54 protein-coding genes, 1 tRNA gene and 1 pseudogene (1 of these 56 running past the window's edge) are annotated in these 56,486 nt (G+C 71.0%); 29 read left to right on the forward strand and 27 right to left on the reverse strand.

Annotation, left to right across the window (positions count from 1 at the left end):
• Positions 1-289: hypothetical protein (locus ACFHWS_RS19785; protein ID WP_416568779.1), on the reverse strand; the 289-nt coding region annotated here is incomplete at its 3' end.
• Between ACFHWS_RS19785 and ACFHWS_RS19790 the strand changes: the two genes are divergently transcribed.
• From ACFHWS_RS19790 to ACFHWS_RS19825, 8 genes are all read left to right on the forward strand, one after another.
• Complete coding sequence (locus tag ACFHWS_RS19790; RefSeq protein ID WP_416568778.1) at positions 179-1,435, forward strand: hypothetical protein; 1,257 nt, start codon at positions 179-181, stop codon at positions 1,433-1,435. The two genes, ACFHWS_RS19785 and ACFHWS_RS19790, sit on opposite strands and share 111 nt — an antisense overlap.
• A gap of 2 nt (positions 1,436-1,437) precedes the next feature.
• Positions 1,438-2,154 carry a creatininase family protein gene (locus ACFHWS_RS19795; RefSeq protein ID WP_416551032.1) on the forward strand — a complete coding sequence of 239 codons (717 nt, stop codon included), beginning with the start codon at positions 1,438-1,440 and terminating at the stop codon, positions 2,152-2,154.
• Between the two features lie 399 nt (positions 2,155-2,553).
• On the forward strand, positions 2,554-3,447 hold the full coding sequence (locus ACFHWS_RS19800) for an IS982 family transposase (RefSeq protein WP_416568755.1): 894 nt from the start codon (positions 2,554-2,556) through the stop codon (positions 3,445-3,447).
• 430 nt (positions 3,448-3,877) lie between these two features.
• Complete coding sequence (locus ACFHWS_RS19805) at positions 3,878-4,564, forward strand: GOLPH3/VPS74 family protein (RefSeq protein ID WP_416551030.1); 687 nt, start codon at positions 3,878-3,880, stop codon at positions 4,562-4,564.
• An 89-nt stretch (positions 4,565-4,653) separates the two neighbouring features.
• A complete protein-coding gene (locus ACFHWS_RS19810; RefSeq protein WP_416551029.1) occupies positions 4,654-6,153 on the forward strand; it encodes an APC family permease in 1,500 nt (499 codons plus the stop codon).
• Positions 6,154-6,174: 21 nt separating this feature from the next.
• A complete protein-coding gene (locus ACFHWS_RS19815) occupies positions 6,175-6,534 on the forward strand; it encodes a GNAT family N-acetyltransferase (protein ID WP_416551028.1) in 360 nt (119 codons plus the stop codon).
• A 125-nt stretch (positions 6,535-6,659) separates the two neighbouring features.
• Positions 6,660-6,893: a helix-turn-helix domain-containing protein gene (locus ACFHWS_RS19820; RefSeq protein WP_416551027.1), complete on the forward strand. Its 234-nt coding sequence runs from the start codon at positions 6,660-6,662 to the stop codon at positions 6,891-6,893.
• Positions 6,890-7,069 carry a hypothetical protein gene (locus ACFHWS_RS19825; RefSeq protein ID WP_416551026.1) on the forward strand — a complete coding sequence of 60 codons (180 nt, stop codon included), beginning with the start codon at positions 6,890-6,892 and terminating at the stop codon, positions 7,067-7,069. Before ACFHWS_RS19820 ends, ACFHWS_RS19825 begins: the two co-directional genes overlap by 4 nt.
• A gap of 94 nt (positions 7,070-7,163) precedes the next feature.
• On the opposite strand, the gene ACFHWS_RS19830 is transcribed toward ACFHWS_RS19825, so the two are convergent.
• The 3 genes from ACFHWS_RS19830 to ACFHWS_RS19840 form a co-directional block, all read right to left on the reverse strand.
• Entirely contained in the window at positions 7,164-7,682 is a 519-nt protein-coding gene (locus tag ACFHWS_RS19830; protein ID WP_416551025.1) for a hypothetical protein, read from the reverse strand.
• A 122-nt stretch (positions 7,683-7,804) separates the two neighbouring features.
• Positions 7,805-8,830, reverse strand: a complete 1,026-nt coding sequence (gene fbaA, locus ACFHWS_RS19835) for a class II fructose-bisphosphate aldolase (RefSeq protein WP_416551024.1) — start codon at positions 8,828-8,830, stop codon at positions 7,805-7,807.
• Between the two features lie 144 nt (positions 8,831-8,974).
• The gene (locus ACFHWS_RS19840) at positions 8,975-9,358 is read right to left on the reverse strand and encodes a phage holin family protein (protein WP_416551023.1); all 384 of its coding nucleotides are present in this window, start codon (positions 9,356-9,358) and stop codon (positions 8,975-8,977) included.
• A 136-nt stretch (positions 9,359-9,494) separates the two neighbouring features.
• Between ACFHWS_RS19840 and ACFHWS_RS19845 the strand changes: the two genes are divergently transcribed.
• The 4 genes from ACFHWS_RS19845 (at position 9,495) to ACFHWS_RS19860 (ending at position 14,863) form a co-directional block, all read left to right on the forward strand.
• Positions 9,495-9,710: a hypothetical protein gene (locus tag ACFHWS_RS19845; RefSeq protein WP_123606506.1), complete on the forward strand. Its 216-nt coding sequence runs from the start codon at positions 9,495-9,497 to the stop codon at positions 9,708-9,710.
• A gap of 107 nt (positions 9,711-9,817) precedes the next feature.
• The gene (locus ACFHWS_RS19850) at positions 9,818-11,335 is read left to right on the forward strand and encodes a 3' terminal RNA ribose 2'-O-methyltransferase Hen1 (RefSeq protein WP_416568756.1); all 1,518 of its coding nucleotides are present in this window, start codon (positions 9,818-9,820) and stop codon (positions 11,333-11,335) included.
• The gene (locus ACFHWS_RS19855; protein WP_416568757.1) at positions 11,332-13,899 is read left to right on the forward strand and encodes a polynucleotide kinase-phosphatase; all 2,568 of its coding nucleotides are present in this window, start codon (positions 11,332-11,334) and stop codon (positions 13,897-13,899) included. The genes ACFHWS_RS19850 and ACFHWS_RS19855 overlap by 4 nt, the downstream gene beginning before the upstream one ends.
• A 76-nt stretch (positions 13,900-13,975) precedes the next feature.
• Positions 13,976-14,863: a DUF368 domain-containing protein gene (locus ACFHWS_RS19860; RefSeq protein WP_416568758.1), complete on the forward strand. Its 888-nt coding sequence runs from the start codon at positions 13,976-13,978 to the stop codon at positions 14,861-14,863.
• A 72-nt stretch (positions 14,864-14,935) separates the two neighbouring features.
• Here the strand turns inward: ACFHWS_RS19860 and ACFHWS_RS19865 are convergent, their stop codons facing one another.
• The 7 genes from ACFHWS_RS19865 to ACFHWS_RS19895 form a co-directional block, all read right to left on the reverse strand.
• Complete coding sequence (locus ACFHWS_RS19865; RefSeq protein ID WP_416568759.1) at positions 14,936-15,598, reverse strand: class II aldolase/adducin family protein; 663 nt, start codon at positions 15,596-15,598, stop codon at positions 14,936-14,938.
• A gap of 78 nt (positions 15,599-15,676) precedes the next feature.
• A complete protein-coding gene (locus ACFHWS_RS19870) occupies positions 15,677-16,054 on the reverse strand; it encodes an ArsR/SmtB family transcription factor (protein WP_123606510.1) in 378 nt (125 codons plus the stop codon).
• Between the two features lie 58 nt (positions 16,055-16,112).
• Entirely contained in the window at positions 16,113-16,652 is a 540-nt protein-coding gene (pyrE, locus tag ACFHWS_RS19875) for an orotate phosphoribosyltransferase (RefSeq protein WP_416551018.1), read from the reverse strand.
• A 155-nt stretch (positions 16,653-16,807) separates the two neighbouring features.
• The gene (locus ACFHWS_RS19880; protein WP_416568760.1) at positions 16,808-17,599 is read right to left on the reverse strand and encodes an SDR family NAD(P)-dependent oxidoreductase; all 792 of its coding nucleotides are present in this window, start codon (positions 17,597-17,599) and stop codon (positions 16,808-16,810) included.
• Positions 17,600-17,683: 84 nt separating this feature from the next.
• Complete coding sequence (locus tag ACFHWS_RS19885) at positions 17,684-18,469, reverse strand: hypothetical protein (protein WP_416568761.1); 786 nt, start codon at positions 18,467-18,469, stop codon at positions 17,684-17,686.
• Positions 18,470-18,627: 158 nt separating this feature from the next.
• Entirely contained in the window at positions 18,628-21,219 is a 2,592-nt protein-coding gene (gene clpB, locus ACFHWS_RS19890; RefSeq protein ID WP_416568762.1) for an ATP-dependent chaperone ClpB, read from the reverse strand.
• A gap of 111 nt (positions 21,220-21,330) precedes the next feature.
• Positions 21,331-22,488 carry a hypothetical protein gene (locus ACFHWS_RS19895; protein ID WP_416551014.1) on the reverse strand — a complete coding sequence of 386 codons (1,158 nt, stop codon included), beginning with the start codon at positions 22,486-22,488 and terminating at the stop codon, positions 21,331-21,333.
• Positions 22,489-22,624: 136 nt separating this feature from the next.
• Between ACFHWS_RS19895 and ACFHWS_RS19900 the strand changes: the two genes are divergently transcribed.
• The 3 genes from ACFHWS_RS19900 (at position 22,625) to ACFHWS_RS19910 (ending at position 24,911) form a co-directional block, all read left to right on the forward strand.
• Positions 22,625-23,125: a cation:proton antiporter regulatory subunit gene (locus ACFHWS_RS19900; RefSeq protein WP_416551013.1), complete on the forward strand. Its 501-nt coding sequence runs from the start codon at positions 22,625-22,627 to the stop codon at positions 23,123-23,125.
• 7 nt (positions 23,126-23,132) lie between these two features.
• Entirely contained in the window at positions 23,133-24,362 is a 1,230-nt protein-coding gene (locus ACFHWS_RS19905; protein WP_416551012.1) for a cation:proton antiporter, read from the forward strand.
• 117 nt (positions 24,363-24,479) lie between these two features.
• Positions 24,480-24,911: a hypothetical protein gene (locus ACFHWS_RS19910; RefSeq protein WP_416551011.1), complete on the forward strand. Its 432-nt coding sequence runs from the start codon at positions 24,480-24,482 to the stop codon at positions 24,909-24,911.
• Between the two features lie 85 nt (positions 24,912-24,996).
• On the opposite strand, the gene ACFHWS_RS19915 is transcribed toward ACFHWS_RS19910, so the two are convergent.
• The 4 genes from ACFHWS_RS19915 to dnaK form a co-directional block, all read right to left on the reverse strand.
• On the reverse strand, positions 24,997-25,440 hold the full coding sequence (locus tag ACFHWS_RS19915) for a heat shock protein transcriptional repressor HspR (protein WP_416551010.1): 444 nt from the start codon (positions 25,438-25,440) through the stop codon (positions 24,997-24,999).
• Positions 25,441-25,447: 7 nt separating this feature from the next.
• Entirely contained in the window at positions 25,448-26,665 is a 1,218-nt protein-coding gene (dnaJ, locus tag ACFHWS_RS19920) for a molecular chaperone DnaJ (RefSeq protein ID WP_416551009.1), read from the reverse strand.
• A 181-nt stretch (positions 26,666-26,846) separates the two neighbouring features.
• Entirely contained in the window at positions 26,847-27,770 is a 924-nt protein-coding gene (locus ACFHWS_RS19925; protein ID WP_416568763.1) for a nucleotide exchange factor GrpE, read from the reverse strand.
• A 67-nt stretch (positions 27,771-27,837) separates the two neighbouring features.
• The gene (gene dnaK / locus ACFHWS_RS19930; RefSeq protein ID WP_416551007.1) at positions 27,838-29,742 is read right to left on the reverse strand and encodes a molecular chaperone DnaK; all 1,905 of its coding nucleotides are present in this window, start codon (positions 29,740-29,742) and stop codon (positions 27,838-27,840) included.
• A 345-nt stretch (positions 29,743-30,087) separates the two neighbouring features.
• On the opposite strand from dnaK, the gene ACFHWS_RS19935 reads away from it, so the two are divergent.
• The 3 genes from ACFHWS_RS19935 (at position 30,088) to ACFHWS_RS19945 (ending at position 34,946) form a co-directional block, all read left to right on the forward strand.
• Positions 30,088-31,824 carry an ABC transporter gene (locus ACFHWS_RS19935; RefSeq protein WP_416568764.1) on the forward strand — a complete coding sequence of 579 codons (1,737 nt, stop codon included), beginning with the start codon at positions 30,088-30,090 and terminating at the stop codon, positions 31,822-31,824.
• Positions 31,821-33,581: a GTPase gene (locus tag ACFHWS_RS19940; protein ID WP_416551005.1), complete on the forward strand. Its 1,761-nt coding sequence runs from the start codon at positions 31,821-31,823 to the stop codon at positions 33,579-33,581. Before ACFHWS_RS19935 ends, ACFHWS_RS19940 begins: the two co-directional genes overlap by 4 nt.
• Before the next feature lie 135 nt (positions 33,582-33,716).
• The gene (locus ACFHWS_RS19945) at positions 33,717-34,946 is read left to right on the forward strand and encodes a hypothetical protein (RefSeq protein WP_416551004.1); all 1,230 of its coding nucleotides are present in this window, start codon (positions 33,717-33,719) and stop codon (positions 34,944-34,946) included.
• Positions 34,947-34,959: 13 nt separating this feature from the next.
• On the opposite strand, the gene ACFHWS_RS19950 is transcribed toward ACFHWS_RS19945, so the two are convergent.
• Positions 34,960-35,736, reverse strand: coding sequence for a hypothetical protein (locus tag ACFHWS_RS19950; RefSeq protein ID WP_416568765.1), 777 nt, complete (start codon positions 35,734-35,736; stop codon positions 34,960-34,962).
• Positions 35,737-36,185: 449 nt separating this feature from the next.
• On the opposite strand from ACFHWS_RS19950, the gene pdhA reads away from it, so the two are divergent.
• The 6 genes from pdhA to ACFHWS_RS19980 all read left to right on the forward strand — a co-directional run bounded on the left by pdhA (position 36,186) and on the right by ACFHWS_RS19980 (position 44,240).
• Positions 36,186-37,364, forward strand: coding sequence for a pyruvate dehydrogenase (acetyl-transferring) E1 component subunit alpha (pdhA, locus tag ACFHWS_RS19955; protein WP_416551002.1), 1,179 nt, complete (start codon positions 36,186-36,188; stop codon positions 37,362-37,364).
• Entirely contained in the window at positions 37,361-38,350 is a 990-nt protein-coding gene (locus tag ACFHWS_RS19960; RefSeq protein WP_416551104.1) for an alpha-ketoacid dehydrogenase subunit beta, read from the forward strand. The genes pdhA and ACFHWS_RS19960 overlap by 4 nt, the downstream gene beginning before the upstream one ends.
• 6 nt (positions 38,351-38,356) lie before the next feature.
• Positions 38,357-39,832, forward strand: coding sequence for a 2-oxo acid dehydrogenase subunit E2 (locus tag ACFHWS_RS19965; protein WP_416551001.1), 1,476 nt, complete (start codon positions 38,357-38,359; stop codon positions 39,830-39,832).
• Between the two features lie 222 nt (positions 39,833-40,054).
• Positions 40,055-40,192 carry a hypothetical protein gene (locus ACFHWS_RS19970; protein WP_416551000.1) on the forward strand — a complete coding sequence of 46 codons (138 nt, stop codon included), beginning with the start codon at positions 40,055-40,057 and terminating at the stop codon, positions 40,190-40,192.
• A 335-nt stretch (positions 40,193-40,527) separates the two neighbouring features.
• Positions 40,528-42,408 (forward strand): LppU/SCO3897 family protein, encoded by a 1,881-nt coding sequence (locus ACFHWS_RS19975; protein ID WP_416568766.1) that lies wholly within the window; start codon positions 40,528-40,530, stop codon positions 42,406-42,408.
• Entirely contained in the window at positions 42,405-44,240 is a 1,836-nt protein-coding gene (locus ACFHWS_RS19980) for an NHL domain-containing thioredoxin family protein (RefSeq protein ID WP_416568767.1), read from the forward strand. Before ACFHWS_RS19975 ends, ACFHWS_RS19980 begins: the two co-directional genes overlap by 4 nt.
• A 7-nt stretch (positions 44,241-44,247) precedes the next feature.
• On the opposite strand, the gene ACFHWS_RS19985 is transcribed toward ACFHWS_RS19980, so the two are convergent.
• From ACFHWS_RS19985 to ACFHWS_RS19995, 3 genes are read right to left on the reverse strand one after another with little or no spacing between them, the layout of a single operon-like run.
• Positions 44,248-44,997 (reverse strand): LamB/YcsF family protein, encoded by a 750-nt coding sequence (locus ACFHWS_RS19985; RefSeq protein WP_416550997.1) that lies wholly within the window; start codon positions 44,995-44,997, stop codon positions 44,248-44,250.
• Positions 44,972-45,841 (reverse strand): biotin-dependent carboxyltransferase family protein, encoded by an 870-nt coding sequence (locus ACFHWS_RS19990; RefSeq protein ID WP_416550996.1) that lies wholly within the window; start codon positions 45,839-45,841, stop codon positions 44,972-44,974. Before ACFHWS_RS19990 ends, ACFHWS_RS19985 begins: the two co-directional genes overlap by 26 nt.
• Entirely contained in the window at positions 45,838-46,554 is a 717-nt protein-coding gene (locus tag ACFHWS_RS19995) for a 5-oxoprolinase subunit B family protein (protein ID WP_416568768.1), read from the reverse strand. Before ACFHWS_RS19995 ends, ACFHWS_RS19990 begins: the two co-directional genes overlap by 4 nt.
• 96 nt (positions 46,555-46,650) lie before the next feature.
• On the opposite strand from ACFHWS_RS19995, the gene trhA reads away from it, so the two are divergent.
• A complete protein-coding gene (trhA, locus tag ACFHWS_RS20000; RefSeq protein WP_278172704.1) occupies positions 46,651-47,328 on the forward strand; it encodes a PAQR family membrane homeostasis protein TrhA in 678 nt (225 codons plus the stop codon).
• Positions 47,329-47,439: 111 nt separating this feature from the next.
• On the opposite strand, the gene ACFHWS_RS20005 is transcribed toward trhA, so the two are convergent.
• Positions 47,440-47,727, reverse strand: coding sequence for a DUF6458 family protein (locus ACFHWS_RS20005; RefSeq protein WP_416550994.1), 288 nt, complete (start codon positions 47,725-47,727; stop codon positions 47,440-47,442).
• A gap of 116 nt (positions 47,728-47,843) precedes the next feature.
• Between ACFHWS_RS20005 and ACFHWS_RS20010 the strand changes: the two genes are divergently transcribed.
• Positions 47,844-48,344 (forward strand): SixA phosphatase family protein, encoded by a 501-nt coding sequence (locus tag ACFHWS_RS20010; RefSeq protein ID WP_416568769.1) that lies wholly within the window; start codon positions 47,844-47,846, stop codon positions 48,342-48,344.
• Positions 48,345-48,397: 53 nt separating this feature from the next.
• Here ACFHWS_RS20010 and ACFHWS_RS20015 read toward each other — a convergent pair whose 3' ends face one another.
• From ACFHWS_RS20015 to ACFHWS_RS20030, 4 genes and pseudogenes are all read right to left on the reverse strand, one after another.
• On the reverse strand, positions 48,398-48,658 hold the full coding sequence (locus ACFHWS_RS20015; RefSeq protein ID WP_123606537.1) for a DUF6458 family protein: 261 nt from the start codon (positions 48,656-48,658) through the stop codon (positions 48,398-48,400).
• A 102-nt stretch (positions 48,659-48,760) separates the two neighbouring features.
• On the reverse strand, positions 48,761-50,620 hold the full coding sequence (locus tag ACFHWS_RS20020; protein WP_416550992.1) for an acyl-CoA dehydrogenase: 1,860 nt from the start codon (positions 50,618-50,620) through the stop codon (positions 48,761-48,763).
• A 408-nt stretch (positions 50,621-51,028) separates the two neighbouring features.
• On the reverse strand, positions 51,029-52,141 hold the full coding sequence (locus ACFHWS_RS20025) for a PP2C family protein-serine/threonine phosphatase (RefSeq protein WP_416568770.1): 1,113 nt from the start codon (positions 52,139-52,141) through the stop codon (positions 51,029-51,031).
• A 207-nt stretch (positions 52,142-52,348) separates the two neighbouring features.
• Positions 52,349-52,606, reverse strand: a pseudogene (locus ACFHWS_RS20030) (septal ring lytic transglycosylase RlpA family protein); the annotation flags it as partial.
• A 205-nt stretch (positions 52,607-52,811) separates the two neighbouring features.
• Between ACFHWS_RS20030 and ACFHWS_RS20035 the strand changes: the two are divergent.
• Positions 52,812-53,402, forward strand: a complete 591-nt coding sequence (locus ACFHWS_RS20035) for a phosphoribosyltransferase family protein (protein WP_416550990.1) — start codon at positions 52,812-52,814, stop codon at positions 53,400-53,402.
• An 18-nt stretch (positions 53,403-53,420) separates the two neighbouring features.
• On the opposite strand, the gene ACFHWS_RS20040 is transcribed toward ACFHWS_RS20035, so the two are convergent.
• A complete protein-coding gene (locus tag ACFHWS_RS20040; RefSeq protein ID WP_416550989.1) occupies positions 53,421-53,864 on the reverse strand; it encodes a hypothetical protein in 444 nt (147 codons plus the stop codon).
• 74 nt (positions 53,865-53,938) lie between these two features.
• Between ACFHWS_RS20040 and ACFHWS_RS20045 the strand changes: the two genes are divergently transcribed.
• Both ACFHWS_RS20045 and ACFHWS_RS20050 read left to right on the forward strand, forming a co-directional pair.
• Positions 53,939-54,718: a glycosyltransferase family 2 protein gene (locus ACFHWS_RS20045; RefSeq protein WP_416550988.1), complete on the forward strand. Its 780-nt coding sequence runs from the start codon at positions 53,939-53,941 to the stop codon at positions 54,716-54,718.
• A gap of 583 nt (positions 54,719-55,301) precedes the next feature.
• Positions 55,302-55,682 carry a ribbon-helix-helix protein, CopG family gene (locus ACFHWS_RS20050; RefSeq protein WP_416550986.1) on the forward strand — a complete coding sequence of 127 codons (381 nt, stop codon included), beginning with the start codon at positions 55,302-55,304 and terminating at the stop codon, positions 55,680-55,682.
• Between the two features lie 76 nt (positions 55,683-55,758).
• On the opposite strand, the gene ACFHWS_RS20055 is transcribed toward ACFHWS_RS20050, so the two are convergent.
• Both ACFHWS_RS20055 and ACFHWS_RS20060 read right to left on the reverse strand, forming a co-directional pair.
• A tRNA-Gly gene (locus ACFHWS_RS20055) sits at positions 55,759-55,832 on the reverse strand.
• 146 nt (positions 55,833-55,978) lie between these two features.
• Positions 55,979-56,486: the 3' portion of a pyridoxamine 5'-phosphate oxidase family protein gene (locus tag ACFHWS_RS20060; protein WP_416550985.1), read on the reverse strand. It continues 8 nt past the right edge of the window; only the last 508 of its 516 coding nucleotides appear in the window; the start codon falls outside the window, past its right edge; the stop codon is at positions 55,979-55,981.

Raw genomic sequence — 56,486 nt, forward strand, 5'->3', positions numbered from 1 at the left:
TGCGGGCATCGCTGGTGTTCCTCCCAGGTTTCGATGTCTCCATCAAACCCGGTGCGGGACATTGTGCTATTTCAACGTGTGGTGGAGAGTCGGGGACTTCGTGATCGATCCGCGGCAGGTCCAGGACGTCAAACGGGAGCTCGGTGCCGCGCTCGCTCACCGGCGAAGGTCGCGTGGTCTGACCCAGGCCGATGTCGCCGGGCGGGTGTACAGCACCCGCAGCACCATCGCCGGGGTGGAACGGGGTCAGCAGGTAGCCGACCGGATCTTCTGGCAGCGGTGTGATCAATTCTTGGACGCCGGCGGCGCGCTACTCGCCGGTTACGACGCCTACGTGCGGCTGAAGCAACGGTTCGACCGCGAAAGGGTCGAGGCGAGGCAGCTGGCCCGTTGGGGCGAGACCGATGTCGGTATACAGCCAGCTGCCGGCGACCTCCCAGCGGCGCTACCAGCATCGACCGGCAACGCTCCAGATATCCCGGGGCCGGTGACGGTGTCCGCCCTCGATCCGATTCCCGACCCAGCTGGCGTCGATCCCGCCTTGGCGCTGCACTGGAGTGAACTGCTACGGCTCCTGGCCGCCTCGCACAACGTCTTCGGTTCACGCCAGGTGTACGGCGCTGTCTGCCGAGAGCTGGCCATCGTCCGCCGCTACCGCCGCGAGGCCCCGGACGACCTCACGCCACGTCTTCTGGCAGTGGAGGCGCGATGGGCGGAGTTCGCGTCCTGGACCGCCGACAACCTCGCCGACGTCAACGCGGCCGCCCACTGGCTCGACCACGCACTCACCCTGGCACACCGGGCGGGCGACAAGCGGATGGCAGCCTACGTCGTCATGCGCCAAGCGCAGCAGGCCGTCGACCGCCTCGACGGCACCCAGGCGACGGGACTCGCCGAAACCGCCGAGACACTCGTGCCACTTACCGACCGCGACCGCGCCCTCTGCCTCATCCGCCAGGCCCAGGGACACGCCCTTCGCAACGAACGACTGCGGTCCCTCTCCGCGATCAAGACCGCGCACCAGCTTGTCAGCCGGTCCATGGGCAACACCGCAGATGACCCGGACACCATCGGCCGCCACTGCACCCACGCTTACCTCCGCGCTCATGAGGGTTACTGCCTGCTCCAACTCGGCCACGCCGCTGCGGCGACGGAGACCCTGGAAACGGTCCTTACCGACTGGCCCGGCGACTACCGCCAGGATGAAGCGCTCACCCGGAGCTGGCTCGCCCGGTCCTACGCTGCGACGAACCGGTTGGCCGAGGCGGGTGCCGAAGGCAGCCGCGCCCTGAGATTGGCCGCCGCGACCTCGGCGGCCAGGGCGATGACCTCCTTGAACCAACTCCACGGTCGGCTCGCAGGCGTAACGGGATCCACCGAGGTCGTCGATTTCCGCAATGCCTTTTCCCTCGTCGCGTCAACGACCAGACTGTGATCATGGACTTGATCTCCACCGCGACCACCACGGACGAGGCCAGCCGGGCCGCGAGCGTCGCCGTTCTCCCGGTGGGTAGCTTCGAACAACACGGCGCCCACCTTCCGCTGATCACCGACACCGTCGTGGCCTGCGCGATCGCGAAAGCCGCCGCGACCGCCTACGACCTGCTGCTGCTGCCCCCGGTGACGATCAGCTGCTCGCAGGAACACACCGGATGGCCGGGCACTGTCAGCATTCGCTCCTCCACCCTGACCCAGATCATCACCGACATCGCGCAGTCGCTAGAGCAGGCCGGTGTCGACCGGCTGGTCGTGGTCAACGGCCACGGCGGCAACTACGTGCTATCCAACATCGTCCAAGAGGCCAACACGAGCGGACGGCGCATGGCCCTCTACCCGAGGAGGCAGGACTGGGAAACCGCCCGCCAGCACGCCGGCCTCGACAGCACCAGCCACGACGACATGCACGCCGGTGAGATTGAGACCTCCCTGCTCCTGCACCTGTGCCCCGACCTCGTCCGACCCGGCTACCAGACCGCCGACCACCTCACCGAACGACCCGACCTTCTGGTGCTCGGCATGCGCGGCTACACCCACACCGGCGTCATCGGCGCACCATCCGCCGCCACCGCCACCAAAGGCAAGGCCGTCCTCGACAGCCTGACCACCACCTTCGCCACCAGCCTCGCCATCCTCCAACAGCACACCCGACCCTGACCAGCCACGCCCGCAGCCCGCTACGCCTCGAAGGCCGCCGTAGCGCTCCAGCGCAGAGCCGACCACACAACGACGGACCGCAGTGGGGATGGACTGCCGGGCGCGGCAAGATCATCCTGCGCAACGTCCAACGATCCCGGCCGGTGTCGACCACCCGCCGACCGGCTTCGACGTTCGCCACGGTGCTGCGGGTGCTGTAGACCAGCCGCGCGACGTCCTTCTGCGCGACCCTACGGCACTACCCAGCTCGCTGAGCTCCCGGCCAACGAGTTGACCGCAGCAATGGTGGGAAGCACGATCCGGTGCTCGACTGGGAGTGGAGATGCGTCGGCTAGACGAGTAGTTCCGAAGTCAGGGGTCGATCTCCGGGCATGAGGAGAGGGCATCCAAGATCATGTTGTGACGCAAGACCTGGATACCCTCTTGACCGCACTGTACGTGAAGATCGACGACAGCATCCGCACACCTCGGTGGCGTGGCAGGCCACCACTGCTGACCGACTCCGAACTGGTCTGCCTGGCCGTGGCTCAGGTCCTGCTCGGCGCACGCTCGGAAGCCCACTGGATCCGCTACGCCCGTGTCCACCTGGCCGGCATGTTCCCCTACCTACCGCAGCGGCCCGGCTACAACAAACGGCTCCGCGCCGCCCTCCCGCTGATCAGGAAGACGATCCGGAACCTGGCCCGCGACAGCGCCTTCTGGTTCGACAACCACTGGATCGTCGACTCCACCCCGGTGCCGTGCGGCATGTCCCGCCCCACCGTGCAACGCTCGGACCTGGCAGGCTGGGCCGGATACGGCTACTGCGCCTCCCACTCCCGGTTCTTCTGGGGACTGCGCCTGTACCTGGTCCGCACCCCGACCGGGATGCCGATCCTGTGGGCCCTGGCGAACCCGAAGATCGGCGAGCGGGAGGTCCTCGCCGCGATGCTGGAGGTCGAGGCCGGTGTCGTCGCCGAACACGACGGCATCCTGCTGATCAGCGACAAGGGCTTCGCGTCCAGAACACTCGAGCGGGACCTCGCAGACCAGGGCATCACCCTGCTACGCCCGTCACGCAAGAAGGAGAAGGCCCGCTACGGCGAACCGATGCTCAAGAAGGTCCGCCAGTTGATCGAGTCGGTCAACGACACCCTCAAAGGCCAACTCGACCTGGAACAACACGGCGGACGGACCTTCGCCGGCGTCGCTGTACGGGTGGCCCAACGCCTCCTCGCGATGGCCGCCGCGATCTGGCACAACAACAAGACCGGCGCACCCGTCACCCGGTCACTGATCGCCTACGACTACTGACCGAACTTCGGAACTACTCGTCTAGGGCTGGCGTCGCGGTTGTCCGCGTGTCTGGCCGATGGCAGTGCAAGCGCACACATTATTCCGTCGCTGTCGATACCTCCCGACACCAAGGTTCCAGCACGACCTCGGCTGAACAGGCCAAAGCCATGAGGCGTACGCGGCTGAGGTAACCCCCAGCGTCGAGTGTTCGTGTCGAGGCTGTTCGACATCCACCGCCTTGTCCAGGCTGTTTGCAGCATGTCGATCAGCGCTCGGGTCTACCGCGTGCCGCCGATCAGTGGCTCCTCGCAGCGAGACTCGGCGGCCAGCCGCGTACCTACCGCGACCGCGCAACCAAGCCAGACGCCCACCTGCCGGCCCTCGACCTGCGCGACCGACGAGCAGCGTCGCGCCGGCCATTCAAACCGTGGACAGGACGGCACCCGCGATGACCGTCTACCAGTCCGGGACTCATCGACGGTCGGCGTTGTCGTTGCCGGTTGATCGTCGGCTGTTGGCGGATGAGTTCTTCCTCTTGGCTCACCATGATGTGTCCGGTCAGCTGCGGCTGACGCCGCGGATCGCCGGGTTCGGGGTGGCGGCCGCTGTGGTGGCGGATCTGGTCGTGGCCGGTTCACTGGCGGTGACACCAGCGGGTCATCTGGCATGTCCGCCGTCGACGGTGGCGGGGGTGGGTGGGTTCGAGCGGCAGGTCGCTGCGTGGGTGGCGGCGGAGCCTGGGCAGCCGGTCCCGGTGTGGCTTGAGGTTCTGGCCGACGCGTCGGTGCCGGCGGTGGGGCAGCGGCTGGCCGAGGCCGGGGTGGTGCGGCCGGTGCGGGTCCGGCGGCTGATGGCGACCCGGACGGTGTGGGAGCCGGTGGACATGAATGTGGCGGCGTGGCCGTGGGCCCGGTTGGCGACCCGTGTTCGTCGGGGTGAGCGGCTGGATGCGTTCGACACGGCTTTGGCGGGTTTGTGTGTGGCTGTTGGTGTCGAGAGCCGGTTCCTCGACGGCGGGCCACGGGCTCGCCTGCGTTTCGGCCGGTTGGTGAGTCCGCTGCCGCCGCAGGTCGACGTGCTGTTGGTCGAGTTGGCGGCGGCGGTGGGCCGGGCGGTGTTGGGCGGTCGGACCTGACCACCGTCGCCGCTGGCCAGGCGTCTACCGGCACGCCCGCTGTCCTTTTGTCGGCCTGCCCCCTTTTTGGCTTTTCTCGGGAGTGTGTTGTGTCTGTTTCTCATGGTGTGCCGCGTCCGCGTCGGGGTGGTGTCGCCGCCGTGTTGGCCCGGTCCCGGCTCGGGGTGCCGCAGGTGGTGTTCTTCGTGTTGGCGGCTGCGGCGCCGATGACGGTGGCCGCGTCGGCGGTGCCGACGGCGTACGCGGTGACCGGCCTGACCGGTGTGCCGGTCGCCTATGCGGCGACCGCGGTGGTGATGCTGCTGTTCGCGGTCGGCTACGTCGCCATGTCGCGGCATGTCGTCAACGCGGGGTCGATGTACTCCTACATCGCGCATGGTCTCGGCCCCGCCTGGGGTGTGGCGGCGGCGTTCGTCGCGGTGGTGGCCTACAACCTGATGCAGGTCGGCCTGTACGGGGCGTTCGGTGTCGTCGCGGCCGCCGCAGCGGCGGTGGCCGGTGTCAACGTGCCGTGGTGGGTGTGGGCTGTCGCCGGCTGGCTGTTGGTCGGGGGTCTGGGGTTGGCGCGGGTCGACCTCAACGGCCGGGTCCTGGGTGTGCTGCTGGTCGCGGAGATCACCGTGGTGGTCGTCTTCGACACGATCATGGCCACCCACCCCGCCGCCGGAGGGCTGGGGCTGTACGGGTTGGAGCCGGCGCATCTGGCCGCGCCGGGGATGGCGGCGATCCTCGTCGGCGGGATCGCCGGCTACGTCGGTGTCGAGGCCACCACCGTCCTCGCGGAGGAGACCCGCGACCCCCGCCGCACGGTCGCCCACGCCACCTACACCGCGATCGCCGTCACCGCGATCCTCTACGCCGGGTCGGCGTGGGCGATGCAGACCGCCTCCGGCCCCGACCGGATCATCGACGCCGCCGCCCAGCACGGACCCGAGTTGATGTTCGCCCTCGTCGGCGGCCACCTACCCGGGCTGGTGGTCGACGTGGGCCGGCTGCTGCTGGTCACGAGCCTGTTCGCCGCCCTGCTCGCCTTCCACAACCTCGTCGCCCGCTACCTGTTCGCGCTCGGCCGTGAACACGTCCTCCCCACGAGCCTGGGCCGCACCCACGGCCGGACCGGGGCACCGAAACTCGGCTCCCTGACCCAGACGAGCGTGGCCGGCCTCGTCATCGCCGCCTACGCGGCGACAGGGTTGGACCCGATCGTCCACCTGTTCTTCTGGTTGACCGTCACCGGTGGCCTCGGCGTACTGGGCCTGATGACCGCGACCAGCCTCGCCGCCGTCCTGTTCTTCCGCGACCACCGGCGTGGTGAGAGCCGCTGGGCCGTCACCGCCGCACCCGCCGGGGCGTTCGTCGTGCTTGCCGTCATCCTCACCGCCACTCTCGCCGGCTTCGGGGACCTCCTCGACACCCCTGCCGGCTCACCCGCGCGGTGGGCGCTGCCCGGCCTCTACGCCGCCGCGATCACCACCGGCCTCGCCTGGGCCGCCGTCCTGCACCACACACGCCCCCACGTCTACGCCACCGTCGGCACCGGAGCCGACGCCACCACCCACACCACCGTCCGGAAGGAAATCCACCGATGACCACCCCCACCACTGTGATCCGTGTCGCCGACCGCCACGACATCCCACCACTCGTACCCGCCCTGGTCGACGCGTTCGCCACCACCCCGACGCCGCCCTCACACCTACCTCGCCTACCTCGGCGTCGCACCCGACCGGCAGCGCCACGGCATGGGCACCGCCCTGCTCACCCACCGCCACACCACCTGCGACACCGCCGGCACCGGCATCCACCTCGTCGCCACCAGCCACGGTGCCCGCCGCCTCTACCAACGACACGGCTACTACGACACCACCCCCACCCCGATCCACCTCCCCGACGGCGGACCACCCCTATGGCCCATGTGGCGCCAACCCCGCACCCCCCACGCTGCCGCTGGCGGTCCAGGTCGCGAGCGGTGATGACCCTCCCCGACACCAGCCACACCCCCGCCACGCCGGGCACCAACACCGCCTTCGACACAAGCCGGACACAAGCTCAGGACAAGTCAACGGCGCATCCACCCGTATCAGCGACCACCCGGCAGATGACACCAAGACGACGCATCAGCGGTATCGACCGGTACAGCTGCAGAAACGAGTTCGCGCAGCTGTACCGCGCCGGTTACTCCATCCGCCGCATCGCCCGCGAAACCCACCGCTCCTACGGCTTCGTGCACCGAATCCTCAACGAAGCCAACGTCACCTTCCGGACACGAGGCCACGACCGTCGACCGCACACCCAGACCGCCGACCACATCCCCGAAACCACCAACCCGTGACCGAGGGCACCGTACTCATCCTCGGCCTCGTCCTGCTCGCCATCGCCATCCTCCACGCGGGCAACAGCATCACCTGGGCCTACACCAAATACCGGGCCCGGCGGCTCCTCACCACCGGACTCCTCATCCTCACCGCCGTCATCCTCCTACGCCACCACACCGGCGAACCCGAATGACCCCGCCCACACCAACCGGGCTTGGGTCGACGCCTCAGACGCCGGCCTCGGTGATCGGGGTGATGGGTGGACGTGCGGTGCCCTACCGGGCCGGTCAGGCGACGGGGCGGCGGCGCCAGGCGACGATCGGCATCTCGACGTCGGGTTCGGCGGACAGGCCGTTCTCGTCGAGGGCGTTCTGCACGGCCAGCCGGGCACCGTCGAAGCGGAACTCGACCGCGTGCAGCACGTGCGGCCGCCAGTGCGACGGCATGATCCGCTCGATCACGTTGACCGCCCGCAGCGGTCGGCCCCGGGCCGGCAGCGGCGCCGGGTGGCGGTCGCTGCGCCAGTCCAGCCGCAGGCCGGGCTGGTCCACCGGCATCGTCATGTCCACCTGGTTCCAGGTGATTGCGCACTCGTCGAACTTGCGGTGGGTGACCTCGACGTTGACGTCACCGAAGCCGAGGATGACCGGACCGTTGGCGTACCAGGTGTCCAGGTCGAGGTCCCACATCAGCCAGGTGTCGACCAGCGGACGTCCGATGATGCGGGAGAACCGGGCCCGGTGGGCGGCGGCGAGCGTCGCGGCGTCGTGACACCACTGTGGCTCGTACCCATCGATGCCGAGCACGACCGACCTCCGCAGCGGACCACTCTGAATCGGTAGATCCTACCGGTGTAGTTCGTCCGGCAGCGACGCGCGGCCGGCCCCGGGGTACGGGACCGGCCACGCGGCGAGTGGTTCGGTGGGTGTTACTTGGCCAGCGTGGTGCCGGTGGAGCGCAGGTGCTCGCAGGCGCCGACGACCCGCTTGGCCATCCCGGCCTCGGCCGCCTTGCCCCAGGCCCGGGGGTCGTACGACTTCTTGTCGCCGACCTCGCCGTCGATCTTCAACACCCCGTCGTACTTGGTGAACATGTGGGTGACGACCGGGCGGGTGAAGGCGTACTGGGTGTCGGTGTCGATGTTCATCTTCACCACGCCGTAGTCCAGCGCGGCCCGGATCTCCTCCAGCAGCGAGCCGGAGCCGCCGTGGAAGACCAGGCTGAGCGGCTTCTCCTTGCCGTACTTGGCACCGACCGCGTCCTGGATCTCCTTGAGGATCTCCGGCCGCAGCTTGACGTTGCCCGGCTTGTAGACGCCGTGCACGTTGCCGAAGGTGAGCGCCGCCATGTAGCGGCCCTTCTCGCCGAGGCCGAGCGCCTCGACCATGGCCAGCCCGTCCTCGACGGTGGTGTACAGCTTCTCGTCGATGGCGCCGACGACGCCGTCCTCCTCGCCGCCGACGACGCCGACCTCGATCTCCAGCACGACCTTGGCGGCGGCGGCCTCGGCGAGCAGGTCGGTGGCGATCTCCAGGTTCTCCTTCAGCGGTACGGCGGAGCCGTCCCACATGTGCGACTGGAACAGCGGCGCGCCACCGGCGGCGACCCGCTCCTTGGAGGCGGCCAGCAGCGGGCGGACGAAGCCGTCGAGCTTGCCCTTCGGGCAGTGGTCGGTGTGCAGCGCGATGTTGACCGGGTACTTCTTGGCCACCTCCTCGGCGAAGGCGGCGAAGGCCAGCGAGCCGCTGACCATGTCCTTGACGGTCGGGCCGGAGAGGTACTCGGCACCACCGGTGGAGACCTGGATGATGCCGTCGCTCTCCGCCTCGGCGAAGCCCTGCAGCGCGGCGTTGAGGGTCTGCGAGGACGTGACGTTGATGGCGGGGTACGCGAACGCGCCGGCCTTGGCGCGGTCAAGCATCTCGGCGTAGACCTCGGGAGAGGCGATGGGCATCTCGAACGCTCCTTTGTACCGGTTCGGCCCGTCGACGGGCCGGATTCCATGCTCAGCTCACTGCGCTGGACCGCGCTGTCCTCCGTCAGGCAGTATCCCGCAGCGGCACCGCCCCGGCGACATCGGCCCTGTCTGTGGGCACGGTCAGCGACGGTCGTACTTGTCGGGGATGACCAGGCTGATCAGCCAGCCGACGACGGCCATCACGATCGCTCCCCAGAATGCCGGCCAGAACCCGTCGATGACGAACGGCAGGTCCAGTTGCTGCGCAAGCCAGTCGGTCAGCAGGAAGAGCAGGGCGTTGACGACCAGGGCGAACAGACCGAGGGTGAGCAGGTAGAAGACGCAGCCGACGACCTTGATGACCGGTTTGAGGACCGCGTTGACCAGTCCGAAGATCAGCGCCACGATGACCAGGGTCAGCGCGTTGTTGGTCGCGGTGTCCCCGGTGACGTCGATGCCGGGCACGATCAGCGTGGTTATCCACAGGGCGACCGCGTTGACCGCAAGCCTGATCAGAAATCCCATACGCCCATCCTGCCACCCGGAGTAAACCACCGCGTCACAAAAACGGACAAGCCTCCTATCTTGGACGGTGGTCAGCGGGCGCCCCGGTTGACCCGTACCGTGGTGGAAGCACCGGTACGGACGAACGGAGGGCGACATGACCTACCCGGACGAGGACATCGCCCCAGGGGACCACCTCGCTCCCGAGGAACGTGACCCGGAGGCGCCCGCCGACGACGCGGTCGAGCAGTCGGTCGTGGCCAACCCGGTCGAGCAGCAACCAGAGGTACACCGTGGTCTGGAGGTTGACGACTGGGACGCGGTCGAGCAGTCCCGCATCGTCGACCTCGATGACGACGACGGCTACCGCTGACCGTTGACCGCGTCGGATCGGCCGCCACGCATCCGCGATAAGACGGAAACCGCGCCTCCGCGATAACCGGTGTCGACCGGTGGCGGCCGGCTGGCACCATCACCCGGGTGCTGATGACCGTGACGACGACCCACCGGCCCGCCACCGACCTCGGCTACCTGCTGGTCAAACATCCGGACCGGATGCAGTCGTTCGACGTACCCACCGGCACCGCGCACGTGTTCTACCCGGAGGCCACCGAACAGCGCTGCACCGCCGCGCTGCTGCTCGACGTTGACCCGGCGCGGCTCGCCGCCGGCGGTCCGCGCCGTGGCCGGCGCACGGCCGCGATGCCGGCGAGCTTCACCCTCGGCCAGTACGTCAACGACCGGCCGTACGCCGCGTCCAGCCTGCTCGCCGCCGCGCTCGCCGAGGTGTTCCGGTCCGCGCTGCGCGGGGAGAGCCGGGACCGTCCCGAGCTGCCCGGCACCGCCCTGCCGCTGACCATCCGGGTGCCGGTGCTGCGCTGCCGGGGCGGCGCGACTCTCGCCGAGCGACTGTTCACCCCGCTCGGCTGGACGGTGACCGCCCGACCCATTCCGCTGGACGAGCGCTACCCGCAGTGGGGGGACAGCCGCTACGTCGACCTCACCCTGACCGGCACGCTGCGGGTCGCCGACGCGCTCAACCACCTGTACGTGCTGCTGCCGGTGCTCGATGACGCCAAGCACTACTGGATCGCCCCGGACGAGTTGGACAAGCTGATCCGGGCCGGCGAGGGCTGGCTGGCCGGCCACCCGGAACGCCGGTTGATCACCCGGCGTTACCTGGCCCACCGGCGGGTGCTCGCCCGACGCGCCGAGGACCGGCTCGCCGAGGCGCGGGCCGCCGAGCTCCGGCTCGCCGACGCCGCCGTCGACGACGTCACTGGTGCTGACGACGACACTGGCGCTGACGAGGACGCCGGGCTGCCGGCGGTGGTCCGGCCGCGACCGCTGGCCGCGACCCGCCGGGCCGCCGTGCTCACCGCGCTGGCCGAGGCCGGTGCCACCCGGGTGCTCGACCTGGGCTGCGGCGGCGGTGCGCTGCTGACCGAACTGCTCGCCCAGCCCCGGTTCACCGAGATCGTCGGCACCGACGTGTCGGCCCGGGCGCTGGAGCTGGCCGCCCGGCGGCTGCGACTGGACCGGCTCCCGGCGCGCCAGCAGCAGCGGATCCGGCTGTGGCAGTCGGCGCTGACCTACCGCGACGACCGGCTGCGCGGCTACGACGCCGCCGTACTGATGGAAGTTGTCGAGCACCTCGACCCGCCCCGGCTGCCGGCGCTGGCCGAAGCGGTCTTCGGCCACGCCCGCCCCGGCACCGTGCTGGTGACCACCCCGAACGTGGAGCACAACGTGCGCTACGAAGGCCTCGCCGCGGGCGCGCTGCGGCACCCGGACCACCGGTTCGAGTGGACCCGCGCCGAGTTCGCCGACTGGGCCGGCCGGGTCGCCGCGGCGTACGGCTACCGGGTCGGGTTTCGGCCGGTCGGCGAGGTCGATCCGGACGTGGGGCCGCCGACCCAGCTGGCGGTCTTCACCCGCGACGACGCCGGCCCGGACAGCACCGGCCGCGACGACGTCGGCGCCGGGGGTGCCCGGTGAACAGGCTGGAGATCCCCGAACTCGCCCTGATCGCCCTGGTCGGTGTCTCCGGCTCCGGCAAGTCGACCTTCGCCCGCCGGCACTTCGCCGCGACCCAGGTGCTCTCCTCGGACACCTTCCGGGCGATGGTCGCCGACGACGAGAACGACCAGTCGGCGTCGGCGGACGCCTTCGACGCGCTGCACTACGTCGCCGGCAAGCGGCTGCGGGCCGGCCGGCTCACCGTGGTCGACGCCACCAACCTGCAGGAGCACGCCCGGGCCGGGCTGGTCGCGCTCGCCCGGGAACACGACGTACTGCCGGTCGCGGTGGTGCTCGACGTGCCCGAGCAGACCTGCTGGGAACGGACCCAGGGCCGGGCCGACCGCGCCTTCGGTCGGCACGTGATCACCCGGATGCAGCGTGACCTGCGCCGCTCGGTCGGCCGGCTGACCCGGGAAGGATTCCGGCACGTGTTCGTGCTGCGCGGCACCGACGAGATCGACGCCGCCGAGATCCGGCTGACCCGGCTGTACAACGACCGGCGGGAGCTGACCGGGCCGTTCGACATCATCGGTGACGTGCACGGCTGCCGCACCGAACTGGAGGCGCTGCTGACGAAGCTGGGTTGGGCGCTCGACCGCGACGACGCCGGCCGACCGGTCGACGCCCGGCACCCGCAGGGGCGTACCGCGGTCTTCGTCGGTGACCTGGTCGACCGCGGCCCGGACTCGCCCGGCGTGCTGCGCCTGGTGATGGGGATGGTGCGGGCCGGCACCGCGCTCTGCGTGCCCGGCAACCACGAGCAGAAGCTGCTGCGCAAACTGCGGGGACGCAAGGTGACCGTGTCGCACGGGCTGGCCGAGACCCTGGAGCAGTTGGCCGCCGAGTCGGCCGGGTTCACCGACGAGGTCGCCCGGTTCATCGACGGGCTGGTCAGCCACTATCGGCTCGACGGCGGCGCGCTGGTGGTGGCACACGCCGGGCTCAAGGCCGAATACCAGGGTCGGGCGTCCGGCCGGGTGCGCAGCTTCGCGCTGTACGGGGAGACGACCGGCGAGACCGACGAGTACGGTCTGCCGGTGCGCTACCCGTGGGCGCGCGACTACCGGGGTGCCGCCACCGTGGTCTACGGGCACACCCCGACGACCCGTCCCGACTGGGTGAACAACACCATCTGCGTCGACACCGGCTGCGTCTTCGGCGGCCGGCTGACCGCGCTGCGCTACCCGTCGCGGGAACTCGTCTCGGTACCGGCTGACCGCGAGTACTACCCGCCGGTCCGGCCACTGACGGCCGAGCCGGGTGCCGCCGACATCGGCGGGCCGGTCACCGACCGCCCCGACGACGTGCTGGACCTGCGCGACGTCACCGGCCGTCGGCACATCGACTACGGCTACGGCACCACGACGGTCCCGGCCGAGAACGCGGCCGCCGCGTTGGAGGTGATGAGCCGCTTCGCGGTGGATCCCCGGTGGCTGGTCTGGCTGCCGCCGACCATGTCGCCCTGCTCGACGTCGACCCGGGACGGGTTCCTGGAGCATCCGGCGGAGGCGTTCGCCGACTACCGGGCCGCCGGTGTCGACCGGGTGGTCTGCCAGGAGAAGCACATGGGATCCCGGGCGGTGGTGCTGGTCTGCCGCGACCCGGCGGGGGGCCCACTGTTCGGCCCCGGCGGCGGGGTGGTGCACACCCGGACCGGGCGGCCGTTCTTCACCTCCGACGAGCGGACCGAGGCGCTGCTGGCCCGGATCCGGGCGGCGGCCGAGGCGGCCGGGCTGTGGCAGCGGCTAACCACCGGTGCCGGGCCGGCCGGCTGGCTGCTGCTCGACTGCGAGCTGCTGCCCTGGTCGGCGAAGGCGCTCGGGCTGATCCGCGAGCAGTACGCCAGCGTCGCCGCCGCCGGCCGGGCCGCGCTGCCCGCCGCGTTGGACGTGCTCGACGCCGCCGCCGGTCGGGGCCTGCCGGTCGGGCAGCTGCGTGCCCGGTTGGCCCGCCGGGCCGGCGACGTCGACCGGTACGCCGACGCCTACCGGGCGTACGTCGGTGACCCGGACGCGGTGACGCTGGCGCCGTTCGCGGTGCTGGCCGCCGACGGCCGCTCGTACGCCGACCGCGACCACGGCTGGCATCTGGAGTGCGCGGACGCGCTGGTGGCGGCCGATCCGCAGCTGTTCACCACCACCCGTCGGCGGGTGGTGGAGCTCACTGACGAGGCGGCGGTGACCGACGCCACCGACTGGTGGTCGGAGCTGACGGCGGCCGGCGGTGAGGGCATGGTGGTCAAGCCGTACGCCGGACTGACCGCCCGCAGCGGCACCGGCCGGCTGCTGCAGCCCGGCGTCAAGTGCCGGGGCCGGGAGTATCTGCGGATCATCTACGGTCCGGAGTACACCGAACCGGAGCGGTTGGCCGAGCTGCGCCGGCGGTCGCTGGGCCGAAAACGGTCGATGGCGCTGCGCGAACACGGTCTCGGTCTGGCCGCGCTGGATCTGCTGGCCACCGGCGCACCGCTGTGGCGCCGGCACGAGTTGGTCTTCGCGGTGCTCGCCTGCGAGTCCGAACCGGTCGACCCACGACTGTGAGCACTGGCCCGGTATGGTTCTGCGAATGTCAGTGCGCGAACGTGTCGGCCATATGTTCCGGGGTGCGGCGATCGGGGTGGCAGAGGCCGTCCCGGGGGTCAGCGGCGGGACCATCGCCCTGGTCACCGGCGTGTACGAGCGGCTCATCGCCTCGGCCGGGCACCTGATCAGCGCGGTCCGGTACGCGGTCACCGACGTGCCCCGTAAGCAGGGCTGGGCGCGCAGCGGGGAGCAGTTCCGGCAGGTGCACTGGGGGGTGATCATCCCGCTGGCGCTGGGCATGCTGCCGGGTCTGCTGCTGGCGGCCCGGCTGCTGGAGCCGATGCTGGAGGAGTACCCGGAGCACACCCGAGGGTTGTTCTTCGGCCTGGTGCTGGCCTCGGTGCTAGTGCCGGTCTCGATGATCGGCCGGCCGTGGCGCGGCCGGGACGTCTTCGCGGTGGTCGCCGCCGGGGTCGCTGCGTTCGTGCTGACCGGTCTACCGTCGGCCAGCATCGACCCGAACCCGGTGGTGGTGCTGCTGGCCGCCGCGGTCGCGGTCTGCGCGCTGGTGCTGCCGGGCGTGTCCGGGTCGTTCCTGCTGCTGACCGTCGGGCTCTACGAGCCGACCATCGAGGCGGTCAACGACCGCGACGTCGGCTACCTGGCGGTCTTCGCCGTCGGCATGCTCGTCGGGTTGACGCTGTTCGTGAAGCTGCTGCAGTACCTGTTGGAGCACCACCGGCGGGTGACCCTGGCGGTGATGACCGGGGTGATCGTCGGTAGCCTGCGGGCGCTGTGGCCGTGGCAGACCGAGGAGCGCGGGCTGCTCGCCCCTGGCAGCAACGTGCTGTCGGTGGTGTTGCTGCTGGTGCTGGGGGTCGCCATCGTCACCGCGATGGTGGTTCTGGAGCAGCGTCGGCTGCGCCGCGCGGCGGTCGATGTCACCCAGGAGGAATCGCCGCAGCTGCCGACCCACCACTGAGCTGGTCCGCCGGCCGGTTGGCCGACCGGCCCAGCGGGCTTTTCCTCATCGGGTCGGTCCGGTCCGGTCGGGTCAGACGGTGCCGTGCTCCGTGTCCGGCAGCCGGTCGAGGTAGTCGGCCGGCAGCGGCGTCAGGTCGTCGAGCCGACCGATGGCCAGTGCCCGGTAGGTGAGCCGGGCGGCCTCTTCCAGGTTGACCGCCCGCTTGTGGGCGAGCTCCACCGACCCGGCCAGTACGGAGCAGCCGTGCCGGGACAGGATCAGGCAGTTGGTGCCGTCGGCGGCCGCGTCGGCGGCGGCTCGGGCGAGCCGCTGTCCGCCGGGCGGCGCGAACGGCACGGTGACGACGCGCCGCAGGTAGAAGGCGTGGTCGGTGGTGACCAGCCGAATCGGTACGCCGAGCGTGTCCAGCAGCAGCATGCTCTGCGGGTGCAGATGCACGATGGCGCGGACGTCGGGGCGGGCACGGTAGACCGCCAGGTGCAGCGCCAGCTCACTGGTCGGTCGGATCTGCGGTTCGTCGGGCAGGGTGCAGCCGTCCGCGATCCGCACCCGGGCGAACGATGCCGGGCCGAGCCGGTCCAGCCAGGTGCCGGACGCGGTTACCCAGCATTCATCGTCGCCCGGCAGGCGGGCGGAAAGGTTGCCGCCGGAGCCCACGACGAGACCGGCGCGCACCACGTCGGACCCGACGTGGGCAAGCTGGTCCCGCAGATCGCCAGCGATGTACGTCACGCGGCGACCTCCGTAAACCTTGGGCACCTTGCCTGGCAGCTCCGCCTCCGCGAGTCGACCAGGCAAGGCGCCGTCAGGTCAGCGTGCCTTCTTGGTGGCGCGCTTACGCGGCGGGGTCAGCAGATCCGCGATCGTGGCGATCGCGGTCGGCACCAGCCGGTAGTAAGCCCACACTCCGCGCTTCTCCCGCTCCAGCAAGCCGGCCTCGGTGAGGATACGCAGGTGGTGGCTCACCGTCGGCTGGGAGAGCCCCAGCGGAGCGGTGAGGTCGCAGACGCAGGCCTCGCCTTCCGGCGCCGACTGGATCAGGCTGAGCAGCCTGAGTCGGGCCGGGTCGGCGAGCGCCTTGAGGACTCCAGCGAGTCGCTCCGCGTCCGCGCGTTCGATCGGCTCGCCGGCAAGCGGCGAGATTTGAGGCATGGTCATTTCAGCCAACGCAGTTCCCACGAAACCCATCCTTCCACCAAACAGCATCGATCCGCCTGCATATCAGCAGATCCGAATCGGCAAACTTTTAGGCCGGAAGGCCGAGGTCAGCCAACGTATAGGCGGCCCGATAGGCCAGTCCGGCTGCCCGAACCGCGTCACCGGCCCCACGATCGACGATCACCGCCACGCCGACCACCTCAGCCCCTGCCTCCTGTAACGCCTCGACAGCGGTCAGTACGCTTCCGCCGGTCGTCGAGGTGTCCTCCACTGCCAGCACCCGCCGGCCGGCCACGTCCGGCCCTTCGATCCGTCGCTGGAGTCCGTGCGTCTTGCCAGCCTTGCGCACCACGAAGGCATCCAGTCGCCGTTGCTCCGCCGCAGCGGCGTGCAACATGGACAGAGCCACCGGGTCCGCTCCCAACGTCAGGCCACCAACCGCGTCGTACTCCCAGTCCGCGGTGAGATCGAGCAGCACCCGTCCCACCAGCGGTGCGGCGGCGTGGTGCAGCGTCACCCGCCGCAGGTCGACGTACCAGTCAGCCTCGCGACCTGACGACAACACCACCCTGCCGTGCACCACGGCCAGGTCAGTGATGAATTTGCGCAGGTCGTCGAGGTTCCCCATGTCACAAAGAGTACTGCCCGTCACTGGGTCCCCATCCGCCGGCCCGGCAACCCGCCGATATCCACCATCCGCCTCGCTACCTGGTCATACACCACGAAATCCCTGGTCAACGCGGCGACCAGTGCAGCGACGTACCCGCTGATACGCTCTTCGGCTCACTCGCGACTCTTTGGGCGCCCGGCCGCCAACCGGAGCAGTCCATGCGGAGCGTGACGCACCACAGTGGCGAGCGTCTTGTAGCGCCAGTCGGGGACGCTCACCGCCCGCCCCCTGGCCAGGTCCCGCAGGCCATCGGCGACCACGTCGTCGGCCCGCAGCCACAGCCAGGTCGGCGAGCCGGAGGTCCGGATGCCGGCGCGTTCGTGGAACTCGGTGCGGACGTAGCCCGGGCACAACGCCATCACCCGCACCCCGAGGTGGCGGACCGACATGTCGATCGACTCACTGAAGTTTGTCACCCAGGCCTTGCTCGCCGAATAGGTCGAACCAGCTGCTAATGGCCCAAAGCCCGCCACCGACGAGACATTAATCACTCTGCCCTGTCGGCGTTGCACCATGCCGGGCAGGACAGCATGCGTCAACCGCAGCACCGCCTCCACATTGAGCCGCAGCAGCCGCAGCTCGTCCGCCTCATCGGTGCGCCGGAACGACCGGTTCAGACCGATGCCCGCGTTGTTGACCAGCAGGTCGACCGGCGCGTCGACGGACCGCAGCCGGTCGGCCACGGCGGTCACTCCACCGTCAGTAGCCAGGTCGGCGTCGAGCACCTCGACGGTCACGCCGTGCCGGTCGGCCAACTCGTCCGCCAACGTGGTGAGCCGCTGCCGGTCACGGGCGACCAGCACCAGCCGATACCCGTCGGCGGCGAGCCGACGGGCGAAGCTGGCACCGAGGCCGGCGGTGGCCCCGGTGACCAGTGCGGTACGCAGGGCAGGCTTGTCCCCCACGTCGTCACCTCCTACGAGGACCGGGTCTCCCCGTACCGGCGGGTCGGTCCGCCCCGGGCGGACCGACCCGTGATCGACTGATCGTCAGCTGGTCGGCGGCGGGGGGTTGCCCGGCGGATTCTCCGGCGGCTCGGCAGCCGGCGGCGCGTTAGGGGTCGGCGGCGGACCGGGCGGGGTGGCCGTCGGCGGTGGGCCGGCAGCCGGCGGCCCACCGGGGGCGGCTGGGTAACTCGGGTAGGCGCCGCCCGGCATCGGCGGCACGCCGTACCCACCGCCCGGCACCGGCGGCTCCCAGGCCACGGCCGGCTTACGGAAGAAGTCGTTCGACGGCGGCAGCGCCAGCAGGATCAGCGCGGCCAGCAGCGCCAGCACGGTCACGACGCCGAGCAACAGGTTGGCCGGCTCGTACCAGCCGGGCAGCGCGGCCTCCAGATCCCGTTGCACCTGCGCCGGGTCCGGCATGTCCGGGTCGGTGCTGGTCGGGCCGGTGGGCAACGCGCTGCCGGCCGCTCCGAGCGCGAGCCCGCCCCCGGAGCAGCAGAGGAAGATGCCACCGAGCACCCAGGTGACGATCCGAGACGGGTTCTTGCCCCGGTTGTTGAGCAGAGCCAGCACCACCAGGCCGGCGGCGATCAGCAGGCCGAAGATCGCGCCGGCGATCAGGGAGATCGTCGTAAGGCTGCTGATGGCCTCCATGTCGGTGCCGGCGTAGGCGTCCTCGTAGACCTGTTGCATCGTGCCCATCACCGACAGCGCGACGATCAGGCCGACGACCTGCAGCGCGGCGATCAGGAACAGCAGGTAACTCGAAATGGTGACGGTGCTCGGCCGCGCCTTGACCGGTGGCGCGGCCGGATTCGGATCCGACACGGCTCTCCTTCCCGAAGCTTCGGAAGATCACCGTAGCGGTACCCCGCCAGTGACACGGGGCAAACGGACGCCGCGTCGACCTCGCGTTTCGTCGCCGAACCCGGCCGCGCCGTCGAGCAGAGCGATCGACAGCACTCACCGATGCACATCGATGCCGGTCAGCCGGCCTGCACCGCCAGCCCTTCCTTGTCGTCGGCGAGCTGCACCCGGACGGTGTCGCCGTCACGGATCTCGCCGGCCAGCAGCGCCTTGGCCAACTGGTCGCCGATCGCCGACTGGACCAGTCGACGCAGCGGCCGGGCTCCGTAGATCGGGTCGTAGCCGTGCTCGGCCAGCCAGCTGCGGGCAGTGTCGTCGACGTCCAGGGTCAGCCGCCGGTCGGCCAACCGCCGGCGCATCCGGTCCAGTTGAATGTCCACGATCGACCGCAGCTCGGCGCCGCTGAGCATCGCGAAGACCACGATGTCGTCCAGCCGGTTGAGGAACTCCGGCTTGAAGTGCGCCCGGACCACGGCCAGCACCGCGTCGCGGCGCTGCTCCTCGGTCAACGTCAGGTCGTTGATCAGCGTCGAGCCGAGGTTGGAGGTGAGGATCAGGATCGCGTTGCGGAAGTCGACCGTACGGCCCTGCCCGTCGGTGAGCCGACCGTCGTCGAGCACCTGCAGCAGCACGTCGAAGACGTCCGGGTGAGCCTTCTCCACCTCGTCGAGCAGGATCACCGAGTACGGCCGGCGGCGTACCGCCTCGGTCAACTGACCGCCCTCCTCGTACCCGACGTAGCCGGGCGGGGCACCGACCAGCCGGGCCACGGAGTGCTTCTCGGCGTACTCGCTCATGTCGATGCGAACCATGGCCCGCTCGTCGTCGAAGAGGAACCCGGCCAGCGCCTTGCCCAGCTCGGTCTTGCCGACGCCGGTCGGGCCGAGGAAGAGGAAGCTGCCGGTCGGCCGGTCCGGGTCGGCGACCCCGGCCCGGGCCCGGCGGACCGCGTCGGAGACGGCGGTGACGGCGGCGGCCTGGCCGACCACCCGGGCCCCCAGCGAGGACTCCATCCGTAGCAGCTTGGCGGTCTCGCCCTCCATGAGCCGGCCGGCCGGGATGCCGGTCCAGGCGGCGACGACGGCCGCGATGTCGTCCGCGCCGATCTCCTCCTTGAGCATCGCGCCGTCGGCCTGCAGCGCGGCCAGCTCGGTCTCGGCGCGGGCCAGCTCGCCCTGCAGCGCCGGGATCCGGCCGTACCGCAGCTCGGCGGCGCGCTCCAGCTCACCGTCGCGTTCGGCCCGCTCGGCCTCGCCGCCGAGGCGTTCCAACTCCTCGCGGGCGGTGGAGATCCGGGTGATGTGCCCCTTCTCCAGCTGCCAGCGGTCGCTGAGCGCGGTCAACTGCTCGCGCTTGTCGGCCAGCTCCCGGCGCAGCCGCTCCAGGCGCTGCGCCGAGCCGGGGTCCGGCTCCTTGGCCAGCGCCATCTCCTCGATCTCCAGCCGGCGGACGGCCCGCTCGATCTCGTCGACCTCGACCGGCCGGGAGTCGATCTCCATCCGCAGCCGGGAGGCGGACTCGTCGACCAGATCGATCGCCTTGTCCGGCAGGAACCGGTCGGTGATGTAGCGGTCGGACAGGCCGGCGGCGGCGACCAGCGCGGCGTCGGTGATCCGTACGCCGTGGTGCACCTCGTAGCGTTCCTTGAGCCCGCGCAGGATGCCGATGGTGTCCTCCACGGTCGGCTCGCCGACCAGCACCGGCTGGAACCGGCGCTCCAACGCCGGGTCCTTCTCGATGTGCTCGCGGTACTCGTCGAGGGTGGTGGCGCCGACCATCCGCAGCTCGCCACGGGCCAGCATCGGCTTGAGCATGTTGCCGGCGTCCATCGAGCCCTCGCCCTTGCCGGCACCGACCACGGTGTGCAGCTCGTCGAGGAAGGTGATCACCTGGCCGTCGGAGCTCTTGATCTCCTCCAGGACGGATTTGAGCCGCTCCTCGAACTGGCCCCGGTACTGCGCACCGGCGACCATCGCGCCGAGGTCGAGCGACACCAGCCGCTTGTCGCGCAGCGACTCGGGTACGTCGCCGGCGACGATCCGCTGGGCGAGCCCTTCGACGATCGCGGTCTTGCCGACGCCGGGTTCGCCGATCAGCACCGGGTTGTTCTTGGTACGCCGGGACAGCACCTGGATCACCCGGCGGATCTCGGCGTCCCGGCCGATCACCGGGTCGATCTTGCCGTCCCGGGCGCTGGCGGTCAGGTCGACGCCGTACTTCTCCAGGGCCTGGTAGGTCTGCTCCGGGTCGGCGGTGGTGACCCGGCGGTCGCCGCCGCGTACCGACGGGAACGCGGCGACCAGGTTTTCCTCGGTGGCTCCGGCATCCTTGAGTAGCCCGGCGACGGCCCCGCCGACCCGGGCCAGGCCGGCCAACAGGTGCTCGGTGGAGGTGTACTCGTCGCCGAGTGGACGGGCGATCTGCTCGGCCGCGCCGATCGCGTTGGCGAACTCGCGGGACAGGCTCGGCTCGGCGACGCTGGAGCCGCGCGCGGCGGGCAGGTTCTCCACGGTCCGTACGGCGGACCGGCGGATCTCCACCGGGTTGGCGCCGACGGCCCGCAGCAGGCCGGCGGCGGTTGAGCCGCCGGTGTCCAGCAGGGAGAGCAGCAGATGCCACGGTTCGACCGTGGCGTGGCCCCGCTGGTTGGCGATGGCGACCGCGGCGGTGATGACTTCGCGACTCTTGGTGGTCAAACGTTCGGCGTTCATGAGCTCCCCTGTACGGCAGGTTGGTCCACTGATGAGGACACCACCAGACTTGAGTCTATTCCACTCAACTCCGATCAACGAGTCGACCGCCGAAGCCCGACCCGCACCGGGCTACCGCCCGTACGGTTCCCAGGAGATCTCCACCCACCCGGCACCCGACGGCTGTCGCGCCTTGAGCAGCACCGCGCCGCCCGGCCGGACCGCCTGCACCGTCCCGTCCCGCAGCCGGGTCAGGTAGGCGCCCTGCACCGGCCAGTCAACCGGCTCGAAGCGGCCGTCGGAGCCGACCGACCAGACACCGGTACTGGTGGTGACCAGCAGCCGGCCACCGTCCGGCAGCACCGACATCACCTCCGGCGGCGGGTCATCGAACCGCACCGGCTCCAGCCGACCCCAATCGGCCCGCCAGACGAGCGGAAACTCACCCGGCAGGGGCACCGGCTCGCCGATCAGCCAGTAACCGCCCGACGGCGTCGTCTCCACGACGAGCTGACGGATCCGCTCCGGATCCGCGACGGTGACCGCGTCGGTCCGCCACAGCCAGCGCACCCCTGGCCCACCGCCGCCATCATCATCGGTCGCCACCGGCGCGCCGAACGCCACATGCAGCCGGCCGTCGTGCAGCCCGGCGACGGTCAGCTTGTCGCCGATGTGGCCGACGGTCTGCACCACCGGGATCGGCGGCTGCGGGGCCAACGGGACCGTCCCCTGCTCGGTCACCTCGACGACCCGCGGCACGGGATCGGTTCGGCAACACACCTGGTACGGCCCGTCCCAACTGGCGAACTCGGGCGGCATCGACCCGTCCGGACTGTCACCCTGGGTGAAGGTCACACCCCCGTCGACCGACCGGTACCAGGCCGCGCCGGCGGACAGCACCAGGCTGCCGTAGCCGACCAGCATCGAATGCTCCACCGCCGCCGGGTCCGGGTGCTCCCGGTGCTGCCAGGACCGGCCGCCGTCGGCGGTCGCGTAGAGCTGCGACGGGCAACCCGACGCAACCCCGACGGACGCCCGGGCGTTGCATCCGTGAAAGAAGGCGTACCCGTGGTCGGCGTCGTCGAACGCGACGAATGGGGCGTTGTAGCCGGCCCGCACCCGCATCGGGCGTACCTCGACGGCGGGCCCGCCGACAGGCCCCGTCGCGTCCGTCGACGGGGCCGCGCGGTCTGGAGGTGGCCGGCGGATGTCGCCGATCGAACACCCGGTGAGGATCAGCACGGCCGACAGACCGACGGCCGCGACCGACCCGCCTACCCGACGTCGCATCCACCCTCTCCTTCCGCCCCGCGCCCCACAACCGCCCGGTCCGGCGACCACTCCTGGCCGATTCGGCACCGCGTCCGCACCAGTCTGCCGGGACGCGGCGCGACCGTCTGCCCTTAGGCGGCGTAGCGTGGACGGTGTGCGCGCACGTGTGGAACAGGTCGATCTCCCCGGCATCGGAGTACGCCACGACCTGATGACCGAGTCAGGCCGACGGATCGGCGTGGTGAGTCACCGGTCAGGGCGTCGTGACCTCGTCCTCTACGACCGGGACGATCCGGACGCCTGTGACGCCGACATCCCGCTGACCGACGACGAGGCGGAGGCGCTCGCCGACATCCTCGGCGCGTCGCTGATGCTCAGCCAGCTCGCCGGGTTGCGCGACCAGGCGGCCGGGCTGCTCACCGAGCAGGTGCCGATCTCGGCTGGCTCGCCGTTCGTCGGCCGCACCCTCGGCGACACCAAGACGCGGACCCGTACCGGGGCGTCGATCGTGGCGGTGCTGCGCAACCGGGAGGTGCTGGCCTCCCCGGGGCCGGAGTTCCGGTTCGCCGCCGGCGACGTGGTGGTGGTCGTCGGTACCAGGTCCGGGCTGGACGGCGTGGGCGGCATCCTCGCCGACGACGACCCGGCCGGCTGACCCGGCCATGCACGACAGCGCACTGCTGCTGATCGAACTCGGCGCGCTGCTGCTGCTCCTCGGGCTGCTCAGCCGCCTGTCCCGGCGCTACGGGCTGTCGCCGATCCCGCTCTATTTGCTCGCCGGGCTGCTGTTCGGTCACGGCGGCCTGCTCCCGCTGCACGACATCCAGGACTTCTTCGCCGTCGGGGCAGAGATCGGCGTGGTGCTGCTGCTGGTGATGCTCGGGCTGGAGTACTCGGCGAGCGAGCTGATCGGCAACCTGCGCCGGGCGGCACCGGCCGGCCTGATCGACGCGCTGCTCAACGCGCTGCCCGGGGTCGCGTTCGCCCTGCTGCTCGGCTGGGGGCCGACCGCCGCCGTGGTGCTCGGCGGGATCACCTGGATCTCGTCGTCCGGCGTGATCGCCAAGATGCTCGGCGACCTGGGCCGGCTGGGTAACCGGGAAACGCCGGTCATCCTGTCGATCCTGGTCGTCGAGGACCTGGCGATGGCGTTCTACCTGCCGGTGCTCAGCGCGGTGCTGATCGGCGCCGGGCTCGCCGCCGGCAGCCTGGCGGTCGCGGTGGCGGTCACCGCGGTCACCGTCGTGCTGCTGGTCGCGGTCCGGTTCGGCCACCGGATCTCCGCTCTGCTGTCGGTACGCGACCCGGAGGCGCTGCTGCTCGGCGTACTCGGATTGACCCTGCTGGTCGCCGGGATCGCCGCCGAACTGCAGGTCTCCGCGGCGGTCGGCGCGTTCCTGGTCGGCATCGCGCTGTCCGGGCCGGTGGCGCACAGCGCCACCGAACTGCTCACCCCGCTGCGGGACGTGTTCGCTGCGGTCTTCTTCGTCTTCTTCGGGCTGGTGACCGACCCCCGGGACATCCCGCCGGTGCTGCTGCCGGCCCTCGGGCTGGCGGTGGTGACGATGTGCACCAAGGTGCTGACCGGTTACCTGGCCGCCAAGCGGGCCGGTATCGCCGCTCCCGGTCGGTGGCGGGCCGGGCTGGCGCTGATGCCGCGTGGGGAGTTCTCCATCGTGATCGCCGGCCTGGCGGTCGCCAGCTCCGGTATCGAGCCGGCGCTCGCGCCGTTGGCCACCGCGTACGTGCTGATCACCGTGGTGACCGGACCGGTGCTGGCCCGGATTCCGGATTCCCGCTGGTTCAAGCGTCGGCTGCGGAGGCGGCCCGCACCCCTCGCGGCCAGCGGGGATCACCTGACGGAAGCGGACCGGCACGTACCGGCTTCGTGAAAGGCATTACCAGGGACTTCCCCGATCACCCTCCGACACGCTACCGTGGCGCGGCAGTAGCTAGTGGTAGGCCCAGGGCCGGTTGTGCCCTGTCGGCCGCGAACGGGAGGGTCCCCGTTGAGCGTGCAAGAGTCGGCGTTCCGCGGCTTCACCAACCCGGTGGACCCGTCGCCCGCCGAGCTGCGCGCCTGGGCATACCAGCCGGACTCGGTCCCGCTGCAGTCGATGCCGCAGGACTGGGACCTGCTCGTCTCCGGTGACCGGTTGATCACCACGCTGTTCGACCTGGCGATGGATCCGACCTGTCCGGCCCGCCGGTTCGCGCTGCACTGCCTCTACATCTACGCGGCGGACGGCATCCGGACCAACTTCCGCGCCCACCCGAAACGGCGGCTGCGCAAGCTGGTCGAGCAGGCCGAGCAGGACGGCGACGAGCTGATGTCGGTCTGGGCGCACAACACCCGGGTGCTGCTGGCCAAGCCGCAGCTGTTCGACTACCACGACTGGTGCGAAGGCGGCCTGGTCCGTAAGTCCCGCCGGCTGAGCTAGCATCCGCGAGTCCCGCCGGCTCAGCTGATCGTCAACGGCTCCCGCCGGCTGAGTGACCGACGGACCGGTCCGGCTCCGCCCCCGCTTACTCCTGCCGGCTGCCCCGGTTGGGCCGCCACACCACCAGCGCGGTCGAGGTGCGGCTGGTCGGGACCAGGTCACGTCGCGGGTACGGGCCGACCGACTCCAGCTCGGCGATCCGCCGGTACGCCTCGGCCAGCTCGGCGCGCAACCCGTCAACCTGCTGCTGCAGGTCGCCGACGAGCTGCTCCAGCCCGATGATCCGCTTGATGCCGGCCAGGTTGACGCCGTCGTCCTGGCTGAGCCGCTGCACCTCGCGCAGCAGCACCACGTCCCGGACGCTGTACCGGCGGCCGCCGCCAGCCGCCCGGCCGGCCTGCACCAGGCCCAGCCGGTCGTACTGGCGCAGCGTCTGCGGATGCATGCCGGCCATCCGCGCCGCCACCGAGATGATCAGGACCTTGGCGTCGGAGGCGGCCTCGAACGTGATCAGCAGATCCTCGTCCACCCCTCACTCACCTCCCGTCTGTCCCTCGCGGCGACCCGGCGGCCTGCTCCTCGTTGCGACGCAGCCGGGCGGCGAGACGTTCCCGGTCGGCAGCGGGGGTGTGCTCCGCGAAGGTCCGCAGGGCGGCCTGTGCCGACTCGTCCACGGTAGCCGGAACGACGACCTCGACGGTAACCAGAAGATCACCGGCGGTGCCGTCCCGGCGGGGCACACCCTTGCCGCGCGCCCGCAAGGTACGCCCACTCGGTGTACCCGGTTGCACCCGAAGCGTTACGGCACCGTCCATGGTCGGGACCCGCAGGTCGGTGCCGAGCACCGCCTCGGCGTAGGTGATCGGCACGGTCAACGTGAGATCGTCGCCGGTCCGCCCGAACAGTTCGTCGTTGCGGACCTTGACCAGCACGTACAGGTCACCGGCCGGGCCACCCCGGTCGCCCGGCTCGCCCCGCCCGGCCAACCGGATCCGCTGGCCGTCCGCCACGCCGGATGGGAAGCGGACGTTCAGCGTCCGGGTCTTGGTCACCCCACCGGAGCCATGACATTCCGGGCACTTCTCGTCGACGATCGTGCCCACCCCCTGGCAGTCACGGCACGGCTCGGAGAAGCTGAACGACCCCTGGTTGCGGGTGGTCAGCCCGGACCCGGCACAGGTCGGGCAGGTCCTCGGCACCGAGCCTGGCTTGGCACCGTTGCCGTGGCAGGTGTCGCACACCCCAGGTGCCCGCAGGCTCAGCGGCAGCGTCGTGCCGCGTACGGCGGCGCCGAAGTCCAGCACCACCTCGGCCTCGACGTCGCGGCCTCGGGCCGGTCCACGGGTACGCATCCCGCCCCCGCCGCCGCCGGAAAAGATCGAGCTGAAAATGTCGGAAAACCCGGCCCCGCCGAACCGACGGTCGCCGGCACCGCCAGCCCCGGCGAAGCCGCCGAACAGGTCGGCCGGGTCGAAGCCCGGCCCGCCGCCACGCGCCCCCCGGCGGAACGCACCCGAACCGAACAGCGAGCGCATCTCGTCGTACTCCTTGCGCCGCCGATCGTCGGCGAGCACGTTGTACGCCTCCGACACCGCCTTGAACCGCTCCTCAAAGGCCGAGTTGCCGGGATTGTGGTCGGGATGCAACTCGCGGGCCAGCTTGCGGTACGCCTTCTTGATCTCGTCGGCGGAGGCCGTCTTGGGCACCCCCAGTACGGCGTAGAAGTCCTTTTCCAGCCAGTCCTTGGAACTCACCCTGTCCTCCTCCTGTCCGTCACCGGACCCCGACCCTGACCGCCCTGGTGCCAGGTGGACGACCGGCCAACCACTGCGGGCCCGGCCCACGCGCGGCGGCCGGTACCGCGGTGCCGGCGGCGGGACGCGGTCCGCGTCCCGCCGCCGGCAGTGATGTGCGCCGGTGGACCACCGGCGGCGGTCATTCCGGGTCTGCGACAGCGACCAGCGCCGCCCGCAGCAGCCGGTCCCCGAGCAGGTAGCCCCGCCGCATCACGTCGACGCAGGTGGGTTCGGTGACCTCGGCGGAGGTCAGGTGCGCGACCGCCTCGTGCAGGGTGGGATCGAACGGGTCGCCCTTCTCGCCGAACGCGGTGAGCCCGAACTTGCCCAGCGCCGCGCCGAGTTGCTCGGCCACGGCGCCGAACGGGCCGACCAGGTCGCCGTGCTCCCGTGCCCGGTCCAGGTCGTCCAGGATCGGCAGCAGCGCGGCGAGAACCGCACCAGTGGCCTGATCTGCGGCGACCCCTTTGTCCCGCTCGACCCGCTTGCGATAGTTGGCGTACTCAGCGGTCACCCGCTGCAGGTCGCGGGTGCGTTCGTCGAGATCGGCGCGGAGCGCCTCCAGCTCGGCGCCGAGCGGACCGGGACCGGCCACGCCCCCGGCCGCCTCCTCGGCGTCCGACTCCGGCGCCGGCTCCACCACTTCGCCGACCACCGGCTCGTCGACGACAGCGGTGTCCGACGAGTCGGGCTGAACGGCCCGGTCGGTGCCGGTCGCGGACCCGCTGCTCGTCGCGGACCGGGTCGGCTCGTCCTTTCCGGTGTCGCTGGCGGCCGACCCGTCGGCGGACCTGTCGTCGGCTTTCCCGCTCACTGGCTCCTCCTCCGTGCCCGACCGGGCGTGCCGCCCGGTCGGACGATGGTCGGTGGGGGGTGCCGCACCCGTCGGCTCGGCCGCCGCGTGCCGCGCGGTCCGAGGCCGCGTCCCGGTCGGGTCGATCCGGCGTTTGTCCCGGATCACCAGGCGCTCGGTGGTCTCACCGTCCGCCTGCTCGACCGGTGCCGAGCGGCGCCTCGGCGGGCCGGTGCCGGCCGGATCAGCGGCCCGTGACTTCTCCGTCATGTGGCTACCTCGCTCCGTGCGGCAGTTCGAGGGAAGATCATCGCTGGTCCTCGGCCTCGACGGAGACTCACTTCTTGTCGTCCTCGATGATCTCCGCGTCGACCACGTCGTCCGGCCCGCCGGCGGCACCACCTGACGCGGACGCCCCAGCGGCGCCCGGTCCGGCGGTGCCCGGTCCGGGCTCGCCGGGGGTGCCGGCACCGCCCGGCTGCTCGGCCTGCTGGGCGTAGAGCTGCGAGCCGGCCTGCTGGGAAACCTGCGCCAGCTTCTCGTGCGCGGACTTGATCGCCTCGATGTCGCTGCCGGCCAACGCGCCACGCAGTTCGCCCAGCGCGTCGTTCATCTGGTCGCGGGAGTCCGACGGCAGCTTGTCGCCGCTCTCGGCGAGAAACTTCTCGGTCTGCCACTGCAGCTGCTCGGCCAGGTTGCGGGTCTCCGCCTCCTCGCGACGCCGCTTGTCCTCGTCGGCATGGTCCTGCGCGTCGCGCATCATCCGCTCGATGTCGTCCTTCGGCAGCGCCGAGCCGCCGGTGATCGTCATCGACTGCTCCTTGCCAGTGCCCAGGTCCTTGGCGTTGACGTGGACGATGCCGTTCGCGTCGATGTCGAAGGCGACCTCGACCTGCGGCACGCCGCGCGGCGCCGGCGGGAGCCCGGTGAGCTCGAAGGTGCCGAGCTTCTTGTTGTACGCGGCGATGTCCCGCTCACCCTGGAAGACCTGGATGAGCACCGACGGCTGGTTGTCGTCGGCCGTGGTGAACACCTCGGAGCGCTTGGTCGGGATGGTGGTGTTGCGCTCGATCAGTTTGGTGAAGATGCCGCCCTTGGTCTCGATGCCCAGGCTCAGCGGGGTCACGTCGAGCAGCAGGACGTCCTTGACCTCGCCCTTGAGCACACCGGCCTGCAGCGCGGCACCGACCGCGACCACCTCGTCCGGGTTGACGCCCTTGTTCGGCTCCCGGCCGGTCAGCTGCTTGACCAGGTCGGAGACGGCCGGCATCCGGGTGGACCCGCCGACCAGGATGACGTGGTCGACATCGGCCAGCTTGACGCTGGCGTCCTTGATCGCCTGCTCGAACGGGCCCTTGCAGCGGTCCAGCAGGTCCTGGGTCATCCGCTGGAACTCGGCGCGGGTCAGCGTGACGTCCAGGTGCAGCGGCGCCGACGGGGCGCCGTCCGACCCGGCCGGGCCGGCGGTGATGTACGGCAGGTTGATGCTGGTCGTGGTGGCGGCGGACAGCTCGATCTTGGCCTTCTCCGCGGCTTCCCGCAGCCGCTGCATCGCCATCTTGTCCTGGGCGAGGTCAACGCCGTGCTGGCCACGGAACGTCTTCACCAGGTGGTCGATGATCCGCTGGTCCCAGTCGTCACCACCGAGCAGGTTGTCACCACTGGTCGACTTGACCTCGATCACGCCCTCGCCGAGCTCCAGCAGCGAGACGTCGAAGGTGCCGCCACCGAGGTCGAAGACCAGGACGGTCTGCTCCTTGGAGCCCTTGTCCAGGCCGTACGCCAGGGCCGCCGCGGTCGGCTCGTTGACGATCCGCAGCACGTTGAACCCGGCGATCTCGCCGGCTTCCTTGGTGGCCTGACGCTGCGCGTCGTTGAAGTACGCCGGGACGGTGATCACCGCGTCGGTGATCCGCTCACCGAGGTAGGCCTCGGCGTCCCGCTTGAGCTTCATCAGGGTACGGGCGGAGATCTCCTGCGGCGTGTACTTCTTGCCGTCGATGTCGACGGTCCAGCTGGTGCCGATCTCACGCTTGACCGACCGGATCGTCCGGTCCGGGTTGGTTACCGCCTGCCGCTTGGCGACCTCGCCGACGAGCACCTCACCGTTGCGGGCGAACGCGACGATGGAAGGAGTGGTCCGGGAGCCCTCCGCGTTGGCGATGACGGTAGGCTCACCACCCTCCAGCACACTGACGCAAGAGTTCGTCGTGCCCAGGTCGATACCGACCGCACGTGCCATGGTCGCTTCCTCGCTTCGTTCGTAGAGCAGGTGCCGGGGCACCGCCCCGCCGCACACCCACCACAAGTTGAGTGGACTTGACTCAATACTGCCACGATCGTAGCCACCGTCAAGTCAGGTTGAGTCGGAGTCGCGCAACTCATGCCCCCACCAGCACCGATACCCCCCTCAGGGCGCGTCACCCACAGTGTCATCGGCAGCCACGCCGGGCCGGTTCAGGTTGTCTGGCATGCATTGATCGGGCACGCTTTACCCGTGACCACGCAGGGCAGACCGGCCGCGCCCAACCCCGGCGCACCCGAACTTCCCGCTGCACTCAAACGACTACGCTCCGCAATTGCGGCGATGGCGTACCCTCTCGTGTTGCCCTCAGCCGGGGAGGGCCGCGAGGTCGGTGCCGGCCTGCTCGCCCAGTTGGACGACTATCTGCTGCCCCGGCTCGCCCGACTCGACGCCCCGCTGCTGGTGGTGGTCGGCGGCTCCACCGGTGCGGGCAAGTCGACCCTGGTCAACAGCATGGTCCGGGCCCGGGTCAGCGCCACCGGCGTACTGCGGCCCACCACCCGGTCCCCGGTGCTGGTCAGCCATCCGGCGGATGCCGGCTGGTTCCGGCAGGGCGAGCTGCTGCCCGGCCTGACCCGCACCGCCGGCCCCACCGACGCGCCGGACGCGCTGCAGCTCGTCGCCGCGCCGGCGCTACCCCCCGGGCTGGCCTTCCTCGACGCGCCGGACATCGACTCGGTGGTCGACGCCAACCGGGCGCTCGCCGTCCAACTGCTCGCCGCCGCCGACCTGTGGCTGTTCGTCACCACCGCCGCCCGGTACGCCGACGCGGTCCCCTGGCAGCTGCTGCAGACCGCGCAGCTGCGCGGGACCATGGTCGCGCTCACCCTGGACCGGGTGCCGACCGAGGCAGTCGACGAAATCACCGCGCACCTGCGGGAGATGCTCACCGCCCACGACCTCGGCGACGTACCGATCTTCGTGGTGCCGGAGACGGTGGTCGGCGGCCAGGGGCTGCTGCCGGAGATCGTCGCCGCGCCGCTGCGCGAATGGTTCGGCCGGCTCGCCGGGGACGCCGCCGCCCGCGCCGCGGTGATCCGGCAGTCCCTCGACGGGGCGCTGAGCGCGCTGGCACCGACCGTCGAAGGACTGGCCTCCGCTGCCGACGACCAGCTCGACGCGGCCCGCACCCTGACCGACCGGGTCCGCGCCGCGTACCGCAGCGTGAGCCGTAACGCCGAGCAGGCGGTGCAGGACGGCCGGCTGCTCCGCGGCGAAGTACTCGGCCGCTGGCAGGACTTCGTCGGCACCGGCGAACTGTTCCGTTCACTGGAGGCCAGGGTGGGGCGGCTTCGCGACCGGGTACTCAGCGCCGTCACCGGGCGGCCGGCACCCGCCAACCAGCTGCGGACCGCGATCGAGTCACAACTGGTCACCCTGATCAAGGGCGCGGCGACCGAGGCCGCCGACGCCGCGCACCTCGCCTGGCGGACCCACCCGGCCGGCGCCGCGCTACTCACCCCGGACCTCGCCCGGCCCTCCGCCGACCTGCCGGAACGCGCCGAGCGGCTGGTCCGCGACTGGCAACGCGACGTGCTCGAACTGGTCCGGGCCGAGGCCGGCGACAAGCGGTTCGTCGCCCGCACCGCCGCGTACGCGGTGAACGCCACCGGGCTCGCCGTCATGATCGCCGTCTTCGCCTCGACCGCCTTCATCCCGACCGGGCTGGAGGTCGCCGCCGCCGGCGGCACCACCGTCGCCGCCCAGAAGGTACTTGAGGCGATCTTCGGCGACCAGGCGATCCGCAACCTCGCCAACCGGTCCCGGGAGGGCCTGCTACTCCGGATCCGGACACTGCTCGACGAGGAGGCCGGCCGCTACCTGCGGCTGATCGAAGCGGCCGGTGTCCCGCCGCAGGCCGTCGACGCCACGGCCACCGCGCCCGGCGACCGGCTGCGCGCCGCAGCCGTCGAGGTCGAGCAGGCCCGGGCGACCGCCGGGTTGAACAGCGGTACGCCGTACCGGTTGCCGGACACGCTGCCCGGCGCGACCGGACCGCTGCCGGGAGCGGTCGCGTGACCGGCTTCGTCGATCGGGTCCGACACCTGGTCCGAGGAGACTCACGGGTGGACGCCGACCTGCTGGTCGACCGGCTCGACGCGCTCGGGCGGTTCCTGCGCGCCGCCGACGGTCGGATTCCCGACGACCGTCTCGGAGCCGCCCACACCCTGGTCGAGCGGGCCGGGGCCCGGCTGGCGCTGTCCCGGGAACACACCGTCGTGGCGCTGGCCGGCGCCACCGGCAGCGGGAAGTCCAGCATCTTCAACGCGCTGGCCGGGCGGGACCTCTCTCCGGCCGGCGTACGCCGGCCCACCACCGGGTACGCGCACGCGTGCGGGTGGGGCGCGGTCGACGGAGCGAGCGGGCTGTTGGACTGGGTCGGGGTCCTGCCCCGGCACCGGTTCGTCCGGGAGAGCGCCCTGGACGGCACCGACGAGGCCGGGCTGCACGGTCTGGTCCTGCTCGACCTGCCCGACTTCGACTCGGTCGAGTACGGGCACCGGCTGGAGGTCGACCGGCTACTCGGCCTGGTCGACCTGGTGATCTGGGTGGTCGACCCGCAGAAATACGCCGACCGGGTGATCCACCGCAGCTATCTGCGGGAGTTCCATCGCAACCGGGACGTCACCGTGGTGGTGCTCAACCACGCCGACCGGCTGGACCGGACCGAGCTGCCCCGGCTGCTCGCCGACCTGCGCCGGCTGCTCGACGCCGACGGGCTCGACGGAGTCCCGCTGCTGGCCACCTCGGCGCTGGTACCGGCCGCGATGACCGAGCTGCGCCGGCTGTTGGAAGGCACGGTGGCCGAGCGGCAGGCGGCGCTGCGGCGACTCTCCGGTGACCTAGACTCGGTCACCGAAGGCCTGGCGGAACTGGTCGGCCCAGCCGGCGAACACGCCGAGGAGGAGATCAACCGTGGCACGGTGCGCCGGCTCAGCCTGGCGCTGGCGGCGGCGGCCGGGGTGCCGAGCGTGGTCGACGCCGTCGACTCGGCGTACCGGCACCGGGCCGGGGCCGCGACCGGCTGGCCGCTCACCCGGGCCTGGCGCAGGCTGCGGCCGGATCCGCTGCTACGGCTGCACCTGCTCGGCTCCCGCCGGGCCGGCGGGATCGACCCGGCCGACCAGCCAGCGCCGGTGACCGCGCCCGGTCAACCGGGGCCGCCGTCGCTGGCCGGGGCTGGTGGACCGGTGCCGGTCACCTCGTTGCCGGCACCGAGTGCCGCACAGCGCGCCGCGGTCGATCTGGCCGTACGCGGCCTCGCCGAGCAGGCCGGCAGTCGCCTGCCGACCCCCTGGTCGGCGGCGGTCGCCGCCGCCGCCCGGTCGCAACGGGCCGAGCTGCCGGACGCTCTCGACCGGGCGATCGGCGGCGCCGACCTGGGCCTGGACCGGCCGCCGATGTGGTGGCGGCTGGTCGGCGCGGTGCAGTGGGCGGTCACCGCCACCGCCGCCGCCGGGCTCGGCTGGCTGCTGGTCGGCTTCATCATCCGTACGCTGGGTCTGCCGGCCCTCGATTATCCGACGGTCGGTGTCCTGCCGGTGCCGACCGCGATGCTGCTCGGCGGTTTGCTCGGCGGGATTCTGCTCAGTCTGCTGATCCGGCCGGTGACCGGGTGGGCGGCCCGGCGGGTCCGCAGACGGGCCGAGGACCGGCTGTACGACGTGGTGGCCGAGACTGCCCGCCGGCTGGTCGTCGCCCCGGTCCGGGCGGTCCTGCAGGCGCATGCCGACGCCCGTGACGCGTTGGACCGTGCCCGGTCGTCCCACCGCTGACGACCTCGTCCGGTCTTCCCGATGCAAGCGCGGCCCATCGGCCGGCTGGACGGGGCCGGAGTCCGCCCGCCCGGCGTACCCGACATGTGACGCGCAGGTGATGCCAGCCGCCGCAGCACAGCGTAGGGTCGATTCATGGCCACGCCTGAGACCCCCTACGAAGCGGTGCTCGCCGCCGCCCGTGACGTGACCAAGTTGGAGTGTGCCCTCGACGCGGAGATGCTCGGCGCCGCCCTGCTCGGCAGCGTGTACGCGGTGGCGGAGACGGACCGCGCCGACGCGGTGCGGGAGTTCGTCGGCGGCTTTCTCGCCGCCACCACCCGCCGGCGCGCCGCCGCCGCGACCACCATCCGTACCGTCTTCGCCCGGCTGGTGCCGGAGGCGGCGGGCGCCGCCGCGGTGAAGGTCGGCAAGACCGCGCCGCCCTGGTCGGACCGGTTGGGCCGGGTCCGGCTGACCGGCAGCTACGCCTACGGCGACGTGTACGGCGACCAGACCTCGTACCTGGCCACCTTCGCCTACGACGACGAGCTCGGCGGCCCCGAGCACGCGATGGTGGCGCTGGTCGACCACAACATCGGCATCACCAAGGACGTCTTCGTCGGTGGTCCGGCCGAGCGGGTCCTCGGTCAGGTTCGGCAGATGTGTGCCAACGACGAGCTGACCTGGTTCCGCGATGAGGATCCCCGGGTGCTGCGCGGTGAGGTGAGCCGGCACCTGGCGATCACCGACGGCCTGGGCGAACTGCCCGGCGAGGGGTCGCTCGCCACCGACCGGGCGTTGGTCGGCGCGCGGCTCGCCGTACTGCCCGCGCCGCAGCCGACCGTGGCACCGGCACCGGACGATCCGCTGCCCGCCGACCGGCGGACCGTTCTGGTGCGGGAGTTCCTCGCGTCTGCCGAGGCCAAGCGGTTCGGACTGGACGCGGCCGGCGACGCCGACCTTGCCTCGCTGCACTTCTGCCTGAGCCTGGTGCTCGACCACTCGGCGAGCCTGCTCGACCCCGACCCGATGCGCTGGAGCCCGGCGGTGGCCGGCATGTTCCTGCTCGACTGGGTGCACCGCCGGGCGGTGCTGGACATCGACGACGCGGCCATGCTGCCCGGCGTGGTCCGCGGCTGGTCCGCGTACGCCGGCCGGCAGCGCGGTCTACCGGCGGCGGCGTTCAGCCAGACGGACGCCGCGATCGCCGAGATGGTGCCGGAGTTCGTCCGCCTCTACACCACCGGGGAGCGCCGCAGCCCGGCCACGGCCGCGGTCGCCCAACTCCTTGCCGAGGGTGTCGACCTCAACGATCCGCAGGCGCTCGACGCCTGGATCGAGGCCAACCGGCAACGACTCGCCGACGAGCAGGGCGGATCCTGACGGGTCTACCCGGTCACGCCGCGTCCGATGGGCGCGGACTGCAGGACGGACCCGGCGTCGGACCCGGATCCACATCTGGGTCCGGAGTCGGCGTCGGATCGGGGTCCGGCGACGGGTCGATGTCCGGATCCACGTCTGGGTCCGGAGTCGGCGTCGGATCGGGATCAGGGGACGGGTCGATGTCCGGGTCGATGTCCGGGTCGATGTCCGGGTCGATGTCCGGGTCGATGTCCGGATTCGGCGACGGTGTAGGCGTCGGATCGGGCTCCGGGTCGACGTCGGTGACGGGCGGCGGGTCGTCAGGGTCCGGCGAGTCGTCCGGAGTGTCGGATGGTGGCTGTTCTGACCCAGGATCGCTGGGGGTCGTCGGTGCCGGACCATCGGAGTCCGCCGGTGCGCCCGGGGCCGGCCGGTCACGATCCGACGATCCGCTCCCGCTGTCGCGCTTCGTGCCGGTGGAAGGTCCGCCCCGGCCGCCGGCACGACGGTCCGCCGACGCGTCCTGCTCCGTACCGTCCCCGCCGGTCGGCTCGACCGGTCCGGACGGGGTCGGGTGCGGCAGCGGCTGCACGATGATCGGTCCGCCGCCCGGCTGACCGATCAGCGGCAGCACCGTGGCCGGGCCACCTCCGGCCACCGTCGCCGAACCCGCGCCGAGCGTCGCAAGCAGCGGCAACGAAGCGGTCAGCACCAGCAACGCCACGATCAACGCGAACCGCCGGGCAGGTCCGTCCACCCCCGTGGGCCGGGCCACGCGATCCTGCGGCAGCAGCACGGCTCGTCTCCTCATCGGTATGGTCTCCGGTCGATCCACGGTCCCACAGATCACCGGCTCTGGATACATCGTGAAGCAGTGACAGAAAGTTTTCCAGTTCAATACATCGTGTTATCAGAACCGGACGGATGAGTCACACTCGGCCGAACGCAGCGCGAGGCTACAAGTTCCGCGCAACGCGGACATCGCACCTGCACGACCGGACCGACCTATGACACCCCTCACCTCCAATGCGAATATGGACCGGACGGCACCGCAGCCGCTGCCTCCGCCTCTACCGCGGCGGGCACGACTCGATGGCGTCCCTCCCGGACCGGGTCCAGCCAGAACCCGGCCCGTGCCGCGCGGCAACCCTGACCCGGGCCAGGCGCGGCGAGAGGACCTGCACCGGCAGCAGCCGGCGGCAGGACGAGCTGCGCGGTCGGGACACCCCCGCTGCCACGCACGAACGATGGGAGAGACGGATGGCGAAAGGCGAGCGCGGGACAGCGACCCGTGCCAGACCGGCCGCGGCTCGACGGCGCGTCAACAGGAACGCCGCCGATCCGGAGTTGGTGCAACTACTGACTCCGGACGGCGAACGGATCGACCGGGTTACCGGCCCCGACGGCACGCAGTACACGGTCGACTTCACCGACGCCGAGTACCGTGCCCTCTACCGAGACCTCGTCGTGGTGCGGAAACTCGATGCCGAGGCGACCGCCCTGCAGCGCCAAGGTGAGCTGGGCATCTGGGCGAGCCTGCTCGGTCAGGAGGCCGCGCAGGTCGGTTCCGGACGGGCGCTGCGCGCTCAGGACATGGCGTTTCCCACCTACCGCGAACACGGTGTGCTGTACTGCCGCGGCATCGACCCGATCATGCCGCTGGGGTTGTTCCGCGGGGTCGACCAGGGTGGCTGGGATCCGAACGAGTTCAAGTTCAACATGTACACGATCGTGATCGGCGCCCAGACGCTGCACGCCACCGGCTACGCCATGGGCATCACCATGGACGGCAAGGTCGGCGGCGACGACGGCGAGGCGGTCATCGCGTACTTCGGTGACGGGGCGTCCGCACAGGGTGACGTCAACGAAGCCTTTGTCTGGTCCAGCGTCTTCAACGCGCCGATCGTCTTTTTCTGTCAGAACAACCAGTACGCCATCTCCGAACCCCTCGAACGACAGACCAGGATTCCGCTCTACCAGCGGTCGTCCGGCTTCGGCTTCCCGGGCGTACGGGTGGACGGCAACGACGTGCTGGCCAGCTACGCGGTGACCCGGACCGCGCTGGACAACGCCCGGCACGGGCAGGGCCCGACGCTGATCGAGGCGTACACGTACCGGATGGGGGCGCACACCACCTCCGACGACCCGACCCGGTACCGGATTGCCAGCGAGGTGGAGGCGTGGCAGGCCAAGGATCCGATCACCCGGGTCCGCGCCTTCCTGGAGAAGCAGCAGATCGCCGACGCCGACTTCTTCGCCGAGGTTGACGCGCAGGCCAAGCAGGACGCGGTGCAGCTGCGGGAGCGGGTGCTGAGCATGCCCGACCCGCAGCCCGGCGCGCTCTTCGATCACGTGTACGCGCACGGCTCGCCGTTGCTCGACACCGAACGGGCCCAGTTCGAGCGGTACCTGGCGTCGTTCGAGGGAGGGTCGCACTGATGGCTGAGACACTCACTCTCGGTAAGGCGCTCAACGCCGGGTTGCGCAGGGCGCTGGACAACGACAACAAGGTCGTCCTGATGGGCGAGGACGTCGGCAAGCTCGGCGGTGTCTTCCGGATCACCGACGGGCTGCAGAAGGACTTCGGTGAGGACCGGGTGATCGACACCCCGCTGGCCGAGTCCGGAATCATCGGCACCGCCGTCGGTCTGGCCATCCGCGGCTTCCGTCCGATCTGCGAGATCCAGTTCGACGGCTTCGTCTACCCGGCGTACGACCAGATCGTGTCCCAGGTGGCCAAGATGCACTACCGGTCGCAGGGCAAGGTGAAGCTGCCGATCGTGATCCGGATCCCGTTCGGCGGCGGCATCGGCGCGGTGGAGCACCACTCCGAGTCGCCGGAAGCGTACTTCTCGCACACCGCCGGGCTGAAGGTCGTGGCCTGCTCCAACCCGCAGGACGCCTACACGATGATCCAGCAGGCGGTGCTCTCCGACGACCCGATCATCTTCCTGGAGCCGAAGCGGCGGTACTGGGAAAAGGCGTCGGTCGAGCTGGAGGCACCGCCGGGTACGGCGTATCCGCTGCATGCCGCCCGCACCGTGCGACCCGGCAGCGACGCGACGGTTCTGGCGTACGGGCCGATGGTGCGCACCGCACTGGACGCGGCGACCGCCGCCGCCGAGGAGGGCCGCGAACTCGAGGTGATCGACCTGCGGTCGCTGTCCCCGCTGGACCTGGCCGGCACGTACGAGTCGGTCCGGCGGACCGGTCGTTGCGTGGTGGTGCACGAGGCGCCGACGAACCTCGGTCTCGGTGCCGAGATCGCCGCCCGGATCACCGAGGAGTGCTTCTACTCCCTGGAAGCGCCGGTACTGCGGGTGGGCGGCTTCAACACGCCGTACCCGGCCGCCCGTCTGGAGGAGGAGTACCTGCCGGACCTGGACCGGGTACTCGACGCCGTCGACCGCGCGTTCGGTTGGTGAGCGCCGATGTCTCGGATCAAACAGTTCGACCTGCCCGACCTCGGCGAAGGCCTCACCGAGGGCGAAATCCTCAAGTGGCTCGTCCAGGTCGGCGACGTCATCGAGCTGAACCAGCCGATCGTCGAGGTGGAGACCGCGAAGGCCGCGGTGGAGATTCCCGCCAAATGGGGCGGGCGGGTGCAGGCCATCCTCCACCAGGAAGGTGCCACCGTCGAAGTCGGCACGGCGATCATCGCGATCGACACCGAGCCGGCCGCCGGCCCCGCCGCTGAACCGACCGGCCCGAAGCCGGCACCGTCCCGACCCGAATCGCCACAGCCGGAGATCCCGCCGCCCGGCGGTGCGATCGAGCCGGGCATGATCGGCGGGCCGGCCCCCGGTGGTCGGACCGCCGTGCTGGTCGGCTACGGCCCGCGGACCACCGCGGCCAAGCGCCGGCCGCGCCGCACCACGGGCGAACTGGCCCAGCCCGCCGAACCGATGCCGGTGTCGACCGGGCCGCTGACGGCCCAGCCGGCCCAGCCTGAACCGGCCCAGACTGAACCGGCCCAGACTGAACCAGGCCCAGCCGGACCAGGCCCAGCCGCACCGGCGACGAGAGCGCTGGCCAAGCCGCCGGTGCGCAAACTCGCCCGGGACCTCGGCGTCGACCTGGCCGGGCTGCGCGGCAGCGGTCCGCTCGGCTCGGTCACCCGCGACGACGTGCTCCGTGCCAACGATCAGGCCGGGTCGACGCAGGCCGGGTCGGCACAGAACGGGTCTGCCGCACTGCCGCCCGGCCCCAACCGCGAACAGCGGATTCCGGTCAAAGGGGTACGCAGGTTGACTGCTGAGAACATGGTCGCGTCGGCGTTCACCGCGCCGCACGTCACCGAGTTCCTCACCGTCGACCTGACCAGATCGGTGAAGGCACTGGACCGGATCCGGAGTCAGCCCGACTGGCAGGGGATCAAGGTCTCGCCGTTGCTGATGGTGGCTCGGGCGATGCTGCTGGCGGCCCGCCGGCACCCGTTGGTGAACTCCACCTGGGCCGGCGACGAGATCGTGGTCAAGGAGTACGTGAATCTCGGCATCGCGGCGGCGACCGAGCGGGGCCTGATCGTGCCGAACATCAAGGACGCTGGGCGGCTGACCACGCGGGAACTCGCCGAGGCGATGGCCGATCTGGTTCGGACCGCGAAGGCGGGGCGGACCGCGCCGGCCGACATGGCCGGCGGCACGATGACCGTGACCAACGTCGGAGTGTTCGGAGTGGACAGTGGCACTCCGATCCTCCCGCCGGGCGAGTCGGCGATTCTCGCGATCGGCACGATCCGCAAGGCACCCTGGGTACACAAGGAGAAGATTCGGATACGCCAGGTAGCGACCCTGGCGCTGTCGTTCGACCACCGGATCATCGACGGCGAACTTGGCTCCGCCTTCCTGCGCGACGTCGGGGCGTTCCTGACCGACCCGGAGGCGGCACTGCTCGCCTGGACCTGACCGCCGAGCACCGACGCGACTACGAACGGCGTCGCCACCATCACTGGTGGCGACGCCGTTCCCGTTGTTATCCTAATCATCATCAGACCAAGCTCCCTGATAGCACGGATTCTTAGGAACGTGGCGGCTCTCACCTAAGAATCATTGGCAGCCCAGGGGCCGGTGCGCTTCACTTGAGTTGACCGCCGAACGGTCGACAAGAGATCCACAGGAGAGAGCACCATGTCCATGATCGATCGCATCCGCCGCCACCGGGAAGCCAGCCGACGGACCCGGGCCCTGGAGCGGGCGCTGCGCTCCACCGACTCGGCCGCCGTACGCGACGAGATCCGCGCCATCGCACAGCGCTACCACGGCTGAACGGACCGCCGTCACGGTTCGCTGTCCCGCGACACCTCCGCCACTTCGACGGCACCAGGATTCCTCCGTTGCGGCATGGCCCGGTACGGTGGGCTCGGTCGCCGTCGGGTCGATCCGGCGCGCTGGAGACCAGAACCGGTCGGCAGCCGCCGGACGACCAGCCGGCACACCCAGGCTGGTAGTGCAGAGAGCCAGCCGGGCCCGCCTGGCCACGGTGGCAGCAGAGCCGCCGCAGGTCGGGTGAGCCCGCCCGGCCGGTCCACCGGTGTCCCTGGTCGACCGACCAGCCAGGTCGGCGGCACCGGCGCGGCTGACATGTCATGGAGGAGGCGCACATGACGTCCGAGGGCACGCAGCATCCCGGCCAGGAGCCGGAGGAGGCGGGTGTCGGCGGACCCGCGCCATACGGCAGCAGCCAGCCGCAACGCGGCGCGACACCCGATCCCGGCGACCCCGGTGCCGGACACCAACCCGAGCAGTGGGCGCCGGCCGGTGGCGGTTGGCCGACCGGATTCGGCGACCAGCCGGGCGGTGCCGGCTACCCGGCGCCGCCGCCCTACCCAGCCCCGCCCGGCATTCCGGCGCCCAGCATTCCGCCGGCCGAGCCCTGGTCTCCCCAGCAAGCCTGGCGGACCGACCCGGAGCGGCCCCTGACGCCGGCTCCCGCGCCACAACCCCCCGCCGTGCCGCCGACCGCCGCAGGGTCCGGGGAACTACCGCAGCGTCAGCCGGAGCCGCAACAGCAACCCGAGCAGCCGGAACCACCGCGGTTCGCTCCGGGTCCGCCGGCGGAATCGCCACGGCCCGGCGGGGCGCTACCGTTCTCCCCGGCCGGCCCCACGCCGCTACCGCCCCAGGAGACGCGGGTGCCCGGTGCGTCGCTGGCCGCCGCGCTTGGCGGCGCTCCGATGCCGCCCGATCCGATGCAGGCTCCGCACGTACCGCCGCAGCAGGCGCAACACCCGCAGCAGCAGGCCCCGCACGTACCGCAACAACGTGGTCCGTACCCCGATCCGGCACTGGCCGACGCCCACCCGGGCTTCCCCGACTCCGGGCAACCCGGCGGCGAAGCCAGCGGCCCGGAGCCGGCCGCCGACCGCCCGGCAATGGCCGCCGGGCCGTCCGTACCGGCTGGTCCCGGGGTCGAGCAGCACCGCCCAGCGGCCGCGACAGCCGGCAGCACCGGCCGAGCGGTGACCGCCACCGCAGCCGTGCCCAGCACCAGTCGGGTCGCCCCGCCGACGGATCCGGCCGCGCTGCCCGCCGGTCGGGCACCGGCCCAGCCCCGCGTCTACGGCCGGCCGGTCAGTGGTGCCGCACCGGCCGCCGAGCAGCACCCCGAACCGTTCGGCCAGCGGCCCCAGCCACCCGGCGGCCAGAACGGCGTTCCGTTCGCACCAGCCGGCTCACCGGTCCCCATGCCGGAGCACAACCCCGGGCTGCCTCCGCTGACCCCGCGCCGACCCGGACAGGTCGCACCTCCGTTCGGTGCTCGGCCGACGCCGGACGGCCCCGGCCCCGACGCTGCTGCGCTCGCACTGCCGCACCTGAGCGCCGGGGCGCACATCCAGCCCAGCTCACCGCCGGAGTCGGCGCAGGGCTACCGACCAGCCGGTGCGCCGCCGTACGGTGATCTCGTCGACTCCGGCAACCCCGGGGCGGGCCACTGGAACCACCCGGACCTGGCCGGCCGTCAGCACCCGGCCGGCCCCGGCCAGCCAGGAGCGACACCGGCTGCCGACGGCGCCCCGCCGGCCGGCCAGTGGGGGCCGCCCGACCCGGAACAGAACCGGTTTGACGCGTTCCGGCCGGATGCGGCCGAACCAGCAGCCGACGAGGCCGAGCCGGAGCCGGCCCCCCAGGTCCGCAACGGACGGGTACTCGTCGCGGTTTTCGTCGCCGCCGTGCTGCTGGTGGGAATCCCGATGTCACTGGTCTGGCTCATCACCCGGCCCGGGGAGCAGCCGTTCAACCCGGCCGTCGGCGACTGTGTGAAGCAGTCGGGCAACACCGCCGCACCGGCCGACTGCGCTGAGCCGGGCGCGTACCAGATCATCGCCAAGGTCGACCAGCTCGACCAGTGCGACGACCCGGCCGCCCCGCACATCGAGATCCCGGCGGACTCGGGCCGGGCCCAGGTCCTCTGCCTGCAGACCGCAGCAACCGAACCGGACCCGCAGAGTAGTGCCGACACTGGCGAGGAAGCCACCGAGTGACCGCACCCCGCGTCCGGGCACCAGAGCTGAACGGTCGACAGTGGCTGAACACCGGCGACCGTGAACTCAGCCTGCGTGAGCTGCGTGGGCGGATCGTCCTGCTGGATTTCTGGACCTTCTGCTGCGTCAACTGTCTGCACGTGCTCGACGAACTGCGGCCGCTGGAGGAGAAGTACGCCGAGGTCCTGGTGGTGATCGGGGTGCACTCGCCGAAGTTCGCCCACGAGCGGGATCCGGCGGCGGTGGCGGCCGCCGTGGAACGGTACGGGGTGAGCCACCCGGTGCTCGACGACCCGGACCTGGACATGTGGCAGCAGTACGCCGCTCGGGCCTGGCCGACCCTGGTACTGGTCGACCCGGAGGGCTACGTCGTCGCCACCATGGCCGGCGAGGGACACGCCGACGGTCTGGCCAGGGAGATCGGCCAGCTGATCCGGACGCACGAGGCGAAGGGCACGCTGCACCGCGGCGACGGCCCGTACCTGCCGCCGACGCCGGCCGACACCACCCTGCGCTTCCCCGGCAAGGCGGTGGCGCTCGACGACGGTGCCCTGCTGGTCTCCGACTCGGCCCGGCACCAGCTGGTGGAGCTCGAACCGGACGGCGAGACCGTCCGTCGCCGGATCGGCGCCGGCGAGCGCGGCGGCGCCGACGGGTCCGCCCGGACCGCGACGTTCAACGAACCGCAGGGCCTGCTCCGGCTACCGGCCGACGTCGCTGCCGTGGCCGGGTACGACATCGTGGTCGCGGACACCGTCAACCATCTGCTGCGTGGCCTGGAGTACGCCACCGCGGAGGTACGCACGGTCGCCGGCTCCGGCCGCCAGTGGCGCTCGACGGTGGACTACCACCCGCACGACGCCCACGCCGTCGACCTCTCCTCGCCCTGGGACCTGGCCTGGTACGACGGCAAGGTGATCGTCGCCATGGCCGGCATCCACCAGCTCTGGTGGTTCGACCCGGTGACCCGCACCGCTGGCATGTACGCCGGCACCACCGTTGAGTCGCTGCGTGACGGCCCGATCCCGGATGTCTGGCTGGCCCAGCCGTCCGGCCTCGCCACCAGCGTCGACGGCGACCAGCTGTGGATCGCCGACAGCGAGACCAGCGCGCTGCGCCGGCTCGCTGACGGCGAGCTGCGTACCGTCGTCGGGCAGGGCCTGTTCGACTTCGGCCAGGTCGACGGGGCAGCGACCGACGCGCTGCTGCAGCATCCGCTCGGAGTGTGCGCACTGGCCGACGGCTCGGTGCTGGTGGCGGACACCTACAACGGCGCGGTCCGTCGCTACGACCCGGCCACCGACCGGGTGTCCACGGTGACTGACGGTCTGGCCGAGCCGAGTGACGTGCTGGTGGCTGCGGACGGCACCGTACGGGTGGTGGAGTCGGCGGCGCACCGGCTCACCCGGCTGGCCCCGGGTGCCCTGTCGGCGGCCGGCGCCACGATCGTCCGGGACCGGCGCCGCGCCGAGCGTCCGCCGACGCTGATCGCGCCCGGTGCACTGTCGCTCGAGGTGGTGTTCACTCCGGCGCCCGGTCAGAAGCTGGATGCCAGTTTCGGTCCGGCGACCCGGCTGGAGGTCTCGGCCGACCCACCGGAGCTGCTGCTCGACGGGGCAGGCAGCGACACCGGGCTGACCCGGCGGCTGGTCATCGACCCGGCGGTGGCCGCTGGCGTGTTGCAGGTGGTCGCCCAAGCGGCGACATGCGACGCGGACGCCGAGCACGCCGCCTGCCACCTGACCCGGCAGGACTGGGGAGTGCCGGTACGGATCGATCCGGCCGGGGCGGGTCGGTTGCCGCTGATCCTGCGCGGAGTCGACGCACCCTGACCGGCGGTCAGACGAAGGCGGCGAGGCGTTGACCATCCGCGCGTAGTGCAGCGCGGATCCGTCCGGCCAACTCGACCGCGCCGGGGGTGTCACCGTGCAGGCAGATCGACTCGACCGGGCAGGCGACGATGCTGCCGTCGGTCGCGGTGACACTGTGCCGCCGGGCCAGGGACACCGCCTGCCCGACGACCCTGTCGGGGTCGCCGAGCAGCGCGCCCGGGTCCGATCGGGGCACCAGCCCACCGTCGGGCAGATAGCCACGGTCGGCGAAACCCTCGGCGACGGCCCGCAGCCCGGCACCGGTGGTGAGCTGTCCAAGGACCGAGCCCGGCAGGCAGAGAACCGACAGCGCGGGGTCGTAGTCGGCCACCGCGGCGACGACGGCGGCGGCCTGCGTCTCGTCCACGCAGGCCGTGTTGTACAGCGCGCCGTGCGGCTTGACGTAGCGGACCCGGGTCCCGGCCACCCGGCAGAAGCCGTCCAGTGCGGCGAGCTGGTAGAGCACGTCGTCGCGCAACTCGTCAAAGCGGTAGTCGATCCGCCGCCGCCCGAAGCCGGCCAGGTCGCGGTAGCCGACCTGGGCTCCGACGGCGACGGCCCGCTCGGCGGCGGCGGCGCAGATGCGGCGCATCGTCACCGGGTCGCCGGCGTGAAAACCGCAGGCGACATTCGCGGAGGTCACCACGTCCAGCAACGCCTCGTCGTCGCCGAGACGCCAGACGCCGAAGCCCTCACCGAGGTCCGCGTTGAGATCCATGGAACCGCACAGTAGTACCGGGCCGCGCCTGGGCCAGCGGGGTGACGTCGTCGACGACGCCGACCACCGGATATCCGCCGGTGGTCGGATGGTCAGCGAGGAAGACCAGTGGCTGCCCGTCGGCGGGCACCTGGACCGCGCCGACCACCAGCCCTTCACTGGGTAGTTCGTCGCGGACGGACCGGGTCAGCGGCGCGCCGGTCAGTCGGACACCGATCCGGTTGCTCAGCGGGCTGACCTCGTACCCAGTGGTGAGCAGCCGCTGGACCGCCTCAGCGGTGAACCAGTCCGCCCGTGGCCCGAGCCGGACGGTGAGCCGGACCGGGACGGCCGGCGCGGACCAGGGCACCGCGTCGGCCGCGGCCCGGCTCAGCGCCGCTGGCGGCGGTGCGGCGCCGACCGGCAGTACGTCGCCGTCGCGTACGGCCGGCGGTCCGATGCCGGCGAGTGTGTCGGTGGACCGGCTACCGAGCACCGCTGGTACGGCGATCCCGCCGGCGATCGCGAGATAGCTGCGGACGCCGTACCGGGCCGGACCGACCTCGACCACGGCGTCCGGCGGCACCGGTGTTGGGGTGAGGAAGCCACCGGACCGGCCGGCGATGCGGACCGTTGCCGGTGCCCCGGTGAGCGCGACCCAGCCGCCGGTACGCAACCGAAGCGTGCAGCCGGTCAGGGTGACCTCCAGACCGGCGGCGTCGGGTGGGTTGCCGACCAGCCGGTTGGCCAGCGCCAACGCCGGCTGGTCGAGCGCACCGGCCCGGGGTACCCCCAGGTGCGCCCAGCCGTACCGGCCGCGGTCCTGCACGGTGGTGAGCGCGCCGGCCCGGATCACCTCGATCATCGGTCCGCCGCCGGGGACCTGTTCCTGTTGGCTGGCCCGGTGGCGGTCAGCCGGACCCGGGTGCCGGGGGTCAGCGTCGCGGGCGGCTCCCGGTCCAGGTCGAACAGCACCAGGTCGGTACGCCCGACCAGCTGCCAGCCGCCGGGCGACGCGGTCGGGTAGATGCCGGCGTATTCGCCGGCCAGGGCCACCGAGCCGGCCGGGACGGCGGGGCGGGGCGTGGCTCGGCGGGACACGTTCCATCGCCTGGGCAGGCCGGTCAGGTATCCGAAGCCGGGCGCGAAGCCGCAGAACGCCACGGTGAACTCGATCCGGGTCAGCCGGTCCACGACGTCGGCGACGGCGACCTCCCACTGCCCGGCGACGTCGATCAGGTCGGGGCCGTCGAACCGGACCGGTACGGTGATCCACCGTCCGGTGTCGTCGACGGCCTCGGCCGTCGCCGGTTGCCAGCTGGCCAGTTGGCTGGCGGTCAGTGCGGGGTCCGGCAGGCCGTCGAGCAGAATGGTCCGGGCTCCGGGGACAATCTCGGCTACCCGCAGTTCGCCAAGTTCACAGCGCCGGCTCAGCTCGGCGCGCCAAGCGTCGACGGGGCCGCGTTCGCTGCCCCTGAATTCGCTGTCTTCGAGTTCGCTGCCCCCGGGTAGCACGGTGCCAGCCGGCGCCGCCCATTCGAGCAGTAGCGCGTGCCGGCCGACGGGGTGGATCCGCATGGGTCCATTGTCGGCCGCCGGACGTCAGCTGGACATCAGGCGGACGTGAGGCGATTCACTACCAGCGAGTAACCTACGGTGCCGTAACCTTGTCTGGTGACCACCGAAGCGCCCCTTCGCCTCAAGCCGGTCGACATCGGCAAACCCCGGATGCGCGGCTGGCTGCACACGTACGCATTCTTCGTGGCCCTGGTCAGCGGAATTGTGCTCTGCGCGCTGGCCGCCACCCGACCCGGCTGGACCGCGCTGGTCAGCTGCGTCGTCTACAGCCTGACGGTGTGCGGCCTGTTCGGCACCAGCGCGCTCTATCACCGCCGAGTCTGGTCGGAACGGGCGTACCAGATCATGCGCCGCCTCGACCATTCGATGATCTTCGTCTTCATCGCCGGCACCTACACGCCGTTCTGCCTGCTTCTGCTGCCCGGGCGCAGCGCGGCCACCCTGCTTACCGTGGTCTGGGTCGGTGCGCTGGCCGGGGTGGCGATGAAGCTGATCTGGCCGCATCTGCCGCGCTGGGCCGGCGCCCCGCTCTACATCGCCCTCGGCTGGGTCGCGGTGGTGGTACTACCCGACATTCTGCAGCACGGTGGGGTCACCGCGCTGGTCCTGCTGATCGTCGGCGGTGCGGTCTACAGCGTCGGGGCGATCTTCTACGCGCTGCGCCGCCCCAACCCGTGGCCCACCGTCTTCGGCCACCACGAGTTCTTCCACGCCTGCACCCTCGTCGCCGCGCTGTGCCATCACATCGCGATCTACTTCGCGCTCTACGCCTGACCCGCCACCACCCCGGCGGGGACCGCCCGGTCCGGGATCGTCGGAGATCCTGTTCCGTTCGTGGCAGATCCTGATCCGTCGGGGGGGTGGCGGTCTGCTCGGGGTCCGGGATCACCGCCGCACCGGGCCGCCCGGGCGACGCACCTCCCGGTACTGCTCCTCCACGACCCGGTCCGCCTCCACCGGAGCATCCGGTGCCGGCTCGTCCTGCGCGGTCCGGGACACCACCGTACGGCGCCGGCTCTGCCAGAACCACAACGTCAGGGCCAGCCCGAACACGCCGGCCACCATCAACACCCAGCCGACCGTGGTCAGGTCGAGAAAGCCCAGTTCGGCCTCGACCGCGAAGGCCAGGATGGCGCCCAGGGCGATGAGGAAGATACTTCCGCCGATACCCACTTCGTACCTCCTTGGCTGTTGCCGGCACCGTCGTGCCAGCCGGATGCCGCTTGTGAGGTAGCGGCGGGCACGGATGTACCCAGGCGCTTGTGAACTCAATCAGGCAAGCTGAACCGATGACCCGACGCAGCATCGTGCTGCTCCGGCACGCCAAGGCGGAGCAGCCCGAACAGATGGCAGACGAGCAACGCGGGCTCACCCCGCGCGGACATTCGGACGCGGCACACGCCGGGCAGTGGCTGGCCGAACACCAGCTCTGGCCGCAACTGGTGCTCTGCTCGCCAGCCCGGCGTACCCGGCAGACCTGGCAGGAGGCATCGGCGGCGGGTCCGCCGGCACCCGCCCGCTTCGAACCCCGGTTGTACGGCGGGACCGCGGTCGACCTGCTCGGCCTGGTGCGGCAACTGGACAACTCGGTGTCCCGGGTGCTGATCGTCGGGCACAACCCGACGGTCTCCTACGCCTCAGCGCTGCTCGACCCGGTCGGTGCCAGCGACAGCGGACTGCGGACCTGTGGGATCGCCGTTCACGAGTTCACCGGCGACTGGACGGTGTGTGGGCCGCAGGCGGCTCCTGCGACCCACACGTACACCGCCCGGGCTGCCCGTACCAGCTGACCGCGCGGCCCTGATCAGCTCGACCGACGTGGTCAGCCAGGTTGGCGACGTGGTCAGTTGGGCGGCTGCGGCGGTTCGGCTGGCGGCGGCACCATCTGCGCCGGATGGGCCAGCTTGTTCTCCTCGACGATGACCGTCCGGGCCCGGCGGCGGCGATCGTTCCAGAACCAGAGCACGGTGAGCAGGATCGCCAACCCGGCCAGGATCAGCACCCAGCCCACGGCCCGCACGTCCAGCCACCAGACGTCGGCCCGGACGGCGTACGCCAGGATGGCGCCTATTGCGATGAGGAAGATTCCACTGCCGATACCCATGCGTGCACTCCTTGTGCGGTGGCTACAAGTTGTGCGGTCGCCTGCTGATCTACCCGCCGGGGAGGGCCCGAAACGGTGGCGGCGGAACCTCCGGTCAGCGGCTCAAAAGGCGTCCTCGGGTAGGTCCATCAGGTCGAGTCCGGTTCCGGCGATGATTCGACGGTCGGCACCGATCCGGGGCAGCACCTCGCTGGCGAAGAACCGGGCGGCGGCCACCTTGCCCTGGTAGAAGCTCTGGTCGGCGTCGGAGACCCCGTCGCCGGCCAAGGCGGTCAGGGCGACCTCGGCTTGGCGCTGCAGCAGCCAGGCGATCACCACGTCGCCGAGCGCCAGCAGCAGTCGCCGGCTGCTCAGGCCGACCTTGTACAGCGAGCGCGGCTCGCCGCTCTGCACCTCACCGAGCCAGCCGGTCATCACGCCGAGGATGTTCTGCACCTCGCCGAGCGCCCGGCCGAGCGCGGCGCGCTCCTCCTTGAGCTGGCCATTGCCGCCCTCGGCGGCGATGAAGGCCTGAATCTCGCCGGCGATCGCCATCAGCGACTGGCCGTTGTCCCGGACGATCTTGCGGAAGAACAGGTCGAGGCTCTGGATCGCGGTGGTTCCCTCGTACAGGGTGTCGATCTTCGAATCCCGGACGTACTGCTCCAGCGGGTAGTCCTGCAGGAAGCCGGAGCCGCCGAAGGTTTGCAGCGACTCGTGGCCGAGCAGTTCGTACGCCCGTTCCGAGCCACACCCCTTGACCAGGGGCAGCAGCAGGTCGTTGACCCGCTTGGCGAGCTGAACGGTCTCCTCGTTGCCGGCCGCCCGGGCAATGTTGATCTTGTCCTGCCAGCTGGCCGTGTAGCAGACCAACGCACGCAGGCCCTCGGCATACGACTTCTGCAGCATGAGCGACCGACGGACATCGGGGTGGTGGGTGATGGTCACCCGCGGTGCCGATTTGTCAGTCATCTGCAGCAGATCAGCGCCCTGGACCCGGTTCTTGGCGTACTCGAGGGCGTTGAGGTAGCCGGTGGAGAGGGTGGCGATCGCCTTCGTGCCGACCAGCATCCGGGCGTACTCGATGATCAGGAACATCTGCCGGATTCCGTCGTGCACGTCGCCGAGCAGCCAGCCCTTGGCCGGCACGCCATGCTCACCGAAGGTGAGCTCGCAGGTAGTGGAGACCTTCAGCCCCATCTTGTGCTCGACGTTGGTGGCGAACACGCCATTGCGTTCGCCCAGCTCACCGGTTGCCGCGTCGAAGTGGTACTTGGGCACGACGAACAGCGACAGGCCCTTGGTGCCCGGACCACCGGCGCCCTCGACTCCAACCGGACGGGCCAGCACGTAGTGGATGATGTTCTCGCTGAGGTCGTGCTCGCCGCTGGTGATGAAGCGCTTGACGCCCTCGATGTGGTACGAACCGTCCGGCTGCGGGATCGCCCGGGTGCGCCCGGCGCCCACGTCGGAGCCGGCGTCCGGCTCGGTCAGCACCATCGTCGACGCCCACTGCCGCTCGACGAAGAGCTTGGCCCACTCCTTCTGCTCCGGCGTGCCCTCGACGTAGAGGGTGTGCGCGAAGGACGGCCCGGAGGCGTACATCCAGACCGGCGCGTTGGAGCCGAGCACCAGGTCGGCCAACGACCACCACAACGCCCGTGGCGCGTTCGTGCCGCCGAGCTCCTCCGGCAGGTCCAGCCGCCAGAACTCGGCCTGCATGAAGGCCTCGAACGAACGGCGGAACTCGGGCGGCAAGGTCACCGAGTGGGTGGCCGGGTCGAAGACCGGCGGATTGCGGTCGCCCGGCACGAAGCTGGGTGCGAGCTCCTCGCGGGCCAGCCGCTCGACCTCGCTGAGGATGCTCCGGGCGGTGTCGACGTCCAGGTCGGCGTAGGGCGCCTGGCCGAAGGCGCGGTCGGCGCCGAAAACCTCGAACAGGTTGAACTCGAGGTCCCGAAGGTTGCTCTTGTAGTGGGTCATCGCGTGGTGGCCCCGCTCTCAAACAGCTGTTACTGGTCAGTAACCACCACTGTATTACTCCCGGGTAGCCAACGACAAGCGCGCCGTCTGGCAAACCGAGGACAGCAACGGGGCAACTGACGGCCCACCAGTCGTCACCTGTCCGGTATACGGTCGTTTTGCCCGGTGCAAGAGGCAAAAATTGGGCAAAGCCCAAGAAGCGCCGCAGTTGCCATCGGAGGCACAGATGTCCGTCACCCGCCTGCTCAACGCACTGGTCGAACCGATCGCCAGCCGTCGCTACGTCGGCCGGCACCGGGCCCTCGGCGGCACCAACTTCCTGTTCGCGAACGCCCAGCCGGTCTGACCCGCCCGGGGCCTCGGCACCACCTGCCGTGGGCGCTCCGCCCCGGAGGGCGATCCGGCCGGTCAGCCGCCGGGCGCGCCGACTTCCCAACTCGGCACGGCCGGAGCGGGCACCACCCCGGAGCCCGAGTACTCCATCAGGACCAGGGCGATGTCGTCGTCGAGCCGCCCGTACACCCACTCGACCAACGCCGTCTCCAGCGACGCCAGGCCGTCACCGACGGTGCCGTGGCCCAGCAGCCGCCAGGCCCGGTCCGCGGTGGGGAAAAAGGCACCGTCCCGACGTGCCTCGCCCAGTCCGTCGGTGAACAGCAGCAACCGGTCACCCGGCTCGAGACGTTCGACCCGGGGGCGTACCACCGGCATGAACCCGAGCGGCGGCGCCGGAGCCGGCGGTTCCAGCGGGATCACTTCGCCCCGGCGCAGCAGCAGCGGCGCCGGGTGCCCGCAGTTGACGATGGTCAGCGTTCCACCGCGCTCCTCCACCAGAGCGGCGGTGACGAAATCCTCGTCGCCCACGCTGCGCGCCACCGCCCGGTCCAGGTCGGCCACGATGGCCCGCAGATCGGCCCGCTCATAGGCGACGTGCCGGTACGAACCCAGGACGATGCTGGCCAGTCGGACCGCGTCCAGGCCTTTGCCCCGCACATCTCCGATGATCATGCGTACGCCGTACGGCGTGTCGAGCGCCTCATACAGGTCACCGCCGATGTCAGCGGCGGCGGTGGCGGAGATGTAGCGTCCCGCCACGGCGAGCGTGCCGACCTGTGGTCCGAGCGGACGCAACACCGCCTGCTGGGCTACCGACGCCAGCCGCGAAAGCTCGGCGATCTGCTGTGCCTGCCGTTCCCGGATGACCGCCACCGCCGCCGCCAGCCCGGTGGCCAGCGCGATACCGACCACGTTCACCGCGGTCGCCAGCGAGAGCATCTGACCGGTCAGTGCGAAGATGCCACCGACCAGGGTCGCCAGCACCCCGGTGGAGAGCACTACCCGCCACGTCGCGAAGGCCGCCGCGAGGAACGGGGCAGCGGCGACCAGACCGACGTAGTTGACACCGGACCCGTCCGCGATCTCCACCACGGAGACGAGCGCGAGCAGCACCAGGGCCGCGCCGAGGCCGACGCGGGAACCAGCGCTGAGTGGGCGGCGGCCGCCCATCGGGATGATGTGCATGGGTACGCGAAACAGCATGACTCATCGGTGGCGGTGGCCCAACGAAGTTGGCCTGTCGTCTGATCCGGATATAGCCACCCGGAGTATTGGACAACCACGGCACCCTGGCTATCCCCCGGGCGGGCGGTGAGCGGTTGCTCAACCTGTGGGCAAACCTGAATATGGCACATCACGCCGTTGACCAGCAGCTCGACACTGAGTGGCAACTCAGGATCGCGGTAAGTCGCCGAGAATCTCGTAGCGGACCTGGAGGTGGCCCAGGTCAAGAGCCGCAATCTTCGCGAAAGCGGCACGGGCCAGGTCGAGGCACCGCCCGTCGACGAACGGTCCACGACCGTTGATCCGAACCACCACGCTGGCACCGGTCTGCGGGTTGGTCACCGCACCTGAGTGTCGAACGGCAGGGTACGGTGCGCGGCGGTCCCCGACGGGTCGAACGACTCGCCGTTCGCGGTGGGCCTGGGCCTCGTTCTGGGTCGGGGACGGCCCGCCGGTCGGGGACGGTTTCGGCGTCGAGGCGGCTCGGTCGGCCCCACGTGCCGCCCGGGTCGACGCGGTCGAGCGGTCTGGCACAGGGGAGCCGGCCGCCGCACGGTAGCCGTAGCAGGCCGTGCCGTGTCAAGTGTGCCCGGCAGATTCACCGGCCGAGGAGCCCCGGCATACTCGGCCGGTGACCGACGCCGCAGCCGGCGACGCGCCGGACCCGATCGACCTTCGGCAGCTGCTGATCGACACCTTCGTCTGGCACGACCCCGGCCCGGCCAGCAGCCATCTGGTGAGCGACCTGTCCGGGTGGTGGCGACACCCCCGGATCCTCGCCGGGATCGGCCCGGCCCTAGCCGAGCTGGCCAGCGCCGGCCTGGCCGACGCGGACCGGCCGAGCACGGTGATGACCCCGCAGGTCACCGGGCTGCTTGTCGGCCCGCTGGTGGCGACAGCGCTCGGCGTCGGCGTCGTACCCGCGTACAAGGAGGATCCGCAGCGGACAATCGCAGACGCGACCACCTGGACCACGACGGCGCCCGACTACCGGGGCCGCACGCTGCGGCTCGGTGTCCGTGACCGGCACCTCGGCCCAGGCGACCGGGTCCTGCTGGTCGACGACTGGGTCACCAGCGGCGCGCAGCTGCGGGCCATGGCGCAGCTCGCCGCGGCTCGCGGGGCGGTCGTCGTCGGCAGCGCGGTGATCGTCGCCGACTGCCCGCCCGCCGTCGTCGACGAACTCCGGATCCGCAGCCTGATCCACAGCAAGGACCTGTGAACCGCCGGGTCGGATCGGCTACGGCGTCGCCTCGTGTCCCGGTCGGCCGACGGTACGCCGGGCCTGCTTCATCTCTGCCTCGTGGATGTGCCGGCGGCCGCCCACCAGCGCCTCCCGGGCCGCCCGCTCGACCGCCTGGAAGGTAGCGTAGTAACCGTCGTCGAACTCCTCGACGATCTGAAACGTCCAGCGGCCCGGCAGGACGTTGCGACCGATCAGCTCCGTCTCGACCCGGTCAGCCATGTGCCGGTGACCGGCCCCGCGCAGCAGCTGGACGACCCGGTCCAGGGTCGCGTCCGCGCCGCCGATCAGTTGGTGCATCGAGTAGAGGTGGCCACGGGCCCGGTGCACCGTCTCCAGTGCCTTGCTCAACTCGCCGAGCGCCGCGACCGTGGCGTCGTCCACCCCTCGAGGTCGGGCGTGTTCGGCATCCACAGCCGGCAGATCCTTCGGTTCCGACATGGAACATTCGTACCAGAGACCGGGGCGCCACAACACTGGGTCAACGATCAACGACCCATAGTAGAGTTGGAGCGATGCGCCCGCCCCCGCAGACCATCTCGGTGGTCACTCCTGTCCATCCCGCGAGCATCCCGTACCTCGCCGACGCGTACGCCTCGCTGCGGGCGCAGCGGATGCCGCCTGGCTGGCAGTGGCGCTGGCTGGTGCAGGAGGACGGGCAGACCGGTGCGGTCGCCGCCGCGCTGCCTCAGGACCGACGGATCAGCGTCGGCCACAACCGCCCTGGTGGCCCCGGCGTCACCCGCACCATGGCGCTGTCCCGCGTCGACGGGCCGCTGGTCAAGGTGCTCGACGCCGACGACCGGCTGACCTCCGACGCGCTGGCCCATGACATCGCGATCCTCACCGCCGACCCGACGGTCGGCTGGACGACGGCGGCGGCGCTCGATCTGCTGAGCGACCACAGCACGATACGGATGGCCACCGATCCACCGGGCGGCCGGTTGCCCGCCGGTACGGTCCACCGGTGCTGGCAGGAGGACGCCTACCGGCTGCCGGTGCACCCGGCGACGCTGTGCATCCGTACGGACCTGCTGCTGGCCCTGGGCGGCTGGCTGGCGCTGCCCGCCTCGGAGGACACCGGGCTACTCCTCGCCGCGAGCACGGTCAGCGACGGTCACTTCATCGACGAGCCGGGGTTGCTCTACCGGAAGTGGCCCGGGCAGGTGACCAACCAGCAGGCTCACTGGTCCCCGACGGAACGGGCCGACCGGATCCAGGTGATCGAAAGCCGGGTCGCCGCGCTGGCGCTGCTGGGTATCGGCCCGACGTCGTCCACACCGCAAGGTCGGTGATGACGCGCGGCGGCGTTGCACGCAGTGTGCCCCCTCGGGCCGGTGGTCACCTGTTCAGCTTGATGCCGCAGGTGCATCAGGATGCACCTGCGGCATCACGTCCGCCGAGGCGGCGTGGTTCCGAGGCGGCCTCCCGTAACCTGGGCTGGCCTTGATCATCCTGGCCTACTGACACGCCAATGGCACGACCGGACAGCGCGCAGGGAACTCTCACCGCAACCACAGATCGAGTTGCCTGGCCGAGCCCTTGCCTGCGGCCGAGTACACGTGTCATCCTAGCCAGGACAGGTTTCGTCGGACAAAATGCGATGCGTGGCCAGGTACAGGTACTCGTGGGCGCAGTCCGCCGGCAAGCACAACATAGCGCAACAACGATCACGGTACGTCATCGAACACTGCGGTCAGCCGTCCGCCCTTCCACCAGAACCCCGGACCGGCCAGAACGGCTGCTGTTCCTCGGCGACGACAGGGACGGCGTCGCTCTCGAAGTCGTCGCCATCGAGTTGTTGGACGGGACGCTACGCGTGATCCACTCCATGGACATGCGACCTAAGTACAACCGGCTCTACAAGGAGGCGAAGCCATGGCGGGTGTAACGCGAACGACGAAGGACCGAACGACCTCCACGACCTCTAACAAGGCAAAGGCACCGCGCCGAGCAACCACCACCGGAGCCCGGGCGACTCGGGCAGCCAGCCGACAGACCAAGAACGGTACAGCGCTCACGTCGCAGCTGGAGAGCGAGCTGGTCGCAGAGGCAGAGGCTGGATACGACCCCGACAGTCTCGCCCCCCGCCGGGTCGGCAGACCGCCGCTCTCCAGCAGCGGCGGCGCCTCGCACAAGATCAGCATCCGAGTTGATGACCAAACCTACGAAATGATCAAAAAGGTGGCAGAGCTGACGAACCGCAGCCCCAGCGAGTTGATCCGCGAAGTACTGCAGGCCGCGTACCCACGGAAGTAGGAACCTCGCGACGATCCCGCGTACGTACAGCGCAAGCCCTGGTTGGGATGATGGCCCCGACCAGGGCTTCGTGTGTTGGAGCGGGTGACGGGAATCGAACCCGCACTGTCAGCTTGGGAAGCTGATGTTCTGCCATTGAACTACACCCGCGAGCGGACCCACTCTACCCGGTCAGCCCGGTCACTGCGCAACAGGCCCGGCCGCCAACCGAGCACAGCATGGGGTACGGCTCGACACCCGTCGACCGGGCTTCAACGGGTAGGGCGTCGACGCGTCGGCCGGTGCCACGCGGCGGGTCAGCAGGCGACCGGGGTCGGCACCGGATGGGAGACGCTGCCGCTGGTCGGGTCGAGCCAGACCTGGACGGCTGGTTGCCGTGGCGCCGCCGCCGCGTAGTGGCCGGTGCTGCCACCGCGTTGCGCCACCATCGCCACGTCGACGGAGAACTCGAACAGTCGCCAGTCGACGTGCGGCACGGCCCCGAGATCGCTGGCGAGCCGACCCACCTTGGCCCGATCGGTGACCGGATGCGCCCGACCTGCCAGGTACGCCTCGTCGTCACTCTCCTCCGGCGGGAACGAGTGCAGCGCGTACCGGCCATCCCGCTCCAGGTCACGCCGCTTCGGCGAGTCGATGATGAAGCAGAACAGCCCGTTGTCGGTGATCACCGGGGAGACCGGGTGCACCCGGGGACCACCGTCGGCTCGGACGGTGGCGAGGTAGCCGAGGCCGGGACCGTACTGCTGCATGAGGAGTCGGATCGCCGTGGCCAGGCGGGGCTCGTCGGCTGCGAACTCGGACCAG

The sequence above is a fragment of the Micromonospora sp. LOL_013 genome, assembly GCF_048060315.1.
Lineage (GTDB): Bacteria > Actinomycetota > Actinomycetes > Mycobacteriales > Micromonosporaceae > Micromonospora_E.

What these genes read in the sequence shown, in the direction of transcription:
- ACFHWS_RS19795 (WP_416551032.1), top strand. Translation starts at nt 1,438, where the DNA reads ATGGACTTGATCTCCACCGCGACCACCACGGACGAGGCCAGCCGGGCC.
- ACFHWS_RS19805 (WP_416551030.1), top strand. Translation starts at nt 3,878, where the DNA reads ATGACCGTCTACCAGTCCGGGACTCATCGACGGTCGGCGTTGTCGTTG.
- ACFHWS_RS19820 (WP_416551027.1), top strand. Translation starts at nt 6,660, where the DNA reads ATGACACCAAGACGACGCATCAGCGGTATCGACCGGTACAGCTGCAGA.
- fbaA (WP_416551024.1), bottom strand. Translation starts at nt 8,830, where the DNA reads ATGCCCATCGCCTCTCCCGAGGTCTACGCCGAGATGCTTGACCGCGCC.
- ACFHWS_RS19840 (WP_416551023.1), bottom strand. Translation starts at nt 9,358, where the DNA reads ATGGGATTTCTGATCAGGCTTGCGGTCAACGCGGTCGCCCTGTGGATA.
- ACFHWS_RS19845 (WP_123606506.1), top strand. Translation starts at nt 9,495, where the DNA reads ATGACCTACCCGGACGAGGACATCGCCCCAGGGGACCACCTCGCTCCC.
- ACFHWS_RS19870 (WP_123606510.1), bottom strand. Translation starts at nt 16,054, where the DNA reads ATGGGTTTCGTGGGAACTGCGTTGGCTGAAATGACCATGCCTCAAATC.
- pyrE (WP_416551018.1), bottom strand. Translation starts at nt 16,652, where the DNA reads ATGGGGAACCTCGACGACCTGCGCAAATTCATCACTGACCTGGCCGTG.
- clpB (WP_416568762.1), bottom strand. Translation starts at nt 21,219, where the DNA reads ATGAACGCCGAACGTTTGACCACCAAGAGTCGCGAAGTCATCACCGCC.
- ACFHWS_RS19895 (WP_416551014.1), bottom strand. Translation starts at nt 22,488, where the DNA reads ATGCGACGTCGGGTAGGCGGGTCGGTCGCGGCCGTCGGTCTGTCGGCC.
- ACFHWS_RS19905 (WP_416551012.1), top strand. Translation starts at nt 23,133, where the DNA reads ATGCACGACAGCGCACTGCTGCTGATCGAACTCGGCGCGCTGCTGCTG.
- ACFHWS_RS19925 (WP_416568763.1), bottom strand. Translation starts at nt 27,770, where the DNA reads ATGACGGAGAAGTCACGGGCCGCTGATCCGGCCGGCACCGGCCCGCCG.
- dnaK (WP_416551007.1), bottom strand. Translation starts at nt 29,742, where the DNA reads ATGGCACGTGCGGTCGGTATCGACCTGGGCACGACGAACTCTTGCGTC.
- ACFHWS_RS19935 (WP_416568764.1), top strand. Translation starts at nt 30,088, where the DNA reads ATGGCGTACCCTCTCGTGTTGCCCTCAGCCGGGGAGGGCCGCGAGGTC.
- ACFHWS_RS19945 (WP_416551004.1), top strand. Translation starts at nt 33,717, where the DNA reads ATGGCCACGCCTGAGACCCCCTACGAAGCGGTGCTCGCCGCCGCCCGT.
- ACFHWS_RS19950 (WP_416568765.1), bottom strand. Translation starts at nt 35,736, where the DNA reads ATGAGGAGACGAGCCGTGCTGCTGCCGCAGGATCGCGTGGCCCGGCCC.
- pdhA (WP_416551002.1), top strand. Translation starts at nt 36,186, where the DNA reads ATGGCGAAAGGCGAGCGCGGGACAGCGACCCGTGCCAGACCGGCCGCG.
- ACFHWS_RS19965 (WP_416551001.1), top strand. Translation starts at nt 38,357, where the DNA reads ATGTCTCGGATCAAACAGTTCGACCTGCCCGACCTCGGCGAAGGCCTC.
- ACFHWS_RS19970 (WP_416551000.1), top strand. Translation starts at nt 40,055, where the DNA reads ATGTCCATGATCGATCGCATCCGCCGCCACCGGGAAGCCAGCCGACGG.
- ACFHWS_RS19975 (WP_416568766.1), top strand. Translation starts at nt 40,528, where the DNA reads ATGACGTCCGAGGGCACGCAGCATCCCGGCCAGGAGCCGGAGGAGGCG.
- ACFHWS_RS19985 (WP_416550997.1), bottom strand. Translation starts at nt 44,997, where the DNA reads ATGGATCTCAACGCGGACCTCGGTGAGGGCTTCGGCGTCTGGCGTCTC.
- ACFHWS_RS19990 (WP_416550996.1), bottom strand. Translation starts at nt 45,841, where the DNA reads ATGATCGAGGTGATCCGGGCCGGCGCGCTCACCACCGTGCAGGACCGC.
- ACFHWS_RS19995 (WP_416568768.1), bottom strand. Translation starts at nt 46,554, where the DNA reads ATGCGGATCCACCCCGTCGGCCGGCACGCGCTACTGCTCGAATGGGCG.
- ACFHWS_RS20010 (WP_416568769.1), top strand. Translation starts at nt 47,844, where the DNA reads ATGACCCGACGCAGCATCGTGCTGCTCCGGCACGCCAAGGCGGAGCAG.
- ACFHWS_RS20015 (WP_123606537.1), bottom strand. Translation starts at nt 48,658, where the DNA reads ATGGGTATCGGCAGTGGAATCTTCCTCATCGCAATAGGCGCCATCCTG.
- ACFHWS_RS20020 (WP_416550992.1), bottom strand. Translation starts at nt 50,620, where the DNA reads ATGACCCACTACAAGAGCAACCTTCGGGACCTCGAGTTCAACCTGTTC.
- ACFHWS_RS20025 (WP_416568770.1), bottom strand. Translation starts at nt 52,141, where the DNA reads ATGCACATCATCCCGATGGGCGGCCGCCGCCCACTCAGCGCTGGTTCC.
- ACFHWS_RS20040 (WP_416550989.1), bottom strand. Translation starts at nt 53,864, where the DNA reads ATGTCGGAACCGAAGGATCTGCCGGCTGTGGATGCCGAACACGCCCGA.
- ACFHWS_RS20045 (WP_416550988.1), top strand. Translation starts at nt 53,939, where the DNA reads ATGCGCCCGCCCCCGCAGACCATCTCGGTGGTCACTCCTGTCCATCCC.
- ACFHWS_RS20050 (WP_416550986.1), top strand. Translation starts at nt 55,302, where the DNA reads ATGGCGGGTGTAACGCGAACGACGAAGGACCGAACGACCTCCACGACC.